Source organism: Loigolactobacillus zhaoyuanensis (assembly GCF_003946385.1).
Lineage (GTDB): Bacteria > Bacillota > Bacilli > Lactobacillales > Lactobacillaceae > Loigolactobacillus > Loigolactobacillus zhaoyuanensis.
The window spans coordinates 1-42545 of record NZ_RHOE01000021.1; the positions used below are offsets into that span (position 1 = coordinate 1).

A 42545-nucleotide genomic window follows, 5' to 3' on the forward strand; every position below is an offset into this window, starting at 1 on the left:
CAAGGAATCCAAGACGCGCTTAACCACCGGCCACGTCGGAGCTTGAACTACAACTGCGCCAGTGAACTATTCATTGATTTAGATGATTAACTATACCAATTTATAAGAATAGGTCGATACTGTTGCACTTGATTTGACAATTTGGGTTTGAATTTTTTTGGTTAAAGCTTTAAAGTATCCTTGTTCTCAGTGAATTGATGTAAATGTTCCGTAATCAAATCAACTTCTTTTTTCAATGATTCGTACTGTTCTGATGTGAAATTAAGTTGCGTCAGACAGCTATTGACCCGTGCAAAAATTTCATCACGTTGCGCGATTGCTTTTTGCGTCAGGTAGATCAATACCCGGCGCTCATCGACTTTGTCACGGCGGCGTTCGACCCAATCATCTTTTTCAAGTCGTTTCAACAGTGGCGTCAATGTCCCACTATCTAAATTAAGATAATGGCCGAGATCGTTAACGGTCAACGTATCGTGTTCCCATAAGGTTAATAGCACAATGTATTGTGGATAGGTTAGATGAAAAGGTTCCAGCGCAGTCGCATAGTATTTGTTATATTGTTTTTGCGCTGTGTACAGTGAAAAGCAGAGCTGCTCTTCTAAGCGAATTGGCTTGGTCATAAATATGTCCCCCAAAATTGCCGGTCACAAAGCGCGATTTTGTGACAAAGTGACTAAAACTCATTTAATGTAGTATCCTAATACATTTTACACAATTATATTGCTTTAGTCAGTAGGTTTGCACAATTAAATCAAAAAAGGACCATCATTTAGGGATGGCCCTTATTAACTAATAAAATAAACAATCAATTTGGTCGCCGTTTAGCGGTCAGCGACATTTTTTTGGCTTCACATTTATAATCGCAAGCTGCGCATTTACCTTGTTTCGATCTGCGAACAACTTTGACGATTTGCCAAAATGCTAAACCAATGATGGCTGCGGTAATCAAAATATTAACGAATAAAGCCATAAAAATCCACTTCTTTCTAGAATATATTGCTTAGAGTTTAATTTAATGTAGGCCTAGTAATAAACCGCCTTGAAAAATAAGTAGTGAAACAACGTAGGCGACCACTAGGCTGCTGACGACAGAATACCAAGCCCATTTCCAACTGCCAGTTTCTGCCTTAATAACCGCAATCGTTGCAAAGCAGGGGATATATAGCAAGATAAAAGCCAAGAAACTATAAGCAGCTAATGGCGTAAACATATGCGCCAATGAAGCTACGAGCACTGTACGGCCTGAAGTGTGATACAACACCATTAATGAAGCGCCAATCGTTTCTTTGGCTAAGATCCCGGTTAACATCGCACTGATAGCTTGCCAAGAAGCTAAGCCGATCGGTGCGAAAACCGGTAAGAAAAATTGTCCGATCAAGGCGGTGAAGCTATGACCGATATCACTAGCGATACCAGTAGGACCGAAATAACTTAATAGCCAAATTAAAACTGTGCCACCAAAAATAACGGTACCTGCTTTATGGATGAACCCTTTTCCCTTGTCCCAAGTACCGTGCCAAATAATAGCTGGTTGCGGTAAGTGATATTCTGGTAGCTCGATCATGAAAACTGATTCAGATTCTGATCGGAATACTTTTTGATAGATTTTTGCCAGAACTAATGCGACTACGATGCCTAGGAAATATAGAGACAACACTACAATGGCCTGATTTTTGGCAAAAAAGGCGGCGACGAACAAACTATAGATCGGTAAGCGCGCTGAACAACTCATGTAAGGTGAGATCAAGGTAGTGATCAAGCGTTCTTTAGGCTGTTCAATAGTGCGCGCCGCCATGATACCAGGGACATTACAACCGAAGCCAATGATCAGCGGAATAAAAGCCTTGCCGTTTAAACCGACTTTAGACATTAGTTTGTCCATCACCAACGCCGCCCGAGCCATATAGCCAGAATCCTCAAGAATGGAGATGCAGGCGAAAAGTGTGAAGATCTGCGGCATGAAAACTAAGACGCCGCCCACACCAGCAATCAGGCCACTAACGATCAGTGAACGGAGAAATGGTAACGCGCCAATGGCAACCAGCCACTGATCAGCCGTAGTCGATAACGGACCACTGACAAAAGCGTCGAGTAAATCAGATAACGGCGTCCCGACCCAATCGAAGGTGAGTTTGAACATTAAGTAGAAAATACCAATAAAAATTGGTAAACCAAGCACCGGGTGTGTTGCAAAACGGTCAATTTTAGCGGTAATATCACGGACGCGGGGGCTAGTGCCAGCCTCACGCGCTGTTTTTAAGGTTGCTTCAATAAATGCTAAGCGCGCTTGATAGATCTTATCTTCAAAGTGCTGCGCTTGGTAGTATGGTGCTTGTTCCAATAGTGGCCGTAATTCCTGGGCTTGCGCAAATGTGACTACGGCATCATTCGCATTCATAAATTGAATTGCCAGCCATTTGGCATAATGGGGTTCAAAGTTGTAGTCTTGCGTTAAACGATTAACTGCTTGTTTAATTGCCTGTTGGACTGAACTTGGATAAGGTAATTCGAAATTAGTTGCCGGCAGACAGGGGTCTTCAGCTAATAATTCCTGTTTTAATTCCTGGGTGCCCTTATTACCGCGGGCGTTAGTCATAAGAACGGTACAGTCAAAAGCTTGCGCTAATATATGTTGGTTATAACTAATACCCATTTTGCGTAAGCTGTCGATCATATTCAGGGCAATGATCGTTGGTTTGCCATATTCTAATAGTTCGATCGATAACAAAAGATTACGCTTTAGCTGGGAAGCATTGGCCACATCAAGAATAATATCTTGATCCTCGGTCAGTAGGAAATTAGTAGCAACGGCTTCATCTTTAGTTAGTGGATTAAGCGAATAGATTCCTGGTAGATCAACAATTGCAAAGTTCGTGTTCTTGATCATGCCGACTTTTTTTTCAACGGTAACACCACTCCAATTGCCCATATAAGCGTAGGAATCAGTTAAACGATTAAAAAGGGTAGTCTTACCTGTGTTGGGATTGCCAAAAAGGGCGACAGTGGTCATAAAGTCACCTGCTCTCCCTGCAAACAGCGAACTAATTCACTACGCAGACCAACTTGTTGATGATCAAAAGCGATCACCACTGGCCCATTAAATGGATAACGGCGAATGATCGTCACTGTTTTACCATAAATTAGACCAAGATCCTTTAACCGATGTTGAGTTTTTGCATCAAGCAGCTGCAAATTGTTAATGTGAAAAGTCTCTGGCTGTTGATGTAATTGTGAAAACCACATGCTCATCACTCCCCCACACATATATTAATGATCAGCAAAATGCTGATCAACTATTTTTCTCGATAAATGTAAAAATAATACGTATAGCGCTTTCTATCTTAAAGATACGCTATTTAGGCTCGATTTGACAGTCCTAATTGAAAATGAAACTCATTTGTAACATTGTACATAGTCTAAATAAAGGGTCATCCAAAGAGCAAAATCCGCAATATCGGTTAATTCACAGTATTTTCAATGACGGCGCTTAATTGAACGTACAAAAAAGCTACGGCTGGATTGCCGTAGCTCGCTGTTTTAATTAATCATGGTTAAATAGCCGGGACCAGAAACTTTTCTTTGGAACAGTGATCGCCGAAGAACTGGCCATTGAAAGGCTAGAGGCCGAATTTGGCTTAGCTGCTTGACTAGTAGTGTTGCTGGTCGCCGATGCTGCGCTAGATACAACTGCTGCACTACTGGTAGCAGCTGCTTGGCTGGCGACATCCATGCTGGTGTTCCGAACCTCAATTGCTTTTACTAGGTGTTCGTAATTATGATTTGTTTCATCTAGTTGTTCTTTTAGCTGCTGTATTTGTGTAACTACTTGCGCATTCTGATCAGTTAGTTGTTTTAGCGTATAAAGGATCGGCGCCAAACTATCATCACTTACTTGCGGTGTGGCGCTGGTGGCAGCCGCGGTAGGTAAGGTTGCCGCGGTCGAATCTGCCGCTTCTGCTGACTTGATAATTTGTTGCTCAAAGACCTCGCTGATCGCGTCTTTTAAAGTTTTACTATGTTCTTTTTTTATCTGATTGACCTGCGCTAGATCTGTGATATTTTGTGCTGAATATAGCCGGCCATTATTTTGATCGCGTTGGAAGTAATCAGTACGCCCAGTTGTTTTCTCAACCAACCCAGAATAAGCGCGCAAAGTTTGCGGACTGATATCTAATGTATCAGCGGCTTGCCGTGGCGTTTGATATTCCTGACCCGAAACATTTTTCATTAAAAATCATCCTTTTTAATTAATTGCTAAGTTAAGCGCGCTTGAAATGGCGCTTGATTAATTATACCGCACTAATTACAGGTTGTCAGGGACTTTTTAGCTATTTCTGATGTCAGCGCGCTTAGCTTTGCCGCTGGCGGTGGAAACTGATGATGGTCATGATAATGACAAAACTAAATCCGCAAAAGACAGCAACCGCTTTACCCACGGAGATCAGCCCAGCAATTTCCAAGGCACAGTAGTAAGCAAAGTAGGCAACGACGTTCACGACTAGGCTAGCCAGACTATTCAGTTTGAAGGTCGTTAGAATTCCGATAACAATAAACCCGATCGTGCAGAGCAATGTTAAGATCATGGCGAGCACCTCTTCTCGATAATTAGCTCTAGCGTAACAGGATTAGTCAAAAAATTCCATAGGTAGCTAACTTCTGTTACAATATGGTAAGCGCTTAAACAGAAATTCATAATATAGTGAGGTCTTTTCGATGGCAGAAGTTTCCGGCATTGAGGGTTTGAGCAGGCGGCAAGAGAATATTTTAGAACTTGCGGCGCAACTAGTGAAACTACGTGAACAAAGAGGAATTTCCCGTGAAGATTTAGCCGACAAAACTAATATGACGCCAGCAATGATTGCACGAGTGGAGAATTTAGAATATTTACCGACATTAAAAACCTTATCTAAAATGGCGGCGGGACTTGATTTGAAGTTAGGTTGGATCGACAGTACAACTGGGCATCAGTCAATTGCTGACGTTGAGTTACCAACAACATGGAAAGATGAAAATTTAGCGATCGACCGAGTTGAATTGGCGCATGCTGAAGCTAATTTAGATCGGCTACAATTAAGTACCACTGATCAGCTACGAGTCAAGACGGCACCGGTCAAAGCGGATGTTGCCAATTTAGTATTGATTCAAGCTGATCGACAGCAAATTATTGCCAGCGCGATTCCGCTGCTACAAGCAGAGCTATTACAACGCCGGCTAGCCAGGCAGTACCATCTGAATATGAATTGAGCAAAATGTTTGCGGCCAATAATTTGGTTGGATACACTGTAGTTGTGATCTGAAAGTGAGTCATTCCGAATTTTACCGTTACAGTTGAGAGAATGGAGGAAGTCAGATGTTTTTAACAATTACAGATGCAGCACAACAGAAGTTGGCTAAATATCTAACCACTGATAAAAAAATTATCTTAGATCTTGATGATGGGGTGGGTGAATACTCTAAGGTGGGTTCCTGCGCTTTGAATCTGAGCTACCGCTTATTAGTGGTCGACCAAGATACTGATATCAGTGCTGACTATTCGGGAATACTTGATAGCACTGTTGGTTCATTGCATATTAAACCATATTCTACCCAATATTTAGATCAAGACATGCGCATGGACGTTAATCCACGGCTTAATACTTTAGGTCTCTTTAGCGAAAGTGAACAAATGGATCCTAACGTTAACATCGTCGATATTGCTAAAGAAATTAAGGCTTAGTTCAAAAATAGTTTTTAAAAATGGCTGCTTTAGGCGGCCATTTTTGCGTCTGCAGTTAAATTTTGTTGTAGCGGTTGGTGTGACTCGAATTTATGCTATGATTAAGTTTATGAAAGCGGATCAATTTTTTTGGAGGATGAGTAATGTATAAATTAATTGTATGTGACTTGGATGAAACACTGTTGGATCGTGAAGCCCACATTTCTAAAGAAAATGAGCAAGCAATCAAGGCTTTTGTGGCGCAAGGTGGCCATTTTGTGCCGAATACTGGGCGCAGTTTTTTATCGATTCAAGATGATCTGCAGCAATTAGGTTTAGCCAAACAATCAGATCAATTTGTGATTGCTTATAATGGTGGTGCTATTGTTGAAAATGCTGGGAACCAAGTGTTGGCAACTAATCCGTTAGATTTTGCGACTATTAAACAGATCTACGATATCGCACGGAGCGAACGGGTCAGTGGTCATATTTATACGTTGGAACATTTGTATGTTTGGCAGCCTAGCGCCAGTGAACAGCAATATTTAGATCAGCGCGGGGTTCAGTATGAGGCGGTGACTGATGATAGCTTAGCGTTTCTGCGTGACCAGCCGTTAATGAAAATCCTTTTGCAGGATGATGATCCCGCCAAGCGCCAGGCGTTGGCTGAATCAATTCCGCCACAAGTGGCAACGCCGCTGGCAACGACTTTTTCTTCCGGTCGGTATGTTGAATTCAATCATGTAGCGGCGGATAAAGGTAAGGCGACGCTACAGTTGGCAGCTAAATTAGGGATCACTACTGCAGAAATTATGGCGCTAGGGGACAATAGTAACGATTTAGCGATGATCAAAGCGGCTGGATTAGGCGTCAGTGTTCAAAACGGCACCGCAGAAGTTAAAGCAGCCGCCGACTACGTGACCACTGCGGATCATGCGCATAGCGGTGTGGCCGAAGCAATTGAAAAGTTTGCGCTGCATTAATTAATTAGTTATGCTGAAGCTGGATCAATTTAATTAGAAGGGATGTTATATGATGGGACAAACAATTCCGCAAGTGACTTTAAATAATGGGGTTAAAATGCCACAGTTTGGCTTAGGCGTGTTCAAGGTGGATAACGCCGCCGACATTAAAAATTCAATCAAGTGGGCATTAGCAGATGGCTATCGCTTAATTGATACGGCAATGATCTATCAAAATGAGCAGTGGGTCGGAGAAGCAATCAAGGAAAGTGGCGTACCACGGGAAGCGCTTTTTGTGACTTCGAAACTCTGGAATTCTGATCGAGGTTATGAAGGCACTAAAGCGGCCTTTGCTGCCAGCCTTGAACGCTTAGGCTTAGACTATTTGGATCTATACCTAATTCATTGGCCAGCCGATGGTTACCTAGAAGCTTGGCGAGCGATGACCGATTTATATCATGAAGGTAAGATTCGGGCAATCGGTGTTTCTAACTTTCAGCCGCACCATTTAGATGACTTAATGGCACATTCGGACGTAGTGCCAGTGGTCAACCAAATCGAGACCCACCCAATTTTCCAGCAAAAAGAGCTGCATCGTTATTTGACTAATCATCAGATCGCGCACGAAGCTTGGGGGCCATTAGGTCAGGGTAAAAGTGATATTTTAGTTGATCCAGTGTTGACTAAAATTGCGAAAAAATATGGTAAGTCCACAGCACAAATTGTATTGCGCTGGCATATTGACCGCGGCGTGATCATTATTCCTAAGTCAACACATGAACAACGATTAGCCGAAAATGTAAATATTTTCGATTTCTCATTGACTGATGAAGAAATGCAAGATATTGCTAAGTTAGATCAGAATAAACGTCTAAGCCGCGATCCAGACGATACCGCTTGGCTGAAGAAGACGCAAGAATAAATTTAATGGGCCACTGACATTTATTTGTCGGTGACCCATTTTTTAAATATCCAGATAACCTAATACCATTCCGAAAAGCAGGATCAGTAGCACAGCACTAGTAATGATGACGTAAAGTCGATCACGTTCTTTGGCGAAAGCGTAAATTGATACCGCCACGCGTAGAACTGGTGTCAGAATCAAGCAGAATAAGCCCAACATAATGATTGCGAATGGCTTTAGTTGTAAAAGGCCCTGAAAAATAGTATCGAAATGTGTGGGGAAATTTTGGCCACTATAACCGCTGTGACCAGTAAATAATAAGAGCAGCAAGCCGCAACCAATGATCGTCGCTGAAACCAATACACCGATTTGCAAAATCAAACCAATGATTTTTTCGACTTGCGCCATTTCAGCGCTAGTTTGTTTTTTATCTGGCTGCATTAGGCGATCACCCCAAATCCTTTAAGAATCATTTGACCGCCGATGTAAAGCAGTAGTGGAACAAATATAACGCGAATCCATTTAGCCGGGAGCCGTTGCATGATTCGTGTGCCTAATGTGGCACCGATCAAGACGCCCACGGCCAGCGGCGCAGCAATTTGCGGTAAAATAGCGCCGTTAAAAAAATAAACAGTTGCACTAGCCGCAGCCGTAACGCCCATCATCAAATTACTGGTTGCGCTAGATGGCTTTAGTGGCATTTTCATAACTGTATCCATGGCCATCACTTTAAATGGACCACTGCCAATGCCTAACATACCACTGGCTAAACCGGCGCCAAACATTACGCTAAGACCACCGGGAATATGTTCCACCTGATAATCGACTTGTTGTTGCGTATTTTTATCGTAGTAACTGCTATTGAGCCGTAATTTTTCCGCTAATGGATCAGGCTGCGTTTTATGCAAAATTTCACTGCCAGCGCGTAGTTTACGGTACATATTCCACGAAGAAAAAAGTAATAACCCGCCGAATAGCACATATAAAAAGTTAGGCTGCACGATACCGACTAACAGGGCGCCGACGATCGCACCAACCGTTGTCGCGATTTCCAGAAACATGGCTACCCGCAAATTTAATAAGTCATCTTTGATATAAGCGATAGTCGCGCCGGAACTGGTGGCGATCACGGAAATAACACTGGCGCCAATTGCGTATTTGATATCAAGACCGAAGCCTAAGGTTAGGATCGGCGTGACAATAATACCACCGCCAATACCGAGAATTGCGCCTAAGATACCAGCTAAGATACCGATACCTAGAATGATCAATATAGTTTGTAGCATATCAAAACCTCTTTTTTGAACTTTGATTAGTTGAGCAGCAACTATTGAGCGTCGTTTAAGACACTGACTAGTTTAACATATTAGACTAATGACGCGCTGCTTTCCTCATTTGATCAAGTTAATAGAATTTTGATCAGCGACATGGTAAACTGAGTCTGAAAATTGGTAACGTTATCGTTATTTTTTTGGTACAATATAAGAGGATTAATTCGGTCACTAATTTTTAATTCAGCGACCGTAACATCAGTGATCATTAGTGGGTTTGGCTAATAATTAACATTAATTGTGAAGTAGAGCCATGTTTCAACTAGGCGCTTTTCGCCGTGTTGAATGGTCATCGACCGTAACATCAGTGATTATTAGTGAGTTTGACTAATAATCAACATTAATTGTGAAGTAGAAAGGCAGTGGACCTGGATGTCAAAGCGAGTACGTAGATGGATCATAAATATTGTGATCGGTATATTGTTGATTGTTGGTTTAGTGCTGGTTTTTAATGAGCCGATCAAGAATTGGGTCATCCAAAATATGGCACAAAATCGGATCGAACAGTTGACGAAAGAGAAAGTTGCCGCCAATTCAAAAAAGAAAACGACCTTTAATTTTAATAAAGTTAAATCACTGGGTGTCAATGAAGTCGCCCACGCGGCTGTCAATCAGAACGGGGTTTTGACGATCGGTAAAGTAGCGATTCCTAGCGTGGGTATGCGTTTGCCCATCGTCAAGGGACTATCTAATGATGCTTTAGCTACCGGTGGCGCGACAATGAAGGTCGATCAAAAAATGGGGAAAGGCAACTATGCCTTAGCCGGTCATTATATGTTAAACAATGGGTCCAACCTTTTTTCACCACTGGACAATATTCAAATGGGTGCGGCGATCTATATTACGAATCTAACTAAAGTTTATCAATATAAGGTGACCTTGAAAAAAGTAGTCAATCCCTATGCAACGGAATTGATCGATGATGTACCCGGTAAAAAATTGATCACGTTGATCACTTGTGCGGATGGTGGGGTCAATCGACTTGCGGTACAAGGCAAGCTGGTTACTACAGCCAAAGCAACAAAAACGAATTTACAGCTATTTAGTAAATAATAAGGGCAGGTATTAACGTGAAAAAGGGAGTTTTACTGGTTAATTTAGGAACGCCGGAAACACCAACGACACCAGCTGTGCGTGCGTATTTAAGCCGGTTTTTAGCTGATAGCCGGGTGATTGATTTACCGCGTGCTGTCTGGTTACCGATTTTACACGGGATGATCTTACCGACGCGGCCGCACCGCTCTGCTGCTTTATACCGTAAAATTTGGACAAAGCAAGGTTCACCGTTATTATTGTACACACAGAAGCAAACGCAACAGTTGCAGGCTTTATTGCCAGACCAAGTTGTGCGTTACGCGATGTGTTATAGCGCGCCAACTGTGGTAACCGTGCTTAAAGAAATGCAAGCGTTGAAGGTGACGGATCTTACTGTGATCCCACTGTACCCGCAATATTCAAGCACGACTGTTGGTTCAGTCTTTGATCAGGTTGCCGCCTATTACATGCAGGCAGCCGCACAGCCGCAGTTGCATTTTGTGAGTTCTTTTTATCAGGAGCCGCGCTACATTCAAGCGCTAGCTAACCAGATCAAGCGGGCGCTGCGGCAGGCTAATTATGATCAAATCGTTTTTTCATATCATGGTATCCCACAAAAATACGCTGATAATGGTGATCCGTATCCGCAGCAATGTACAGCAACAACACAGCAGGTGATGGCATTGGTTGGGGAGGTGCCGTATATTCAATCATACCAATCCAAATTTGGTCCTAGTCAGTGGTTGCGACCGGCAACGGCGCAGGTGCTACAAACTTTACCGCAGCAAGGGGCGAAACGGGTATTGGTGATCACGCCAGGTTTCATCGCTGATTGTTTAGAGACCCTGCAGGAAATTGATCACGAAAACCGTGAGTATTTTAGGCAAAGTGGTGGTCGACTTTTTACCTACTTACATCCGTTTAATGGGAGTGCCACCTTTACTCAAGTATTGGTGGCATTAGCGCAGCGGTAACCATGACCAATTAGATATGATTGTGGTACACTTAAATTAGATATATGACGTTAATTAATGAAGGATGGTGCATTGACATGAGTGAATCGCGAGAATTAAGTGCGTTGGCTGAACAGATTATTCAGTATCAAAAACGTCACGATCAAACTGATAATGAACTAGCATTTAGTAGTCATGTTTCGGTAGAACATATTCACGCCATAAAAGCGATGGAGATGACACCACCGGAAGACGACGTTAAGCGAATTCAAGATTACATTAAGGGTAAATAAAAACGTAGAACTGAAGGAAATTTCCTTTGGTTCTACGTTTTTTAATTATTTATCGCTGACTTTTTTCGTCTGGTCGTGAGCAATTAATGCTGCCTTAAGGGCTTGCTGGATCAAATGTGCAGTGACATCGTTATTGATTTTCTTGTCAGTCCGTCCGGTGATCTGTTGCCGGAAATTTTCTTCAACTAAACGCATAATAAATTCCTCCAATCAATTAATGGTTGAAAATAAAAACGCCCCTTTAGCCTTAGCTGAAAGAAGCGCTGGAATTTCTACGTTGTGCTCCTTATCTAATCAGCTGATTGCTGCTGGAATTAGCACCTTGCTTTGCAGTAGGTTGCTGTGCTGTCGATGGGCCAGGTCCCTCAAGCACTCTGGATAAGACGTTCTTAATTTCACTGTTAGTGTAGCAAGTTTTGTTTTAAAATGCAAGCGCTAACTATTTCGCAGGAACTAAACAGATCAAGTGTAGCTTATTTTAAATAACAGTTAAATATGGAAATAAATGGGAGTGAATTTTTGCCAGTAGGTCAGAATAAAGTGCTGAAATGTTGGAGTGTGCCACCTTCCCAAATCACCATAGCGCCAATGCCAATGTAGATCAGCGCCATGATCCAATTCCCATAGCTGGCTAGGAAAATTTTGACAAAGCTAATGTGGGCAAATTTTTCACCTAGAGTAACCAGTAGGTAAATACAGATAATGAAAATTAACAGGGTGACGAGCAGTGCGACTAAGCGCAATGAAACAAAATAGGGTACGAATAGGCCGATATTATCAGCACCACAGGAAGCAATGGTCGTGATAGCAACGGTGGTAATTAAACTTTTATTGCGCCGTTGATCTAATTTTTCATTGACTGCCGCGGCTTCGTCTTCGTCGCTGATCAAATATTTTATAGCAAAAGCAATTGGGATCAAACCTAAAAAGCCTAATAGCCATTTTTGTGGGACATAATGAAGCACGAACGCAAAAAATAGACTAATACCGATGAGACTAAGTGAACCGATATACTGACCAATATAAATGCTACGCCGCGTATTACGGCCAGGATATTTTGAAAAAAGTAGCATTAAAATGACCAGTAGATCTAATGCAGTTGAGGCGTAGAGAATAATAGCGGTGAGAATTGTTTTTAGCATAAAGTGTGCCCCCTGTAATGCCTCTATTATAACGGGTTTTACAGCAAACTCATAATTGATCAGTCAACTTTTGGTGTTGACAAGCACAAATTATGATGATAATATCTAGCCAATGATTAAAAATAAATGAGAACGTTAAGACAAGAAGAGTAATTGCTGAGAAAGCCGACAGAGAGTTCCGGATAGTGTAAAGGAATGGCGCATCAGTGATGAAGATGAACTCCGAGCGTTTGTTAGCGAGCATCAGTTAGCCGACAACGGTTGTGCCCGATATAGCACCTCAGTCTGTTGCTTGTGCAACGTACTGGTAGAGTCTAGCACTGTGAAGTGTTGGAAAAATAAGGTGGTACCGCGAACGCAGAAGCGTCGTCCTTTGTTATACATTGGATGGCGCTTTTTTTGTATCGTTAATTATGAGAGGATGAGAGAATATGGTAAAAAGTAGTAATCAAGGTTATCCACGATTAGGTGAAAAACGGGAATGGAAATTCTTGTTGGAGCATTTATGGAGTCATAAGATCACTGAAGCTGAATTTACGGCGCAAACGAAGGCTTTACGCTTGGCCAATCTCAAGAAACAACAAACAGCAGGCATTGATCTAATTCCCGTTGCTGACTATTCAAATTACGATCATGTGTTGGATGCTGCGGCTGCTTTTGGCGCTGTCCCGCAACGTTTTGGTCAGTTCAACGAAAAATTAAGTCTCATCGATTATTATAGTGTTGCCCGCGGGACTAAGGACGCGGTGGCTGCAGAAATGACGAAATGGTTCAACACCAATTATCATTACATTGTGCCTGAACTTGATCACGTCCAGTTCAAATTATTGGATAACCGTTGGCTAACATATTACAACGAAGCAAAAGCTGAACTTGGAATCGATGGCAAGCCAGTTATTTTAGGCCCAGTTAGTTTCCTAAAATTAAGTAAAGTTAATGACGACTATGTGCGTGGGGAACTTTTATCCCAATTACTAGACGAATTATTGCCACTTTATGTACAAATCTTCCGTGAATTAGCAGCAGCTGGCGCTAAGTGGGTGCAACTTGACGAACCAACCCTAGTTACAACTGATAAAGCTGAGCTTGATTTGTATCGGCATGCTTTGGAAATTTTGCATGAAGTTGCCCCAGACGTTAATGTTCTCGTGCAAACGTATTTTGCTGCGGTGGATTATTATACTGAAATCGTTAATTTGCCAGCTGAAGGTTTGGGCCTTGATTTTGTTCATGACCATGGCGAAAATTTAAAAGCGTTACAGGAACATGGTTTCCCTGAAACTAAAGTCTTAGCGGCTGGTGTCATTGATGGTCGTAATATTTGGCGCAGTGATTTAACCGGGAAACAAGAATTGATCGACCAATTACGTGAGAACGTAGCGAGTGCGCAATTATGGTTGCAGCCCTCTAACTCGTTGTTACACGTCCCAATTACGACGGCTAATGAAAACAAACTTGACTCTGTGATCAAAAATGGCTTAGCCTTTGCGGACCAAAAATTGGCTGAAATCGTTACTTTGACTCATGCAGCTAATGGCGATGATGTCACAGCTGAGCTACAGGCAAGCCAAACCGCGTTGGACCAATTAAATCACTCAGAACATCGTAATAATCCAGCTGTGGCTCAAGCGGTCAAAGAAATATTAGCAGCGCCAACTGAACGCCGATCAGCTTATCCAGAGCGAGTTAAGGCGCAACAAGTTTTGAACTTACCACTGTTACCAACGACGACAATTGGTAGTTTTCCTCAGTCAGCCGAAGTTCGTGCTCAGCGTAAAGCTTGGCGTAAAGGCGACTTATCTACGACTGACTATCAAGCTTTCTTGGATCAAGAAGCCAAGCGTTGGCTCAAAATTCAAGAAGATCTGGATATTGATGTGTTGGTCCATGGTGAATTTGAACGAACTGATATGGTTGAATATTTTGGTCAGAAATTAAAAGGTTTCACCACGACGCAAAATGGTTGGGTCCAAAGCTACGGTTCCCGTGGCGTTAAGCCGCCAGTTGTTTTCGGTGATGTGCAATGGACTGAACCAATCACTGTCCGCGATACAGTTTTTGCTCAAGAGCAAACCAGCAAGTTAGTCAAAGGGATGTTAACTTCTGCCGTTACGATCATTAACTGGAGCTTTGTTCGTGATGATTTAGCTAAAAATATTGTCGCTGATCAAATTGGCTTGGCCCTACGCCATGAAGTTCAAGCACTGGAAGCCGCTGGTATCAAAATTATTCAAGTTGATGAACCAGCGTTGCGTGAAGGGTTACCATTGAAGCCACGCTATCGTGCCGATTATTTAGCCAATGCTGTTAAGGCTTTTAAGATCACGACGACTGGCGTCAAAGATGAAACCCAGATCCATACGCATATGTGCTATTCCGACTTCGAGGATATTTTGCCAGCTATTAGCGCATTGGATGCTGACGTTATTTCGATCGAATCTTCGCGCTCACATGGTGAGAGTATTAAGGCCTTTGAACAAACTAAGTACGACAAGCAAATTGGTCTGGGTGTTTATGATATTCATAGTCCACGCGTACCATCGGTTGAAGAAATCGAACAAAATATTGATCGGGCGTTGCAAGTTATTGATATTCACCAATTTTGGATCAATCCAGATTGTGGTTTGAAAACACGTAAAGAACCAGAAACGATTGCTGCTTTGCGTAACATGGTGCAAGCACGTAATAATGTACGCGCTAAATTAGGCGTGACTGAATAGGAAAGTGTCGTTGGGCGCAATGAGTTGTCTTTTACAACACGTGTCCATTTGGTAAGCATTATTTTACGGAACCAGTTAAGAAAGGGGGACCAAGGATGAGTTTCAAGGAAGCATTACAGCAGCAAGTATTAATTGCCGATGGCGCAATGGGGACGCTACTTTATAGTCAATATGGTGTGGATTCAGCGTTTGAAGGTTTGAATTTAACTCATGGTGGCGATATTCTCAAAATTCATCAAGCATATATTGCCGCCGGCGCGGATGTGATCCAAACTAATACTTATGCTGCCAATCGAATCAAACTTAATCGTTACGGCTTAGCGGACAAGACTAAGGCTATCAACGAGGCAGCAGTCAGCTTGGCGCATACAGCGCAAATCGCTGCCGAACATACTGTTTATGTTTTAGGCACGATTGGCGGGATCGCCGGAGTTACCGATACGGAGATCGAACCCTTAACGGCGGAAGAAATCGATGCTGGCGTACAAGAACAGGCAGAATACTTACTGAACACCCAAGCAATCGATGGTATTTTACTGGAAACTTATTACGATATCGACGAATTGAAACGCGCATTGAAAATCGTCCGCAAGCTGACTGATCTGCCGATAGTGGCCAATGTGACTATGTACGAGCCTGGTGTGCTGCAAGATGGCACACCACTTAATACAGCGTTACAAGCGTTAGTGACACTAGGGGCAGACGTGGTCGGCGCTAATTGTCGTTTAGGTCCGTACAACATGCGGCGTGCTTTTGAGAGTGTTGCGCTACCGGAAAATGCTGCTTTGGCGATCTATCCTAACGCTGGGTTACCCGACGTTCAGGATGGTAAAACTGTTTATGATAGTCCTGCGGAATACTTTGAGAACTACAGTGATACTTTCCGACAGCAGGGTGCGCATTTGATCGGTGGCTGTTGTGGCACGACGCCAGCACATATTAAAGGTCTAGTTGCAGGATTGCAGTCGCGACAACCGGTAACCACTAAAAAAGTGGCGCCACAAGCGACAGTTGCGGCACCAACCGCAGCTGATCCACAGCAACATGATTTTTTGCAACGCGTGCAGCATGAAAAAGTTGCATTGGTTGAACTTGATCCACCCAAGACTTTTGCCACTACCAAATTTTTCCGTGGCGCACAGGAATTAAGTCAAGCAGGGGTCGGTGCGATCACCTTGTCTGATGGGCCACTAGCCAATCCGACGATCAGTAATGTAGCGTTGGCGGCACAACTAAAATACCAGTACGGCATCACGCCGCTAGTGCACTTGACGACCCGCGATCATAATTTAATTGGTTTACAGTCAGAAATTATGGGTCTGCACACACTAGGTATTTCTAATATTCTGGTGATCACCGGTGATCCAGCTAAGGTCGGCGATTTACCCGGCGCGACTTCAGTCTATGATCTACATTCAGTTGAATTAATGCAAATGATCAAAAAGTTCAACGACGGCATTTCACCGACTGGCCGTAATTTACAAGAAAAAACTAACTTTGCGGTTGGCGGCGCCTTTAACCCGAATGTTCGCAACGTTGAGCGTGCATGTAAAATGATCACCCGCAAAACAGACTATGGTGCTGATTTTATTATCACGCAGCCGATTTTTGATGTTGAAAAAATCCACGCTTTACGCTTAGCGCTGGATGAACAAGAAATCACCACGCCAATTTTTGTCGGTGTTATGCCGCTACTTTCCTTCCGTAATGCTAACTTTCTGCATCATGAAGTCCCGGGAATTCGTTTAGCAGATGATACGCTAGCACGAATGCAGCAAGCGGAAGTGGATGGTAATGAACGCGAAGTGGGCTTGCAAATTGCTAAAGAAACGATTGACGCGATCTGCGCTGATTTTAACGGCGTTCACATCAACACACCATTACGGCATCACGAAATTTCGTTGGAATTATTGAATTACGTGCAGGCAAAGAATACGGTAACGGTATGAAAAAAGGGATTAAGCCGAAAAGCTTAATCCCTTTTTAATAGCTGTTCAATGGTATCTAGCACGCCAAAATGATTATTGTCCAGCCGGGTCACGAAAGCAGCTTGTTGCTGAATGGCAGGTGCAGCATTTAGCATAGCATAGCCGTATTTTGCCCGACCTAACATTTCTAGATCATTATAATTATCACCAAAAGCGGCCACTTCAGCCGGTGATAGCTGCCAGTGATCTTCTAACTGTTGTAAACCAACGCCTTTGTTAATGCCGGCAGGGATGACATCGAGGCTGCCGAAACCGCTGGCGGTGGCATGAAAGGCACCAGGAAATTTAGCATTAAGGTAATCAGCTTTTTGCTTGATGTCTTCATGTTTCCACGCCACATTAACTTTATAAATATGATCAGTGACTTGCGCGATATCGGCAACGGTTTGTAGATTGCTGATGTAGTAACGTAGTTCAGCATCATTTACGTCAGGGTCAGTTCGATTCATGTAGCTACTTTGTTGGCCAGATAGGCGAATCGAATCGGGTTTTAGCGCGGGATCGTCATTTAAGGTGCGCAATAATTGTTGAACAGTTTGCTGTGGCAATTGTGTTTCAGCAACGATTGTTTGTTGGTCCATGATCAATGCGCCGTTTTCGGCCATAAATGTTTTGATCGGCGATCTAGTCGCAAAAATATCAGTTAAATGGCCATAATGATTACCACTGGCAATGGCAAAGTGAATCCCGCGGCGCTGCATTTCCTGCAGCCATTCATTGAAACGGTCAATGGCGTATTCATGCTGATCATTAAGAAAAGTACCATCAATATCAGTTGCAATTAGTTTTATCGTCAATATGGTTGACCTCCGTAATGATTAAGTTAGCTTCATTGTACCGTAAAAAGCGTAGTCGGTGTCAATGAAAACGACAACTAATACTTAGGCCTAAACTTATTTTATACAGCTCAACCAATGAATTTTACGCGGATTTAATCATTATTTTTCATGTGCGCAATTTTCTTTAATTCTTGATAAAAGTTTTCATGTGCACCTACAAGAATAATAATCACAATTGTGGCATCATCAATAATATAGGCAATTCGATAAGCCGTACGGGCGTATTTAAAGCCCAGCGAACGGAAACCAGCAAGATCGCCACTGGTAGCCTCGCCAATTGTTGGGTTTACTGCAATATCAGTATAGATTTTATCGATAAATAATTCTTTTAAATGACGATCTTTTATTTTCTTAAGGTATTTGATCACCCGCGGTTGAGGCTGAATTTCATAAGCCAATTTCTTTTGCAAACTCCTCTCGCGTCATGGTTGGATTATTAGTTTGCACCATTGTTGATTTGAGAGCCAGATTAATAGCCGTCTTACGCTTTTTAAATTCTGTTAATAGTTCATTACCGCTATAGTCAGCATTGATCAGATCCTGCAGAATATCATTACTGAAGTCAAAGAAGTCTGTTTCGTCTGTGTCAGTAAAACGATAAAAGATTCCTTTATCAGTCAACTCAGGTTCCATCTGTTTGCCCTCAGGTATTTGGAATTCCTTAGGCACTGTTAATGTGAGTGAATTGCCTTGTTTTCTAGTTTTAGTTAGCATAATCAGCCTCCTGTAATTATTGTGTAATTACATTATAGCCGATTTTTTTAGTTTGTACAATGTAATTACTTAACGATATATGCTGGCAACAAACTAAAGTTTAGCTAATTTTTCAATCAGCGAAATATTAATAGGCGATCAGCTAGAAAATAAAATAATAGTCAAATAGACATTGATCATCATTACGATCAGTGTAGTTCGTTCCGTTTATCCGCCAGCGCTGATAGTCGTTGGTTAAAGAGCACACCGAATAGGATTAGTAATAAGCCTGTGGCAATTAAAATATATTTAATGGCAACCTGATCGGATAAGGGGCCGTAGAATAACATGGCGATCGGATAGATCCCAGTTGAGAGAATTTGTAAAATTGAAAACACGCGGCCCATTTTATTAGTGGGCACATTTTCTTGAATCAGGATATTCGCGGAGACTTGAATAATTGGCATGCAAATGCCGGAAGTAAACATGAATAACAGATAGACCCAAAAAGGTTCTGGAAGGCCCATGACGGCAAAACTGATCCCTGAGCCAATGAAGCCAACCGTGATCAAACGAATCTTATTCGGTAGCTTTTTATGAGTGGTGATGTACAAGCTACCTAGTAGCGCCCCCATTGTCCAAAGCAGTTCATTTAGCGTTAGCCGCCAGACGCCGGAGCCAAAAGTACGCTTCACAAACAGTGTTGATAGCTGCGAAGATGGTGCAATCAGGATGAAGGCGCCCATGGTGAACAACATAAAGTTACGTAGATATTGATGCGAGAAAGTGTATTTAAGGCCAGTCCAAATACCTGGTAAAACGGCGCTGTGCCTGTCTGCTTTTTGCGTGGTGGGGCTAACGTGAACTAGCAGCATTAAAATAATACCGGTGATCGCCGTGAATAGATCGACCACAAAAATAAATATGATTCCCAGTTTACCTAAAATAAGACCACTTAGAATTGGTGAAATTAACAGTAACGCCGAACTGATAAATTGATTTAAACCATTGATGCGGGTGAGCTCGATTTGTGGTGTTACTTCTGGCAATAAGGCATTTCCGGCCGGTGTTTGCACCCCAGAACCCAGTGAACGAATGGCTGCAATTAACAGCAATAACCACAAGCTACGGACTTCGAAAAAATAAAGTAACGCCGTGCCAAAAGTAAATGCAGTAACGAAAGAGCTAGAAAGAATGATCAATTTTTTCCGGCTATATTGATCAGCCCATACGCCGGCCCAAAGTGAAATCAGAATTTGTGGCAGTGTCGTGGCCATGGTTGCCAGCATCATCCAAGTTCCGGAAGAGGTTTGCAGGGCGATATACCATAAAATAGCGAAGTAAACCGACGAAGAACCAAATAAAAAGAAATTTTGTGCAGCTAGGAAGTAACCGACATTACGTTGCCAAGCTGGTGGTATTACAGTCAAATTAATCATCTCCCACAGTTAAATAAAACCTTTGTGTCGATTTTAGCGCTTTGCACTGGTTGTTCACAATTAATTTGTTCTGAAAAAGCAAACGGCAGTGCATTAACGAATTAATCTTCGTTGGATGCACTGCCGTTTAAATCTATTCTAGTCGTTAAATTCAATAAACTTACTTTAACAATTGATCGATGGTATCCAGCACACCGTAATGATTGTTATCTAAACGGGTGATGAACGCCGCGTGCTGTTGAATTTCTGGAACTGCATTACGCATCGCATAGCTATATTTGGCGTGATTTAGCATCTCTAGATCATTATAGTTGTCGCCAAACGCAGCTACATCGGCGGCAGTCAGTTGTAAGTGATCCTCTAACTGCTGCAAACCAACTCCCTTGTTAACGCCGCCAGCAATAATATCAATACTACCGAAGCCGCTGGCAGTAGCGTGAATGATGCCGGGGAATTTAGCGTTTAGATAATCAGCTTTTGGTTTCAACGCGGCATGATCCCAAATCGCATTTAACTTATAAATGTGATCATCAACTTGACTGATGTCCGGCACCAACTGCAGGTTATTATAAAAATAATTGATCTCATCGGTTAGGGTCGCGACTTCAGCTTGATTCATATAACTAGCTCGTTGACCGGAAAGATGGATCGAGTCTGGTTGTAGATTAGGGTCGTCCTTTAATTGGCGTAATAATTGTTGAATGATGGTTGGTGTTAACCGTCTCTCCGCAATCACTTGGCCACGATCCATGGTTAAGGCGCCATTTTCAGCGATAAAAGTCATGATCGGGGATTTTGTGCCAAAAATCATTTGTAAGTGACTATAATGATTGCCGCTAGCAATCGCAAAATGAATGTTGCGGCGCTGCATTTCTTGTAATTGTTCATTAAAGCGCGCGATTTCGTACTGGTGTTGATCATCCAAAAAAGTACCATCAACATCTGTGGCGATAAGTTTGATTGTCAAAATACTGCCTCCCAAAATTCTAATAACTCCATTGTACCGCCTAAGGTTAGCTGGTGGCTATTAGAATTTTATGGCGGCTATAATTTAGCGTAGTGCGGCTGCGTTAAAGCGCGAGTCAAAATTTCACCTAAGCGCTTGACGCCTAGTTCGATCGTCGAGTTGTCTAAATTAGTGAAATTGAGGCGGATACCGTTAGCTTGGTGGCTAACTGGGAACAAGCTGGCACTGGGAACGTACGCCACTTTAGCCTGCGGTAAAACCACACGCTTAAGTAACTGACCCGTATCGACACTTGCCGGTAGGGTCAAATATATGAAGAAGCCCCCACTGGGTTGAGTAAAGGTAACCGCCGTTGGTAAATAGCGCTTCAATGCGGCACACATGGTGGTCATTTTAGCGGCGTAAGCGTGGTTCATTTTTGTAATGTGGGCGCTGAGGTCGTGGTGGTCTAAATATTGATCAACCGCGTTCATGATCAAAGTAGAAGATTGGACGTCGTTGCCTAGTTTAAGCTCGGTCAGCGGCGCTAATAGCTGTGGCGTTGCAACCAGCCAACCTAAACGCAATCCAGGTGCCAGGATCTTAGAAAAGCTACCTAAGCTGATGACGAGATTTTGCGTATCAAGGCTAGCCAATGAAGGCAATGACTGGCCGCTGAAGCGCAGATCGCGGTAAGGGCTATCCTCCAAAATAATCACGTCGTAACGGGCGGCTAAGCGTAACAAAGCCTGACGTTTAGCCAGTGATAATGTACTGCCAGTGGGATTTTGGAAATCAGGGATCGTGTAAATGAATTTAACACTGTGTGTGAGCAAGATTTTTTGTAGCGCATTTAAATCCAGCCCATCGTCATGCAGCGGCACTTCGTAGTAAGTTGGTTCGTAAGCATCAAACGCCGACAACGCACCAAGATAAGTTGGTGCTTCAACGACCACGCCGTCACCTGGATTCAGCAATAATTTAGCGGTGAGGTCCAGTCCTTGTTGCGCACCTTGAGTGAGTAAAATTTCCGCTGCAGTAAAAGTCCGTTGTTGACTGGAGATATGTTGGGCAATTTTAGTGCGTAAACTGAGTAGCCCAGCAGCGCCACTATATTGTAAATTGATATTGTCAGTTAAACTGCTGTTAAATGCGCCTTGCAATTCAGTTTGCGGGAACAACTGGTTATTAGGGTAGCCGGCGGCAAATGAAATCAGCGCTGGGTCGTTGGCGTAAGAAAAAATATCATTAAGTCCGTTGTCGCAGGGTTGAATCCGATTTGCAAATTTTACCATGATGATCCCTCCATTTACTAGTTGCTGATTACTATGATAAAATGAACCGTGTAATAAGTAAAATTCAACTTTTTCATAATTGGATGAAAAAAATTCACCGCAGATAATTTGACGGTATCTCGGATCACCGAGCACTTTTTTTAGGAGGGAACAATTATGTCGACTTTTTCCTATGAAATTTTTCACGCTGTGGCTGAGCGGAAAACTTTCTATCAAGCTGCAGTTGCATTAAACGTTACGCCAAGCGCAGTCAGCCATTCAATTAATCAATTAGAAACTGAGTTGGGCTTTCCTTTGTTTATTCGTAATCGAACCGGCGTGGAATTAACAAGTGATGGTCAGCGTGTTTTGCCGATCATCCAGGAAATTTTAAATACGGAAGAACGGTTGCGTCAGGAAGCGGCCAACATTAATGGCTTAAACGCGGGTTCGATTAGAATTGGCGCTTTTAGTAGTGTTTGTATCAGCTGGTTACCACCAATTATTCAGAAATTTAAGCAGCAATATCCAGATATTGCCATTAGTATTGTGCAAAGTAATTTTAATGATATTGTTAATCAGGCCAAAATCGGCACGATCGATATTGGCTTTTCGGCGTTACCAATTGCTGATCCGATGGTGGTGACGCCGCTGATCGCTGATCCGATTTTTTGTATTACGCCACAGGATTTTGTGCCCGCGCATAAAAGTTATATCACCGCCGCCGATGTTGCTGATCAAGATTTTATTTTGCAGCAAACTGATTATGATCGCGATACTAAGCGCGCGTTGGATCGTTATAATGTACGGCCGAATTCGTTGCGCTACAGTATTGATGATCAATCGATTCTGGCGATGGTGGAAAGTGGTCTGGGTATGGGTATTTTACCTGAGCTAGCTTTACAGAAATTATCCGGCGATGTGAATATTTATCCGTTTGATCAAGATTTTCATCGCACGGTTGCTTTGGTGGCCAATAAAGTTCAAGCGGTGGCGCCCTCAACTAAGAAAATGCTGCAAGCTATTAAGGACTACATTGATCAACGCTATCCGGAAAATTTATTGGCTTAAAAAGCGACGCCGTTCGTGATTTTGACTACACGAAAAAGCCTGTAAAAGCAGCAGCGTAAACTGACTTTTACAGGCTTTTTTGGCGGCACATTCTAATCTAGATCGTATTCACCGATTGGTTGTTCGACTTTCTGTTTACGTTTTAAACGGAAATATTTGAGGACTTCGAGGCAGATCACTGAGCCGAAAATAGCCGGTATCGTGATCCACCAGGCAGCGGGTGTCAAGTAAGTTAGACCAAATGCGGTCTGCAGAAATGGAACTAGCGCTGCAGCTAAAACTAAGCTGATCGCAATTGCGACGCTGACGTTTAGCGGTCGATTATGTTTCAACGTACGCCACTGGATCATTTGATGCGTTTTGATTGCGTAAACGTCGATCACCGAACCTAGGGCCAAGACAAGAAAGGCCATGGTCATCCCTTGTAGCTGCGAGCCATCCACCAAGACGAAACGGCCTAGGTAGTAGACACCACCAACTAATACGCTGAAAACCAGTGCGCGTAACGCTAGCCGCCAACCTAAGCCATCGGCGAATAAAGAGCGATTTTTACTAACGGGCGCATTTTGCATATTGTCGCGGTCACCGGGTTCATAACCAATATAAAAACCAGGCAGACCATCGGCTAGAACGTTGATCAATAGAAGTTGTTCGGCGATGAGAATCGCGCCCCAACCCATGCTAACGCTGAACAGCATCAAGAATATCTGGGCAAAATTGACACCGACTAAAAACTCGATGGCTTTTAAAATATTGTGATAAACGGTTCGTCCTTCTTCCACGGCATCGAGAATGGTGGCAAAATTGTCATCGGTTAAAATCATGTCAGCGGCGTTTTTGGAAACGTCTGTGCCAGTGATACCCATGGCGATCCCAACATCGGCTGCTTTTAGCGCGGGGGCATCATTGACACCATCGCCTGTCATTGCAATGGTGGCGTCATTAACTTGCCAGGCCGTGATGATGCGCAATTTATCCTCTGGTGAAACGCGAGCGAAAACACTATAATCCGCAATATGCGTTTTTAATTCCTGATCACTTAATTGCCGTAGATCAGCGCCACTGATTGCCTGATCGCCGGGCTGCAGAATACCAATATCTTCAGCAATTGCTTTGGCAGTGGCTAAATGATCACCTGTGATCATGACTGGTTTGATTCCTGCGGCGTGAGCCTTGGCAATGGCCGCTGGAACTTCTGGCCGCGGCGGATCGATCAAGCCGATCAAGCCAACTAACTGGAGTTCTTGCTCAATTTCTTCCCAATTAAGGTCAGGTTTAGTGGTGAACTCACGATAGGCGATTCCTAAAATACGCAGTGCCGCGGCCGCAAACTCATCATGGATCGCGGTCATTTTTGCTGGTGGTTGTGCTAGCTGCAGGCGATCCACAGCGCCTTTAACAATAACAACATAGTGACCATCTGGCGTTTCATGTAAGGTGGCCATGGTTTTCTTAGTCGAGTCAAAGGGGTTTTCTGCCAAGCGCGGGTAATCTTGTTCAAATTCAGCACGCGTGAAATCATATTTCTCCAGCAAATGGACGATGGCTAATTCGGTAGCATCACCGTGGGCGTCACCATCAGCCGTGACTTCCGCGTTAGTGGCCAGCCCCATATAAGTAAAAGCTTGACGTTGTGCCGCTGAAGGTTCATTCAGTTCATCGATTTTTTGGACAGGCTGTTCTGGCTGCCAAAAGCGGGTGATGGTCATTTTATTTTGGGTCAAAGTGCCAGTTTTGTCGCTGGCGATCACGTTAACGTTACCGATCGTTTCAACAGCGGTCATACGGCGAATAATTGCCCGCCGTTTGGCCATTTGCCGGACACCGTGGGTCAGGCTTAACGTGACGATCACCGGCAATGTTTCTGGAACGGCGGCTACCGCCAGCGATACGCCGATCAAAAGACTATCAGCTAAATTACCTTGATAAAGGAAAAAATTGAGAATAAAAATGAGAATACCAGCGATCACGGCAACCGTAGTCAGCCGTAATGCCAGCTGAGATAGTCGTTGCTGTAACAAGGTTTTTTGTTTTTTAGTTTTATTCAACAAGCTGGCAATTTTCCCTAGTTCAGTGTCCATACCAGTGGCAGTGACAACGAAGCTACCATTACCTTGGGTCACGGCGGTACCGGAAAAGACCAGATTTAGACTATCACCAACACTATCTGGTTCTGCTGCTAAAGGCTCAGTCTGTTTACTGATGGCTTCACTTTCACCGGTCAAAATTGCCTCGTCGATCGTTAAGTTTTGTGCCGTGATCAGACGACCATCAGCGGGGATGCTGTTGCCGGCGGTCAATAAAACAATATCGCCTGGCACTAATTCAGGGGCAGGCAAGGTTGTTTTATTGCCAGCACGTAGCGCGGTAACTGTGGGGACATGCATATCTTGTAAGGCCGCCAAAGCTTTTTCAGCGTGATGCTCTTGAAATAAAGTGATCGACACATTTAAAATGATAATGGCGCCAATCACGATCACTTTCAGCCAAGAACTATCGGTGGTGAGGGCTAAGTAGGCGGCGATCCCGGTAGCGATAAGCAAAATAATCGAGGTGATATCGGTTAGTTGGCGGATGATTTTACGCCAAAGCGGTGGTGGTGGCACTGCTGCGAGTTCGTTGGCGCCAGCAGTAGTTCGTTGTTGCTGTACCTGAGATTCGCTTAGGCCTTGCTGGGGGTCAACTTGATATTCGCGGCAGATGTCACTGCCGCTACGAGTGGCATGCGTCATGGCGAGTCGCCTCCTTATATTAAATGAACCAAGAAAAATAATTAAACTTATATTTTTATTGTAACAAGCGATCAAATTAGCCGTCAAAAGATGTACTAGCAAGTCGCCAGAAACAAATGCTACTAACCCGATAACAGTGTATAAAAAAGGAGAGTGTGATTCTGACACTTGCTAAAAAGTGGTGTTAAGAACGGGCGACAGCGTCTGATATCATACGTTTGAATTATAATATTCGGTAATAAAAGAGATTACGGCATAATTTTTACAGATTCTTTCTAAAATATGGCCGTTCTCTATATAACTCGTAGGCAGATTTAGTTTGGTTCCATTCCGGCGCTGGCGTATGGAACGCGTGCGACTTGGACTTGCCGCACTTCGGCAATAGTCCAATCGACAACGGGAAGCAGGCTCTGTTTAGCGAATAAGTACTAATTGAGATACTTGTAGATAGTGTTGTTAAGAACGAGTGACAGTGCGACTTGGACTTGCCGCACTTCGACAATAGTCCAATCGACAACGGGAAGCAGGCTCTGTTTAGCGAATAAGTACTAATTGAGATACTTGTAGATAGTGTTGTTAAGAACGAGTGACAGTGCGACTTGAACTTGGCTGTCTTTGCCATAGTTCAATCGACAACGGAAGCAGGTTCTGTTTAGTGAATATGTGCTAGTTTCTGATACTTGTTAATTTAGTTGTTAAGAACGAGCGACAGTTGCTAGAGACTCGCAGTTTTAAAGCAGATTAGATGAAATCAAAACACCGGCAAAGCAGCCTCTCAACTGTTTTGCCGGTGTTTTACGTTCTAATTACGACCAACTTTGCTGTTTAAATAATCAACACTTGAACGCTCAACCATTGCCTGCTGGAATGGAGGCGCCAGTGGACCACTGTCACTCGTTCTTATCAACACCGCTTAGCAAGTATTGAATTTAGCACTTATTCGCCAAACAGAACGTGCTTCCCGTTGTCGATTGAACTATGGCGGAAACCGCCAAGTTCAAGTCGCAGATGTGTCGATAGTTCTTAATGGTGGTCTGTGCCATTTAGAACTATGCGTGGCTGGCGAGATCCATTTTTCCGTCCGCCTTTGTATTTATTCAGGAAAAATTAGCTCGCCAACGCGCCCACTCGTTCCGTCCACTGGCGCCGGAACGGAAGCTAACTAACTCTAAGCAAGAACCACTGTCATAGGTCCTTGGAATCTTCCGCATATTAGCGTTTAAACGGATATTATTAATTCATATGCAGGCCGCCGTCAACCACAATGGTTTGACCGGTGATGTAATTGGCTCGTTCACTGGCTAGAAAAGCAACCAAATTAGCGGCATCGGCGGGTTCTTCAATGCGATTTAACGCAATGCGGTCTTTAAATTGTTTCAAGGTCGTTTGTTGGACTGCTTGATCAAGTTTTTCGGTCTGGGCGTTGATAATATCCCATAATGGGCTGTTCACAACGCCTGGCGAATAGGCATTAACTGTAATGTGATAAGGTGCCAATTCTTTCGCCGCTGCCTGAGTCAAACCGCGCACCGCAAATTTACTAGCTGAATAAGCACTGAGCAGTGGCATCCCTTCTATGGCGCCTAAACCAGCAGCGTTAATAATTTTGCCGCCAGATTCTTGTTTTTTCATGAACTTGGCTGCGGCTTGGATGCCGAATAAAACACCCTTAACGTTAACGGCCATCAATTCATCGACGTCGCGATCAGTGACTTGTTCCACTGGACCGACTTTGACGATGCCGGCATCGTTGACCATAACGTCAATGTGGCCATGTTCAGCGACAACTTGCGTGACTAAGTGCTCCAGATCATGCTGGTAGATCACATTGGTTTGATAAGCCGCTGCATGATGGTGTTGCTGGTGAATTTCTTTAACGGTTCGTTCAGCGGCAGCCATAATAATATCTGAAGCGGCGACAAAGAATCCGTCAGCGGCCAATATTTTAGCGATCGCGCGACCAATTCCTTGGCCAGCACCTGTGATAACGGCAATTTTTTGAGTCATTTTAATCCTCCTTATAGCGTGATTTAATTAACGAAAAGTACGAATAAGTTTAATATTTATGGGACAGTCAGTTCTGACAGTCATGTGTATCCGTTATAAATAACTGGTTTCAGTATATCACTGATCCAATACGATATTGATGAATAAGCATATGCTAGCGCTTGTCAAAGCCATGCCGACAGCTTATACTAAAAAGGATCGTTAAAACTCATTGAGTTAAGGTTAGGTTAATAGCACTGTGAAATGTATGATTATAGATTTTTTTAAATAAAAATAAACGTTTTGGTAATGAAACGATACACTAATAATGAACAGGAGTAACTGATAAATGAAAAATGAAACTGTCAAATCATGGCTATGGGTCGTGATCGATGTAGTGATCGTGGTCGGCGTAGCCTTGTTGCTACGGACGTTCCTGATCACGCCACACAATGTAGATGGTCCTTCGATGGAACCGACTTTTATGGATAAAGATCGTGTGTTAGTTTGGCGTCACCCAACACTGAAACGTGGGGATGTGGTGATTCTGCATGCTCCAGATGGTTCACTTTACATTAAGCGAGTCGTTGGATTACCTGGCGATACCGTTACATCGAAGGATGATGTGATGTATGTTAATGGTAAACAGTACAAGGAACCTTATCTCAATAGCTATAAGACACAATGGGCGGATGACAATAATGGTTTGTTCACGCAGAATTTCTCGTTGAAAACGTTGAAAGCCACTAATTATACTGCCAAGGTACCTAAAGGTGATTATTTCGTCATGGGTGATAACCGGCCGATTTCTAAAGATAGTCGCTTGATCGGCTTTGTACCAAAGGGCAAGATTGAAGGTAAGGTCGTTTGGCGTTATTGGCCACTGAATAAAATGTCTGTATATTAGTCTCAAGTGCGTCGGCAATCATTGTCGGCGTTTTTTGATACAGTTGTTTTCAACCAGAGTGCGTGCTAGATTAAAGGCAATAACTCGAAAGTGGTGAGTAGTATGAAAAAAGATGGCCACAGTCACACGGAATTTTGTCCACACGGTAGCGGTGACGACGTTGAATTAATGATTCGCAAGGCGATCAAGTTTGGCTTCACCGAATATAGTATCACTGAGCACGCGCCGTTACCGCCAGATTTTCAGCAGGATTACGCCGGGGATCCAACTGGCTTAACCGAGGCAGCAATGGCGTTAAATGATTTGCCTGCGTATTTTAAAAAATGCCGGCAAATGCAGACTAAATATCGGGATCAACTTAAAATTAATATTGGCTTTGAATTAGATTTTCTACCGTCACAGCTGGCGTGGACTAAAGATTTTTGGGCGGAATATGGTCCCCAAACTCAAGATAATGTTTTATCGGTGCACTTTATGCAGGGGGCCGCGGCGAAGTTTTGGTGTGTTGATGATACGCTGGCTGATTTTAAAACGGGCCTATTGGATAATCAAAATGGGGACGCACAGGCACTTTACGGTCAATATTTACAGGCGCTTTTAGCTGCGGCGCAAACTGATTTAGGCCCTGCTGCACCAATGCGCTTAGGTCACATGACTTTGATTAAAAAGTTCCAAGACTATTTTAATTTACCGATTAAATTTAATGCGACCAATTTAGCATTGGTGACGCAATTATTTAGTGTGCTAAAACAACGCCATTTTGCGTTGGATCTAAATACGGCCGGCTTGTACAAACCCTATTGTAATGAGACTTATCCTTATTCTGACTTGATTTCTCAGGCTGAAATAGCCGGTGTTCCACTAGTCTATGGTTCTGATGCACATAGTATTGTAGAAGTTAGTCATGCCTATCATCAAGTAGAAAAATTTATTTAAGTCGCCTTGACTTTTTAGAAACACCTGCTATTATGAGAATAACATTAAAAATAAAATGAAGTTTTGATTAGAAAAAGTAGCGAGATAACGTTTTAAGCGAGTGCCTGGACGGCTGTGAGGGCATAGCGTTTCTTGTGAACACACATCTATGAACTTTGGTACTGAAATTCAGTAAGCACCAACGCAGGGTCTGCGTTAAAAACTGTTACAAGTTAATTGATTGAATGTGCTACAAAAGTTATTTTTGGCGTACATTTTAAAATCTGACACTTAATTTGCAACTTGAGGTCTGGACTGCGAAGTTCAGATAAACTTGAGGTGGCACCACGATTATTCGTCCTCGTAAGCTATAGGCTTGCGGGGACTTTTTGTTTACGACGGTTTTGAAGAAATGCTCGGATGAGCCGCCATGACCTGCTTTTTCAAACACGTTTTCACTGATCAATAATAGAAATGCACATAAACGAAAGGGGCGCTGACATTGTTCAATCGTAATTTACCAGTAGGCACGCGGGATGAATTTGGTGCCGTAGCACAGGCTAAAGAGAAAATTACCGGACAGATCCAAACGTACTTCCGGCGGCGTGGCTTTCAAAAATTAACCACACCGCTACTAGAATACAAAGCTGTTTTCAGCTCGATGGAACAGCAAACTTATCAACCCTATCAATTATTAGATGAACATGGCGAAACCTTAGTGCTACGGCCAGATTTAACTTTGCCGGTGGCGCGGGTGATGAGTACTACCGGCATCAAAACGCCAGTGAAGTGGTACTACAGTGGTGAAGTTTTCCGAGTGAAAAAACGGTTGTCTGGTAGTTATAATCAGCAAACCCAAGCAGGCATCGAGATCATTGGTTATCGTTCATTAAAAGCGGAATGGGAATGCCTAACGGCTGCCATCGAACTTTGCCAGCAATTAGCAGTTAGTGATCTGCACGTTGAGTTGGGCCACGCACGTTTTGTTAAGGCGGTCCTTCAAGCATTACCGCTGAACACACTGCAGCAAGCCACCTTACAACAAGCGTTATTCAGTAAAAATCTTAGTGAGTATCAGGCGGTCATTGCACCATTAGTCGCAGATCCATTTTATCCATTCTTGCAGATCTGGCCATGGTTATTCGGTGATTTTGCCAAAGTTCTAGATCAACTAAAATTATTGCCAGAAGTACCGGAGTTGCAATCGATTTTTCAGGAATTATCGGCTACTAAAGCTTTTTTAAAACAACAATTTCCGCAACGGACGATTGAATTGGATTTGTCGATCGAGTCGCCACAAGATTATTATACGGGGATGATTTTTCACGGGTATAGTGATTCGACTGCTGAATTTTTATTCAGCGGTGGGCGCTATGATCAGCTACTATCTAGTTTTCAAAATACATTGCAGCCGGCAGTGGGGCTAGCTTTTGAAGTGGATCAACTCGCGCAATACACAGCCACCACCACGACGACGCCAACGACTTTAATTTATTTTGACACTGCCAGCTGGGGTGTGGCGCAACAAGTTTTGCAACAAACGCCTAATAGCAGCTTGTGTTTAGCGGCAACCAAACGTGAAGCTGAGCAGATTGCTCGCCGCACTAATAGTAAATTGATCGATGTCACGGAGGTGCAGCCATGAGCACGTTAAAAATTGCCTTGACCAAGGGGCGTACCGAAAAACAAGTATTGCCGTTACTGGAAGCCAGCGGTATTGACTGCTCGGCGATCCGTAATAAACAGCGGCGGCTGATCTTTAATGATTTACCAGATTATCATTTTATTCTGGCGAAGGGGCCAGATGTGCTGACCTATCTCAACCGGGGCACGATGGATATTGGTATCGTCGGTAGTGATATTTTGGCTGAGCAACATAACGAACAGTATGAAATGCTTGATCTACAAACCGGTAAATGCCACTTCGTATTGGCTTCGACGCCGGACTTTGACCCGCATCAAGTGAAACGTAAAATTATTGCCACTAAATATCCGAGTATTACGCAACGTTATTTTCGCAGCATTGGTGAAGATGTTGAAATTATTAAAATTGAAGGCTCGGTGGAATTAGCGCCGTTAGTTGGCTTAGCTGACGCCATTGTCGATATTGTCGAAACTGGCACGACCCTACGTGAAAATAATTTACAGATTTTCGCCACCTTACAGTCGGTCTCCACTCGCTTAGTGGTCAATCGATTATCACTAAAGCAGCATCAAAGCGCGATTCAACAATTAATTACAAATTTACAGCAAGCAATCAAAACGGAGGTCTAGCGCATGGAAATTTTACAACAATCATTGGCTGAATTAAAAAAACAAGTTGATCGGCGGACTCAGCAAGCAACGCATCCTGAAGTTGAAGCGAGTGTCGCAGCAATTTTAGCCGACGTGCAACAAAATGGTGACGCAGCCTTACGCCAATACAGTCAGAAATTTGACGGCGTGACCTTAACTGATTTACAAGTGCCGCAAGCTGAGATCGATGCGGCCTACAATAATTGTGGACCAGAATTAATGACGGCCCTGAAATTAGCGCAACGTAACATTACTTCATTTCATAAAAAAGAAATTAGTTACGGCTTCATCGATAGTGAACGTCCTGGCGTGATTCGCGGTCAAAAAGTGACTCCGCTGGCGGCGGTAGGCTTGTACGTTCCCGGTGGTACGGCTGCTTATCCCTCAACGATTTTAATGAGCGCGATCCCAGCAAAATTAGCGGGCGTCAAAAAAATCGTCATGGTGACGCCACCGCAAAAGGATGGCATTAACCCAGCGGTATTAACGGCCGCTAAATTAGTGGGTATCGATGCGATCTACCAAGTTGGCGGTGCGCAAGCAGTTGCGGCCTTAGCTTATGGAACTGAATCAATTCCGCAAGTCGATAAAATCATGGGCCCCGGCAACATTTTTGTTGCCACTGCCAAGAAGCAAGTGTTCGGCAAAGTGAGCATCGACATGATCGCTGGTCCATCGGAAATTGGCATCATCGCTGATGACAACGCCCAGCCAGCGCAAGTTGCCGCTGATTTATTATCACAAGCAGAACATGATAAATTAGCACGTCCCATGCTGGTGACTACCAGCTTAGACTTAGCGCAAGCAGTTAATGTAGAACTTGAAACGCAATTAGCCACACTACCGCGACAAGAAATTGCTCGCGCATCGCTAACTGATCAAGGCTTTATTGCTATCGTTGCCGATTTAGCTGATGCGTTTACCCTCATGAACACGATCGCGCCAGAGCATTTGGAAGTTCAAGTGGCTGAACCGATGCAATATTTGGCACAAATCGAAAACGCAGGCTCTGTTTTCTTAGGTAGTACAGCCTCCGAGCCACTTGGCGATTATGTTGCGGGTCCCAATCATATTTTACCTACCAGCGGCACCGCACGTTTCTTCTCGCCATTAGGGGTCTACGATTTTGTTAAACGGACACAATTCATTCAGTATAGTAATGCGGCATTGCAGCCAGAAGCTGATGCCATCACAACTTTAGCGCGAACAGAAGGCTTGGAAGCTCACGCCCGTGCAATCGAAGCACGCTTTCCTGAGGAGGTATAAATTATGCGTCAGGCTAAAATTACTCGTAATACCCAAGAAACGCAGATCACCGTTGACCTGAATTTGGACGATGCCAGTACGATCAATATTGACAGTGGCATCGGTTTTCTCGATCACATGTTGAATGCCTTCGCTAAACACGGCCGTTTCGGTTTAATTGTTCAGGCGACCGGTGATTTAAAGGTTGATCCGCACCATACAACAGAAGATATCGGTATCGTACTCGGCGAATGTTTTAAGCAAGCACTCGGTGATAAAGCAGGTATCGAACGCTTTGGTACTGCCTTTGTCCCAATGGATGAAACGTTGGCCCGAGTGGTGATCGACTTATCTGGTCGTGCTTATCTCGTATTTGATGCAGAACTGCCTAATCCGCGGCTTGGCACTTATGACACCGAAGTCACTGAAGACTTCTTCCAAGCCTTCGCGTTTAACGCTGAACTAAATTGCCACGCCACTGTTTTGTACGGTCGTAATACCCACCATAAAATTGAGGCCTTGTTTAAGGCGCTGGGGCGGGCGATGCGTGGTGCCGTGGCGATCAATCCAGAAGTCAAAGGCATTCCGTCGACCAAAGGGGTGATCTGATGATAGTTGTCGTCGATTATGATACGGGCAACACGCGTAATTTAAAAAAAGCGCTGGACTATCTTGGTATTGCTAATCAATTATCCAGTGATTCAGCAACTATTTTAGCCGCTGATGGCTTGATTTTACCTGGGGTCGGCGCATTTCAGAAAGCCATGGCAGCACTGGCAGAACGTGGGTTAGTTAACGTGCTACAAACTGCCGCCCAAAGTGGTAAACCAATGCTTGGCATTTGTTTAGGCATGCAATTATTAGTTGAAACCGGCTACGAATTTGGCGTTACCCGCGGGCTCGATTTATTGCCTGGCGAAGTAGTGCCGATTCCAACGGATAATGGGTTAAAAGTGCCACACATGGGTTGGAACACCAATCAAGTATTGCAATCCAACCCAGTCGCTGATGTATTTGCTGGCGAGGCAACTTATTTTGTTCATTCCTTCTATGTTCAGACAGCTGCTAAAAATATCATCGCCCAAACTGATTACGGCGTGAAGATCCCCAGCATTATTCAGCAAGATAACGTAATGGGGATGCAATTTCATCCCGAAAAAAGCGGTCAAGTGGGCCTTGCAGGCTTGGCTCGCTTCAATAAGGAGTTGGTGTTAGCGTGAATTTATACCCAGCAATTGATTTAAAGAACGGCCGCAGCGTCCGGCTATATCAGGGGCAATTTGACCAAGAAACGGTGGTCAATGATTCACCGCTGGCACAAGCACAACAGATCGCCGCCGCTGGTCTCAGTAATTTGCATTTAGTCGATCTGGATGGCGCCAAAGACGGTCAGCCAGCAAATCAAGCAATAATTACAGCAATCGTTGAACAAACATCGCTGCAGGTCGAAATTGGCGGTGGCATTCGGACATTAGCACAAATCGAAACCTATTTAGCGCTTGGCGTTGCCCGAGTGATCATCGGTTCAGCTGCCTTAACTGATCCTGAATTAGTCATCCAAGCCATCCAAAAATTTGGTGCTGCTAAAATCGTGGTCGGCATTGATGGTAAAAACGGTAAAGTAGCCACGGACGGCTGGTTGGCTCAGAGTCAAGTAACGATGACTGACTTAGTTGCGGCAATGCAAAAAGTCGGCGTCCAAACCTTTATCGTCACTGATATTGAGCGTGATGGCACCTTGCAAGGACCGAATCAACAGCAACTGATTGACTTGGCGGCTCAATTTCCAGCGGCGACTTTTGTTGCTTCTGGCGGTGTGCGCGACGTTGATGATCTAAAAGCATTGGCGGCGGCGGGGATCGAGCATGCCATCATTGGTAAAGCGTTATACGCCGGCAGTGTGACTTTGACTGAATTAGCTGAGCTTAGTCGTAGCTGAATCGGACATGTAAATTAATTATGAAAATGTGCAAAAAACGCACTCACCTAACTAGATTTAGCTAGAGTAGCTACCGTGAGCTGAACCTTTTTTTGCACGCTGAAGGAGTTGACAAAATGTTAGCAAAACGAATCGTTCCATGTCTCGATGTCGATCATGGTCGCGTTAAAAAGGGCATTAACTTTGTTGATTTAACTGATGTGGGTGATCCGGCCGAAATTGCGGCAGCCTACGAACAACAAGGTGCCGATGAGCTAGTTTTTCTCGATATTACCGCGACTAACGAAGCTCGTGGCGCGATGGTCGATACGATCGAAAAAGTTGCGGCACAAGTCTTTATGCCGTTGACAGTTGGCGGGGGCATCAAAAACGTGGCCGATATGCAAGCTTTGTTAAAGGCCGGAGCTGATAAAATTTCCTTGAATTCAGCGGCAGTGAGTCAGCCAGGATTGATCAAGGCTGGCGCAGAGAAGTTTGGCAGTCAATGCATCGTCGTTGCTATCGATGTTCGCTGGGATACGGCTACCCAAGAATATCGAGTTTACGTTAATGGCGGCCGTAAAGTCACCGATTTAGAAGCCATTAGCTGGGCGAAAAAAGTTGTCGCGCTCGGTGCCGGCGAATTATTAGTTACCAGCATGGATCGCGACGGGACTAAATCTGGTTACGATTTAGCACTGTACCACGCGCTGACTGCGGCGGTCAATGTGCCGATCATCGCTTCTGGCGGTTGCGGCAAGCTAGCTGATTTCAACGAAGTCTTTGCTGAAACGGATGTTGACGCAGCTTTAGCAGCTTCGGTTTTTCATTATGGTGAGTTAACGATTCCGCAAGTCAAACAAAGTCTGCGCCAACAAGGGGTGACCGTTCGATGATCCAACCTGATTTTAGTAAATTACCACAGCAGTTGTTGACCACCGTGATCACTGATGCCAGTAATGGTCAAGTTTTGATGGTAGCTTACATGAACGAAACTAGCTGGCAGAAAACGTTGGCCAGCGGTGAAACCTGGTTCTGGTCCCGCAGTCGGCAAGAACTGTGGCATAAAGGCGCTACTAGTGGCAACACCCAAAAAGTAGTGTCCATCCGTGTTGATTGTGACGCCGATACGTTATTGATCAGCGTCACACCAGCTGGTCCTGCCTGTCACACCGGCCATTACAGCTGCTTTTATCGCGATATTAATGGTAATGAAATCGAAGCATGATACTGAATTATTTCAAAATTAACTTAAGAAGGCTAAAATATGCAAACTGTCGAAGAGCTTTATCAACTGATCTTACAACGTAAAAGTAATCCAGAAGCTGGGTCATACACCGACTATTTATTTACTAAAGGCTTAGATAAAATCCTGAAAAAAATCGGTGAAGAATCTACTGAAGTGATCGTAGCAGCTAAAAATCCTAGTGATCAAGAATTCACGTATGAAGTCAGTGATTTAGTTTATCATGTCCTTGTTTTAATGGCCGAACGTGGAATCAGCGTTGACGATGTTAAAACAGAATTAGCCAAGCGTGAGGGCTTAATGAGTAAGACTAAGGAACGTCGCGAGATCGATAAATTATAGGGAAGGAGAATGCTGCCATGCTGAAAAAAACAGTCAGCCGACTACAGCCATATACGCCAGAAACGCCGTTACCAGAATTGGAAAAACGTTTAGGACTAGCTTCAGTTGTGCGGCTTTCCGCCAACGAGAATCCGTTTGGTACCTCACCGAAAGTCAAGCAAGCTTTGCAAAGCTGGGATTTTAGCAATAGCCGCTATTACCCGGATGGGGATGCCAGTGCTTTACGCCAAGCCGTTGCGGCTTACCTTAATGTTGCGCCAGAACGTTTGCTATTTGGTAATGGCTTGGATGAAGTGATCGAATTGATTTCACGGACTTTTCTAGAAAATGGTGACGAGGTTTTAGAGTTGGGACCAACCTTTTCCGAGTATAAATTACACGCACAAATTGAAAATACCAATATCCGCGATGTCGCGGTGCAAACGGATGGTGTGGCCGATTTAACGGCTTTAGCCGCGGCAATCACAGCAAAAACAAAATTAATTTGGTTGTGTAATCCGAATAATCCGACTGGGACCGCGGTCACGCGCACGGCAATTGCTCAGTTCATGGCCCAAGTGCCGCGCACCGTATTAGTGTTGATCGACGAAGCGTATATTGATTTTGTGGATGATGTAGCTGCTTATACGGCAGTACCGCTGCTCAGCGAGTATGATAATTTGATGGTGCTACGGACTTTTTCTAAAGCGTATGGGCTAGCCAACTTCCGCGTAGGTTACGCAGTGATGCCACCTAAGTTAGCACCGAGCTTACAGGCCGTCCGCTTACCCTACAATTTAAGTGCGATCGCGCAACTAGCAGCGCAAACCGCTTTGGCTGATCAGGTTTTTTTGCAGACGACAGTGGTGCGGGTGCAAAAAGCACGGCAACAATGGGAAAGTTTTTTGCAGCAACAGCAGTTCACTTTTTACCAATCACAGGCTAATTTCACTTTTTTTCAAGCACCTAACGCGCTAGAATTAGCCGCTTACTTACTACATCACGGTTTTATTGTCCGTACAGGACTAAGGCCAGATTGGTTGCGGATCACCTTTGGCACCAATGAACAAAACGATAAGTTGCAGCAACTGATTTTAGCTTTTTATCAGCAATAATTAAAAGCTAAAACAACTAAAAACAAGCTAATAAAGAAGGAACAACGTTTAATCGTTGTTCCTTCTTTATAGGGGTGACTTAAATTCGTGCTTCGTCGATCACGGTGGTGTTATGTGCGCCACGTTCAGCAGTAAAGACCGTTGGCTGCAATTCATCAGTGGCAATAACAAACGTAAATTCAGTATTGGTGGCTACACCCCAGTTGCCATGTTTATCCAAGGCGACCACGGATACCGCACCGATATGACCACTGCGATGATAGAGTGAATCAACAAATGGATACACGGCTTGATCACAGGCTTCTTGTGGTGTGGCACCATTACGAATCAATTCGTTGATTTTAAATGGCAGCATGCCTTTCATCAAATCTTCACCAAGGCCAGTGGTTACGACGCCAGCAACTTGATTATCGCAATAAAAACCAGCGCCAGGTAGCGGGGCGTCACCAATGCGGCCTTTAGCTTTCATGAAAATACCAGTGGTTGAAGTACCAGTATGCAAGCGGCCACGATGATCAAGACTAATTGCGGCTACTGTATCATGGGTATTCAAAACATCATGGCGGGTGGCGTTTTTACGGACTTGTTTGCCCCAGAACGCTTGCATTTCAGGGGTCAGCATATTCTTACTAGTGAAACCATGGCGTTGGGCATAGGCGTCAGCGCCGCTACCGGCTAAAAAGTTATTCAGTTGTTCATGTGATAGATTACGGGCCACCGCGATCGGGTGAGCAATATCGTGGAGCGCCGTCACTGCGCCGATACTTAACGTATCACCGTTCATAAAGGCAGCATCCAGCTCAACCGTTCCTTCAGCATTAGGTAAGCCGCCATAACCGACTGTATTAAAAGCTGGATTACTTTCGACATCCTCAAGTGCTGTTTGGATAGCGTCGCCGCTCGGCCGGCCGGCACGCAACTGTTCTGCCGCCTTAGTCACACCGGCTAGGCTCATTTGCCAAGTTGAAATAATTCCCCAAGTCATATGGATTCCCCCTTAAATAACAACTAGTTTGTGCTACATGATTGTGTAGCTGATTTTGCAATATTATATAAATAATTCTCATTAAATGACCATAAAAGTACGGATCACTTTACTGCAGTAGCGTTTTTTTTAATCAAACAACGATTAAATTAGGTAAACGTAATTGTTTTTCACCGCCGCGCAGCGCTAATATATAGCCATTCTTGATGATCAACGTATACCGAACATTGGCGTGCAATTGTAGTTGCTGCCCTCGATAATTATAGATTGGTAAAGCTGTGCTTGTAGCGATGCTCAGCCTCCTTTACTAACACTACCTCTATTGTACTGATTATGGCATAAAATAGCAGTGATTTAGCCACTATTTTAGTTTACAATTTGGTAACATTTTTTGGAAACGATGCATCAAGGGGGCGGCTAACGCTGTGATCGGTATTAGTCAGCAATGATTTCGATGACCAATTTACCTTGTGTATGGCCAGTTTCCAATAAACGATGTGCGGTGATCAAACTTAATTCGGAGAATGGCAAGCAGCGGCCTAGTGCTAGTTGTAGCTTGTCGTGACTGAGCAGATCAACTAAGTGTTGTAATTCAGTGCCATTTGGTTGCAACGTAAAAGCTGATTGGGTGGCCAAGTAATGTCCAGCTGGCGCTAGGGAGTCGATACCAGCTGGATCAGCGGTTAAATCGAGCACCGCATTATATTGGTGTTGCGTGGCCTCTGCAACGGTAACTAGATTAAAATTCGGCTCAGTGGCTGCTTCAGGCGCGATCGCAGTGACATCCGCGCCAATGCTAGCAGCTAATTGTGCGGCTAGCTGGCCAGCACAGGTCGTAAAATCAGCAATCAGAACCTGCTGATTTTTTTCAACAGCTAAATGAGTCACAATAGTTTGCCAGGCAGTCAAACCGGCAGTTGGTAGCGCGGCGGCTTGGCGAAAAGAAACGTTAGCTGGTTTGTACGCTAAATTTTCGACCGCTACAGCAACGTACTCAGCAGCGGCACCTGGTGTAGCCAATGGTAAACGCGCTAGTACAGCATCACCAACCAGAAAATCAGTAACGGTACTGCCGACGGCTACAATTGTGCCGGCTAGATCCCAGCCTAGTGTTAATGGAAAAGTTGGTGCAACTTGTTCAACGAGCTGTCCTGAACGTAAGCTTAGATCTAGTTGGCCAATCGAAAAGGCATGGACTTTCACTAAGACTTGGGTCGCCGTGATCTGTGGTTGCGGCTGTTTCGTTAGAGTTAATTCTTTTGCGCTACCAAATTGATTGATTACCATTGCCTGCATGACGTAGCTAGCCTCTATTCGTTATTAATTATGTACTATTATACAACTAATTGAAGATGTCCAAGATATTAGCAAAATAAAAAATAGTCGCATTTACATTAAGATAATTTTAAATTATATTTTAGCAATTATGCGTTTTTATTGCCAGTATTTATGATCAATGATACTTTGTTCTTATCAAATCGATAAGACGGAGGTTTCATTATGAATGAATCTAATATTCAAAAACGCTACTTACAATGTGTCACCTTTATGATCACCAAATTAAAAATGTTTGACCAGGGCTTTCGTGATTATGAAGGTCGCTACCTAAATATTATGGACACACATGAAGCGACACCAGCTGAATTAGTCGAATTAAAAGCTAACTTTAAACGTAGTTTGATCAATTTTGGCGGCTTAGTTGACCGTTTCCAAGAATTAGAGGCACCAGGGATCTATCAGCAACAGCATCAACATTTAATTTGTATTTATCGCGATTATGCCGCGGCAATTTGCGATATGATCGATGCATTTAACGTGACTGATTACGCTGTCTGTCACCTTAAACAAGGTAGTGGTCATGCACAACGGACACAAAGCTTGACCCAGGTTAAGCAATTGTTAACGGAAGAGTATCAACTTTCAGACGCAGTTTAAGGCAGCTATGCAAAATCATTGCGGTTTTGTGTAGCTGCTTTATTCGCATTATTCACACTAAACTGATCGTTAAATGTAGAGCGACCGTAAGCGGATTCTTTGCGTCAAATTAGCGACCGTGCTAACTTAAAGGAGAACGTTTTTTCGTTGAAAGGGAGGTTTTTATATGATGTTTGATGTTCTTTTTATTGGTAGTGGTCAGGGCGCCTGGAATGGTGCTATTCCCATGAGCCAAGCAGGATTAAAAGTTGCCGTGGTGGAAGCTGGTTTATTTGGTGGCGTCTGTTCTAATCGTGGTTGTAACGCTAAAATTACTTTGGACAAACCAGTTGAGCTGGTGCGCAATATTGAACAGCTACAAGGGCGTGGTTTTGACAGTGTGCCGGCGATCAATTGGCCAGATTTAATGGCACACAAGCATGAAGTGATCGGCCGTTTAGCTGCTAGCAATGAACAAAAGTTGGTTAAAGCTGGTGTTCAAGTTATTAAGGGCCATGCCATATTAACAGCCGCTAATACAGTAACGGTTGGCGATACGGAATACACAGCAGAGAAAATTGTTTTGGTGCTGGGCCAATTGCCGCATCAATTAGATATTCCTGGACAAGCTTATTTACATGACAGTACTGACTTTATGGCCTTGACCCAAATGCCGCAGCAAATAACAATTATTGGCGCTGGCTATGTAGGAATGGAGTTTGCGTCGATCGCCAATGCAGCTGGCGCTAAAGTAAACGTGGTGTTACGTGGTCATCAGCCGTTGCATGAGTTCTATCAACCATACGTCGACCGCTTAGTAGTTGATCTGCGTGAACGTGGCGTTAAATTTTTCTACGATCAGCAAGTTGAATCAGTTACTGAAACAGATGCTGGTTTATTATTGCGTGGTGCTAATCAATTTGCGCTTGAAAGTGATTATATCGTTGACGCTACTGGTCGTGAACCGCATTTAACTGACAGTGGTTTGGAAAATTTAGCGATCGCAACTAATCAAAACGGTATCGAAGTCGATGATCATTTACAGACCAATGTCCCAGGCATTTACGCGACGGGTGATGTGGTCGATAAAACGCAACCTAAGATCACACCAGTTGCCGCTTTTGAATCACAGTATCTGGCCCAATTATTTACCGGCCAGACTACAGCGCCAATTGATTATCCTAGCATTGCGACGACCGTCTTTACTTCGCCACGAATTTCGCAGGTTGGCATCAGCCCAACGATTGCGGCACAGTCACCAGATCAATATACTGTTGAGACTTTCGAGTACGCAGCGGACTGGTTCCACCAAGTTCAAAATGAAACGACAGGCAGTCTGACGTTGGTATTTGATCAAGATCATATTCTGGTAGGCGCGGTAGAGTTCAGTAATGAAGCTGTCGACACGATCAATGGCTTGTTAGAGATCATTGAATTGCGCTTAACGCATGATCAGGTGCAACGCTTCATTTATACTTTCCCTAGCACACAGCACAGCTACTTTCGTAAAGTTTGATCAAAAAGAGCCGTTTTATGCACTAGGCCCTGTCAAGTTGACAAATGAAATAATATAAAGTTGAATCTGTTTCTAAGCGGCTTCACTCCAGTATTCATCTGGGGTGAGGCCGTTTCTTTGTGCTGAGCGATTGTGGTGATTGAAATATTCGATTCCTTCCTCAAC

The 42545-nt window shown here is 43.7% G+C and carries 44 protein-coding genes, 1 riboswitch and 1 other annotated feature; of the genes, 24 read left to right on the plus strand and 20 right to left on the minus strand.

The annotated features are described in order from the left end of the window. Positions 1-161 precede the first annotated feature (161 nt). From EKM76_RS05955 to EKM76_RS05980, 6 genes are all read right to left on the minus strand, one after another. Positions 162-620: a MarR family winged helix-turn-helix transcriptional regulator gene (locus tag EKM76_RS05955; protein ID WP_125549774.1), complete on the minus strand. Its 459-nt coding sequence runs from the start codon at positions 618-620 to the stop codon at positions 162-164. Between the two features lie 185 nt (positions 621-805). Next, the gene (locus EKM76_RS05960) at positions 806-970 is read right to left on the minus strand and encodes a FeoB-associated Cys-rich membrane protein (protein ID WP_125549775.1); all 165 of its coding nucleotides are present in this window, start codon (positions 968-970) and stop codon (positions 806-808) included. A gap of 42 nt (positions 971-1012) precedes the next feature. Next, positions 1013-3010, minus strand: coding sequence for a ferrous iron transport protein B (feoB, locus tag EKM76_RS05965; RefSeq protein WP_125549776.1), 1998 nt, complete (start codon positions 3008-3010; stop codon positions 1013-1015). Beyond that, complete coding sequence (locus EKM76_RS05970; protein WP_125549777.1) at positions 3007-3243, minus strand: FeoA family protein; 237 nt, start codon at positions 3241-3243, stop codon at positions 3007-3009. The genes feoB and EKM76_RS05970 overlap by 4 nt, the downstream gene beginning before the upstream one ends. A 298-nt stretch (positions 3244-3541) precedes the next feature. After that, a complete protein-coding gene (locus tag EKM76_RS05975; protein WP_125549778.1) occupies positions 3542-4228 on the minus strand; it encodes a hypothetical protein in 687 nt (228 codons plus the stop codon). A gap of 121 nt (positions 4229-4349) precedes the next feature. Beyond that, positions 4350-4583 (minus strand): hypothetical protein, encoded by a 234-nt coding sequence (locus EKM76_RS05980; protein WP_125549779.1) that lies wholly within the window; start codon positions 4581-4583, stop codon positions 4350-4352. 130 nt (positions 4584-4713) lie between these two features. Between EKM76_RS05980 and EKM76_RS05985 the strand changes: the two genes are divergently transcribed. From EKM76_RS05985 to EKM76_RS06000, 4 genes are all read left to right on the plus strand, one after another. Next, positions 4714-5244 carry a helix-turn-helix domain-containing protein gene (locus EKM76_RS05985; protein ID WP_125549780.1) on the plus strand — a complete coding sequence of 177 codons (531 nt, stop codon included), beginning with the start codon at positions 4714-4716 and terminating at the stop codon, positions 5242-5244. Between the two features lie 106 nt (positions 5245-5350). Continuing rightward, on the plus strand, positions 5351-5716 hold the full coding sequence (locus EKM76_RS05990) for an iron-sulfur cluster biosynthesis family protein (protein WP_125549781.1): 366 nt from the start codon (positions 5351-5353) through the stop codon (positions 5714-5716). 143 nt (positions 5717-5859) lie between these two features. After that, on the plus strand, positions 5860-6678 hold the full coding sequence (locus EKM76_RS05995; RefSeq protein ID WP_125549782.1) for a Cof-type HAD-IIB family hydrolase: 819 nt from the start codon (positions 5860-5862) through the stop codon (positions 6676-6678). Positions 6679-6730: 52 nt separating this feature from the next. After that, entirely contained in the window at positions 6731-7579 is an 849-nt protein-coding gene (locus tag EKM76_RS06000; RefSeq protein WP_125549783.1) for an aldo/keto reductase, read from the plus strand. Positions 7580-7621: 42 nt separating this feature from the next. Here the strand turns inward: EKM76_RS06000 and EKM76_RS06005 are convergent, their stop codons facing one another. Both EKM76_RS06005 and EKM76_RS06010 read right to left on the minus strand, forming a co-directional pair. Next, on the minus strand, positions 7622-8002 hold the full coding sequence (locus EKM76_RS06005; RefSeq protein ID WP_125549784.1) for a DUF1634 domain-containing protein: 381 nt from the start codon (positions 8000-8002) through the stop codon (positions 7622-7624). Further along, the gene (locus tag EKM76_RS06010; RefSeq protein WP_125549785.1) at positions 8002-8847 is read right to left on the minus strand and encodes a sulfite exporter TauE/SafE family protein; all 846 of its coding nucleotides are present in this window, start codon (positions 8845-8847) and stop codon (positions 8002-8004) included. Before EKM76_RS06010 ends, EKM76_RS06005 begins: the two co-directional genes overlap by 1 nt. A 417-nt stretch (positions 8848-9264) precedes the next feature. Between EKM76_RS06010 and EKM76_RS06015 the strand changes: the two genes are divergently transcribed. The 3 genes from EKM76_RS06015 to EKM76_RS06025 all read left to right on the plus strand — a co-directional run bounded on the left by EKM76_RS06015 (position 9265) and on the right by EKM76_RS06025 (position 11173). Next, a complete protein-coding gene (locus EKM76_RS06015; RefSeq protein ID WP_125549786.1) occupies positions 9265-9945 on the plus strand; it encodes a class A sortase in 681 nt (226 codons plus the stop codon). A 17-nt stretch (positions 9946-9962) separates the two neighbouring features. After that, complete coding sequence (gene hemH / locus EKM76_RS06020; RefSeq protein WP_125549787.1) at positions 9963-10901, plus strand: ferrochelatase; 939 nt, start codon at positions 9963-9965, stop codon at positions 10899-10901. Between the two features lie 77 nt (positions 10902-10978). After that, positions 10979-11173, plus strand: a complete 195-nt coding sequence (locus tag EKM76_RS06025) for an LBP_cg2779 family protein (protein WP_125549788.1) — start codon at positions 10979-10981, stop codon at positions 11171-11173. Positions 11174-11218: 45 nt separating this feature from the next. Here the strand turns inward: EKM76_RS06025 and EKM76_RS13435 are convergent, their stop codons facing one another. Both EKM76_RS13435 and EKM76_RS06030 read right to left on the minus strand, forming a co-directional pair. Continuing rightward, positions 11219-11368, minus strand: a complete 150-nt coding sequence (locus EKM76_RS13435; protein WP_164507607.1) for a hypothetical protein — start codon at positions 11366-11368, stop codon at positions 11219-11221. Positions 11369-11456: 88 nt separating this feature from the next. Further along, positions 11457-11558: riboswitch (SAM riboswitch) on the minus strand. Positions 11559-11703: 145 nt separating this feature from the next. Next, positions 11704-12315 carry a cadmium resistance transporter gene (locus tag EKM76_RS06030; protein ID WP_125549789.1) on the minus strand — a complete coding sequence of 204 codons (612 nt, stop codon included), beginning with the start codon at positions 12313-12315 and terminating at the stop codon, positions 11704-11706. A gap of 431 nt (positions 12316-12746) precedes the next feature. On the opposite strand from EKM76_RS06030, the gene metE reads away from it, so the two are divergent. After that, the gene (gene metE / locus EKM76_RS06035) at positions 12747-15035 is read left to right on the plus strand and encodes a 5-methyltetrahydropteroyltriglutamate--homocysteine S-methyltransferase (RefSeq protein WP_125549790.1); all 2289 of its coding nucleotides are present in this window, start codon (positions 12747-12749) and stop codon (positions 15033-15035) included. A 95-nt stretch (positions 15036-15130) separates the two neighbouring features. Continuing rightward, complete coding sequence (locus EKM76_RS06040) at positions 15131-16984, plus strand: bifunctional homocysteine S-methyltransferase/methylenetetrahydrofolate reductase (RefSeq protein WP_125549791.1); 1854 nt, start codon at positions 15131-15133, stop codon at positions 16982-16984. 23 nt (positions 16985-17007) lie between these two features. Here the strand turns inward: EKM76_RS06040 and EKM76_RS06045 are convergent, their stop codons facing one another. From EKM76_RS06045 to EKM76_RS06070, 6 genes are all read right to left on the minus strand, one after another. Beyond that, on the minus strand, positions 17008-17820 hold the full coding sequence (locus tag EKM76_RS06045) for a Cof-type HAD-IIB family hydrolase (protein ID WP_125549792.1): 813 nt from the start codon (positions 17818-17820) through the stop codon (positions 17008-17010). A 134-nt stretch (positions 17821-17954) separates the two neighbouring features. After that, positions 17955-18260: a type II toxin-antitoxin system RelE/ParE family toxin gene (locus EKM76_RS06050; RefSeq protein ID WP_125549793.1), complete on the minus strand. Its 306-nt coding sequence runs from the start codon at positions 18258-18260 to the stop codon at positions 17955-17957. Further along, positions 18250-18576: an AbrB/MazE/SpoVT family DNA-binding domain-containing protein gene (locus tag EKM76_RS06055; protein WP_125549794.1), complete on the minus strand. Its 327-nt coding sequence runs from the start codon at positions 18574-18576 to the stop codon at positions 18250-18252. Before EKM76_RS06055 ends, EKM76_RS06050 begins: the two co-directional genes overlap by 11 nt. 188 nt (positions 18577-18764) lie before the next feature. Beyond that, complete coding sequence (locus EKM76_RS06060) at positions 18765-19994, minus strand: MFS transporter (RefSeq protein WP_125549795.1); 1230 nt, start codon at positions 19992-19994, stop codon at positions 18765-18767. 160 nt (positions 19995-20154) lie between these two features. Further along, positions 20155-20961 (minus strand): Cof-type HAD-IIB family hydrolase, encoded by an 807-nt coding sequence (locus tag EKM76_RS06065; RefSeq protein WP_125549796.1) that lies wholly within the window; start codon positions 20959-20961, stop codon positions 20155-20157. Positions 20962-21038: 77 nt separating this feature from the next. Further along, positions 21039-22235, minus strand: coding sequence for an aminotransferase-like domain-containing protein (locus EKM76_RS06070; protein WP_125549797.1), 1197 nt, complete (start codon positions 22233-22235; stop codon positions 21039-21041). A gap of 156 nt (positions 22236-22391) precedes the next feature. Between EKM76_RS06070 and EKM76_RS06075 the strand changes: the two genes are divergently transcribed. After that, positions 22392-23285, plus strand: coding sequence for a LysR family transcriptional regulator (locus EKM76_RS06075; protein WP_125549798.1), 894 nt, complete (start codon positions 22392-22394; stop codon positions 23283-23285). Between the two features lie 92 nt (positions 23286-23377). Here EKM76_RS06075 and EKM76_RS06080 read toward each other — a convergent pair whose 3' ends face one another. After that, entirely contained in the window at positions 23378-26017 is a 2640-nt protein-coding gene (locus EKM76_RS06080; RefSeq protein ID WP_125549799.1) for a cation-translocating P-type ATPase, read from the minus strand. Between the two features lie 1233 nt (positions 26018-27250). Beyond that, the gene (locus tag EKM76_RS06085) at positions 27251-28024 is read right to left on the minus strand and encodes an acetoin reductase (protein ID WP_125549800.1); all 774 of its coding nucleotides are present in this window, start codon (positions 28022-28024) and stop codon (positions 27251-27253) included. Between the two features lie 328 nt (positions 28025-28352). Here EKM76_RS06085 and lepB point away from each other — a divergent pair, with 328 nt between their 5' ends. The 12 genes from lepB (at position 28353) to hisC (ending at position 37965) form a co-directional block, all read left to right on the plus strand. Beyond that, positions 28353-28910, plus strand: coding sequence for a signal peptidase I (gene lepB, locus EKM76_RS06090; protein WP_125549801.1), 558 nt, complete (start codon positions 28353-28355; stop codon positions 28908-28910). Between the two features lie 102 nt (positions 28911-29012). Further along, entirely contained in the window at positions 29013-29846 is an 834-nt protein-coding gene (gene hisJ, locus EKM76_RS06095; RefSeq protein ID WP_125549802.1) for a histidinol-phosphatase HisJ, read from the plus strand. Between the two features lie 54 nt (positions 29847-29900). Next, positions 29901-30191: a binding site (T-box leader), on the plus strand. Positions 30192-30327: 136 nt separating this feature from the next. Continuing rightward, a complete protein-coding gene (locus tag EKM76_RS06100; protein WP_125549803.1) occupies positions 30328-31470 on the plus strand; it encodes an ATP phosphoribosyltransferase regulatory subunit in 1143 nt (380 codons plus the stop codon). Next, positions 31467-32099: an ATP phosphoribosyltransferase gene (gene hisG, locus EKM76_RS06105; protein ID WP_125549804.1), complete on the plus strand. Its 633-nt coding sequence runs from the start codon at positions 31467-31469 to the stop codon at positions 32097-32099. Before EKM76_RS06100 ends, hisG begins: the two co-directional genes overlap by 4 nt. Before the next feature lie 3 nt (positions 32100-32102). Continuing rightward, the gene (hisD, locus tag EKM76_RS06110; RefSeq protein ID WP_125549805.1) at positions 32103-33386 is read left to right on the plus strand and encodes a histidinol dehydrogenase; all 1284 of its coding nucleotides are present in this window, start codon (positions 32103-32105) and stop codon (positions 33384-33386) included. 3 nt (positions 33387-33389) lie between these two features. Continuing rightward, positions 33390-33974 carry an imidazoleglycerol-phosphate dehydratase HisB gene (gene hisB, locus EKM76_RS06115; protein ID WP_125549806.1) on the plus strand — a complete coding sequence of 195 codons (585 nt, stop codon included), beginning with the start codon at positions 33390-33392 and terminating at the stop codon, positions 33972-33974. Then, positions 33974-34585, plus strand: a complete 612-nt coding sequence (hisH, locus tag EKM76_RS06120) for an imidazole glycerol phosphate synthase subunit HisH (RefSeq protein ID WP_125549807.1) — start codon at positions 33974-33976, stop codon at positions 34583-34585. The genes hisB and hisH overlap by 1 nt, the downstream gene beginning before the upstream one ends. After that, positions 34582-35304: a 1-(5-phosphoribosyl)-5-[(5-phosphoribosylamino)methylideneamino]imidazole-4-carboxamide isomerase gene (gene hisA / locus EKM76_RS06125; protein ID WP_125549808.1), complete on the plus strand. Its 723-nt coding sequence runs from the start codon at positions 34582-34584 to the stop codon at positions 35302-35304. The genes hisH and hisA overlap by 4 nt, the downstream gene beginning before the upstream one ends. Positions 35305-35420: 116 nt before the next feature. After that, positions 35421-36179, plus strand: coding sequence for an imidazole glycerol phosphate synthase subunit HisF (hisF, locus tag EKM76_RS06130; RefSeq protein WP_125549809.1), 759 nt, complete (start codon positions 35421-35423; stop codon positions 36177-36179). Beyond that, positions 36176-36511, plus strand: a complete 336-nt coding sequence (hisI, locus tag EKM76_RS06135) for a phosphoribosyl-AMP cyclohydrolase (RefSeq protein ID WP_125549810.1) — start codon at positions 36176-36178, stop codon at positions 36509-36511. The genes hisF and hisI overlap by 4 nt, the downstream gene beginning before the upstream one ends. 39 nt (positions 36512-36550) lie before the next feature. Continuing rightward, positions 36551-36871 (plus strand): phosphoribosyl-ATP diphosphatase, encoded by a 321-nt coding sequence (gene hisE, locus EKM76_RS06140; protein WP_125549811.1) that lies wholly within the window; start codon positions 36551-36553, stop codon positions 36869-36871. A 17-nt stretch (positions 36872-36888) separates the two neighbouring features. Beyond that, the gene (gene hisC, locus EKM76_RS06145; RefSeq protein WP_125549812.1) at positions 36889-37965 is read left to right on the plus strand and encodes a histidinol-phosphate transaminase; all 1077 of its coding nucleotides are present in this window, start codon (positions 36889-36891) and stop codon (positions 37963-37965) included. Between the two features lie 79 nt (positions 37966-38044). On the opposite strand, the gene EKM76_RS06150 is transcribed toward hisC, so the two are convergent. Beyond that, complete coding sequence (locus tag EKM76_RS06150; protein WP_125549813.1) at positions 38045-38950, minus strand: isoaspartyl peptidase/L-asparaginase; 906 nt, start codon at positions 38948-38950, stop codon at positions 38045-38047. 435 nt (positions 38951-39385) lie between these two features. Next, positions 39386-40246, minus strand: coding sequence for an NADP-dependent oxidoreductase (locus EKM76_RS06155; protein ID WP_125549814.1), 861 nt, complete (start codon positions 40244-40246; stop codon positions 39386-39388). 204 nt (positions 40247-40450) lie between these two features. Here EKM76_RS06155 and EKM76_RS06160 point away from each other — a divergent pair, with 204 nt between their 5' ends. Together EKM76_RS06160 and EKM76_RS06165 are read left to right on the plus strand one after the other, a co-directional pair. After that, on the plus strand, positions 40451-40885 hold the full coding sequence (locus EKM76_RS06160) for a hypothetical protein (RefSeq protein WP_125549815.1): 435 nt from the start codon (positions 40451-40453) through the stop codon (positions 40883-40885). A 169-nt stretch (positions 40886-41054) separates the two neighbouring features. Continuing rightward, on the plus strand, positions 41055-42380 hold the full coding sequence (locus EKM76_RS06165) for a dihydrolipoyl dehydrogenase family protein (protein ID WP_125549816.1): 1326 nt from the start codon (positions 41055-41057) through the stop codon (positions 42378-42380). Positions 42381-42545 lie beyond the last annotated feature (165 nt).

Coding starts and splice junctions, on each gene's coding strand:
- EKM76_RS05955 (WP_125549774.1), bottom strand. CDS start 620: ATGACCAAGCCAATTCGCTTAGAAGAGCAGCTCTGCTTTTCACTGTAC.
- EKM76_RS05960 (WP_125549775.1), bottom strand. CDS start 970: ATGGCTTTATTCGTTAATATTTTGATTACCGCAGCCATCATTGGTTTA.
- feoB (WP_125549776.1), bottom strand. CDS start 3,010: ATGACCACTGTCGCCCTTTTTGGCAATCCCAACACAGGTAAGACTACC.
- EKM76_RS05970 (WP_125549777.1), bottom strand. CDS start 3,243: ATGTGGTTTTCACAATTACATCAACAGCCAGAGACTTTTCACATTAAC.
- EKM76_RS05975 (WP_125549778.1), bottom strand. CDS start 4,228: ATGAAAAATGTTTCGGGTCAGGAATATCAAACGCCACGGCAAGCCGCT.
- EKM76_RS05980 (WP_125549779.1), bottom strand. CDS start 4,583: ATGATCTTAACATTGCTCTGCACGATCGGGTTTATTGTTATCGGAATT.
- EKM76_RS05985 (WP_125549780.1), top strand. CDS start 4,714: ATGGCAGAAGTTTCCGGCATTGAGGGTTTGAGCAGGCGGCAAGAGAAT.
- EKM76_RS05990 (WP_125549781.1), top strand. CDS start 5,351: ATGTTTTTAACAATTACAGATGCAGCACAACAGAAGTTGGCTAAATAT.
- EKM76_RS05995 (WP_125549782.1), top strand. CDS start 5,860: ATGTATAAATTAATTGTATGTGACTTGGATGAAACACTGTTGGATCGT.
- EKM76_RS06000 (WP_125549783.1), top strand. CDS start 6,731: ATGGGACAAACAATTCCGCAAGTGACTTTAAATAATGGGGTTAAAATG.
- EKM76_RS06005 (WP_125549784.1), bottom strand. CDS start 8,002: ATGCAGCCAGATAAAAAACAAACTAGCGCTGAAATGGCGCAAGTCGAA.
- EKM76_RS06010 (WP_125549785.1), bottom strand. CDS start 8,847: ATGCTACAAACTATATTGATCATTCTAGGTATCGGTATCTTAGCTGGT.
- EKM76_RS06015 (WP_125549786.1), top strand. CDS start 9,265: ATGTCAAAGCGAGTACGTAGATGGATCATAAATATTGTGATCGGTATA.
- EKM76_RS06025 (WP_125549788.1), top strand. CDS start 10,979: ATGAGTGAATCGCGAGAATTAAGTGCGTTGGCTGAACAGATTATTCAG.
- EKM76_RS13435 (WP_164507607.1), bottom strand. CDS start 11,368: ATGCGTTTAGTTGAAGAAAATTTCCGGCAACAGATCACCGGACGGACT.
- EKM76_RS06030 (WP_125549789.1), bottom strand. CDS start 12,315: ATGCTAAAAACAATTCTCACCGCTATTATTCTCTACGCCTCAACTGCA.
- metE (WP_125549790.1), top strand. CDS start 12,747: ATGGTAAAAAGTAGTAATCAAGGTTATCCACGATTAGGTGAAAAACGG.
- EKM76_RS06040 (WP_125549791.1), top strand. CDS start 15,131: ATGAGTTTCAAGGAAGCATTACAGCAGCAAGTATTAATTGCCGATGGC.
- EKM76_RS06055 (WP_125549794.1), bottom strand. CDS start 18,576: ATGCTAACTAAAACTAGAAAACAAGGCAATTCACTCACATTAACAGTG.
- EKM76_RS06060 (WP_125549795.1), bottom strand. CDS start 19,994: ATGATTAATTTGACTGTAATACCACCAGCTTGGCAACGTAATGTCGGT.
- EKM76_RS06070 (WP_125549797.1), bottom strand. CDS start 22,235: ATGGTAAAATTTGCAAATCGGATTCAACCCTGCGACAACGGACTTAAT.
- EKM76_RS06075 (WP_125549798.1), top strand. CDS start 22,392: ATGTCGACTTTTTCCTATGAAATTTTTCACGCTGTGGCTGAGCGGAAA.
- EKM76_RS06080 (WP_125549799.1), bottom strand. CDS start 26,017: ATGACGCATGCCACTCGTAGCGGCAGTGACATCTGCCGCGAATATCAA.
- EKM76_RS06085 (WP_125549800.1), bottom strand. CDS start 28,024: ATGACTCAAAAAATTGCCGTTATCACAGGTGCTGGCCAAGGAATTGGT.
- lepB (WP_125549801.1), top strand. CDS start 28,353: ATGAAAAATGAAACTGTCAAATCATGGCTATGGGTCGTGATCGATGTA.
- hisJ (WP_125549802.1), top strand. CDS start 29,013: ATGAAAAAAGATGGCCACAGTCACACGGAATTTTGTCCACACGGTAGC.
- hisG (WP_125549804.1), top strand. CDS start 31,467: ATGAGCACGTTAAAAATTGCCTTGACCAAGGGGCGTACCGAAAAACAA.
- hisD (WP_125549805.1), top strand. CDS start 32,103: ATGGAAATTTTACAACAATCATTGGCTGAATTAAAAAAACAAGTTGAT.
- hisB (WP_125549806.1), top strand. CDS start 33,390: ATGCGTCAGGCTAAAATTACTCGTAATACCCAAGAAACGCAGATCACC.
- hisH (WP_125549807.1), top strand. CDS start 33,974: ATGATAGTTGTCGTCGATTATGATACGGGCAACACGCGTAATTTAAAA.
- hisF (WP_125549809.1), top strand. CDS start 35,421: ATGTTAGCAAAACGAATCGTTCCATGTCTCGATGTCGATCATGGTCGC.
- hisI (WP_125549810.1), top strand. CDS start 36,176: ATGATCCAACCTGATTTTAGTAAATTACCACAGCAGTTGTTGACCACC.
- hisE (WP_125549811.1), top strand. CDS start 36,551: ATGCAAACTGTCGAAGAGCTTTATCAACTGATCTTACAACGTAAAAGT.
- hisC (WP_125549812.1), top strand. CDS start 36,889: ATGCTGAAAAAAACAGTCAGCCGACTACAGCCATATACGCCAGAAACG.
- EKM76_RS06150 (WP_125549813.1), bottom strand. CDS start 38,950: ATGACTTGGGGAATTATTTCAACTTGGCAAATGAGCCTAGCCGGTGTG.
- EKM76_RS06155 (WP_125549814.1), bottom strand. CDS start 40,246: ATGCAGGCAATGGTAATCAATCAATTTGGTAGCGCAAAAGAATTAACT.
- EKM76_RS06160 (WP_125549815.1), top strand. CDS start 40,451: ATGAATGAATCTAATATTCAAAAACGCTACTTACAATGTGTCACCTTT.
- EKM76_RS06165 (WP_125549816.1), top strand. CDS start 41,055: ATGTTTGATGTTCTTTTTATTGGTAGTGGTCAGGGCGCCTGGAATGGT.